61 protein-coding genes, 1 tRNA gene and 4 pseudogenes are annotated in these 54380 nt (G+C 59.5%); 36 read left to right on the plus strand and 30 right to left on the minus strand.

Features of this window, described 5'->3' with window-relative positions:
- The first annotated feature begins 165 nt into the window (after positions 1 to 165).
- The 3 genes from ACGYLC_RS04170 to ACGYLC_RS04180 all read left to right on the plus strand — a co-directional run bounded on the left by ACGYLC_RS04170 (position 166) and on the right by ACGYLC_RS04180 (position 4310).
- Positions 166 to 831 (plus strand): L,D-transpeptidase, encoded by a 666-nt coding sequence (locus ACGYLC_RS04170; protein WP_067264455.1) that lies wholly within the window; start codon positions 166 to 168, stop codon positions 829 to 831.
- Positions 832 to 1547: 716 nt separating this feature from the next.
- Positions 1548 to 3734, plus strand: coding sequence for a cation-translocating P-type ATPase (locus ACGYLC_RS04175; protein ID WP_260012835.1), 2187 nt, complete (start codon positions 1548 to 1550; stop codon positions 3732 to 3734).
- Between the two features lie 66 nt (positions 3735 to 3800).
- Positions 3801 to 4310, plus strand: a complete 510-nt coding sequence (locus ACGYLC_RS04180; protein WP_067264398.1) for a murein L,D-transpeptidase family protein — start codon at positions 3801 to 3803, stop codon at positions 4308 to 4310.
- A gap of 3 nt (positions 4311 to 4313) precedes the next feature.
- On the opposite strand, the gene phnE is transcribed toward ACGYLC_RS04180, so the two are convergent.
- From phnE to ACGYLC_RS04200, 4 genes are read right to left on the minus strand one after another with little or no spacing between them, the layout of a single operon-like run.
- The gene (gene phnE, locus ACGYLC_RS04185) at positions 4314 to 5072 is read right to left on the minus strand and encodes a phosphonate ABC transporter, permease protein PhnE (protein WP_394421854.1); all 759 of its coding nucleotides are present in this window, start codon (positions 5070 to 5072) and stop codon (positions 4314 to 4316) included.
- On the minus strand, positions 5072 to 5854 hold the full coding sequence (locus ACGYLC_RS04190) for a phosphonate ABC transporter ATP-binding protein (protein ID WP_093744239.1): 783 nt from the start codon (positions 5852 to 5854) through the stop codon (positions 5072 to 5074). The genes phnE and ACGYLC_RS04190 overlap by 1 nt, the downstream gene beginning before the upstream one ends.
- Positions 5851 to 6726 (minus strand): phosphate/phosphite/phosphonate ABC transporter substrate-binding protein, encoded by an 876-nt coding sequence (locus ACGYLC_RS04195; protein WP_093744240.1) that lies wholly within the window; start codon positions 6724 to 6726, stop codon positions 5851 to 5853. Before ACGYLC_RS04195 ends, ACGYLC_RS04190 begins: the two co-directional genes overlap by 4 nt.
- On the minus strand, positions 6726 to 8606 hold the full coding sequence (locus ACGYLC_RS04200) for a cytochrome c peroxidase (RefSeq protein WP_120351849.1): 1881 nt from the start codon (positions 8604 to 8606) through the stop codon (positions 6726 to 6728). The genes ACGYLC_RS04195 and ACGYLC_RS04200 overlap by 1 nt, the downstream gene beginning before the upstream one ends.
- 91 nt (positions 8607 to 8697) lie before the next feature.
- Between ACGYLC_RS04200 and mntR the strand changes: the two genes are divergently transcribed.
- The gene (gene mntR, locus ACGYLC_RS04205) at positions 8698 to 9168 is read left to right on the plus strand and encodes a manganese-binding transcriptional regulator MntR (protein WP_260010381.1); all 471 of its coding nucleotides are present in this window, start codon (positions 8698 to 8700) and stop codon (positions 9166 to 9168) included.
- 239 nt (positions 9169 to 9407) lie between these two features.
- On the opposite strand, the gene ACGYLC_RS04210 is transcribed toward mntR, so the two are convergent.
- From ACGYLC_RS04210 to ACGYLC_RS04260, 11 genes are all read right to left on the minus strand, one after another.
- Positions 9408 to 10349, minus strand: a complete 942-nt coding sequence (locus tag ACGYLC_RS04210) for a cytochrome c oxidase assembly protein (protein ID WP_244153749.1) — start codon at positions 10347 to 10349, stop codon at positions 9408 to 9410.
- A gap of 337 nt (positions 10350 to 10686) precedes the next feature.
- Entirely contained in the window at positions 10687 to 12258 is a 1572-nt protein-coding gene (lnt, locus tag ACGYLC_RS04215) for an apolipoprotein N-acyltransferase (protein ID WP_394421858.1), read from the minus strand.
- Positions 12255 to 12749, minus strand: a complete 495-nt coding sequence (gene lspA, locus ACGYLC_RS04220) for a signal peptidase II (protein ID WP_394421859.1) — start codon at positions 12747 to 12749, stop codon at positions 12255 to 12257. Before lspA ends, lnt begins: the two co-directional genes overlap by 4 nt.
- Positions 12733 to 13515 carry a ZIP family metal transporter gene (locus ACGYLC_RS04225; RefSeq protein ID WP_067264372.1) on the minus strand — a complete coding sequence of 261 codons (783 nt, stop codon included), beginning with the start codon at positions 13513 to 13515 and terminating at the stop codon, positions 12733 to 12735. The genes lspA and ACGYLC_RS04225 overlap by 17 nt, the downstream gene beginning before the upstream one ends.
- Before the next feature lie 22 nt (positions 13516 to 13537).
- Positions 13538 to 13996 (minus strand): DUF411 domain-containing protein, encoded by a 459-nt coding sequence (locus tag ACGYLC_RS04230; RefSeq protein ID WP_260010374.1) that lies wholly within the window; start codon positions 13994 to 13996, stop codon positions 13538 to 13540.
- Positions 13997 to 13999: 3 nt separating this feature from the next.
- Positions 14000 to 15367 (minus strand): M23 family metallopeptidase, encoded by a 1368-nt coding sequence (locus tag ACGYLC_RS04235; RefSeq protein ID WP_269347077.1) that lies wholly within the window; start codon positions 15365 to 15367, stop codon positions 14000 to 14002.
- Positions 15364 to 15981, minus strand: coding sequence for an SCO family protein (locus ACGYLC_RS04240; protein WP_120351836.1), 618 nt, complete (start codon positions 15979 to 15981; stop codon positions 15364 to 15366). The genes ACGYLC_RS04235 and ACGYLC_RS04240 overlap by 4 nt, the downstream gene beginning before the upstream one ends.
- A complete protein-coding gene (locus ACGYLC_RS04245) occupies positions 15981 to 16448 on the minus strand; it encodes a copper chaperone PCu(A)C (protein ID WP_260010370.1) in 468 nt (155 codons plus the stop codon). The genes ACGYLC_RS04240 and ACGYLC_RS04245 overlap by 1 nt, the downstream gene beginning before the upstream one ends.
- Before the next feature lie 28 nt (positions 16449 to 16476).
- On the minus strand, positions 16477 to 17136 hold the full coding sequence (locus ACGYLC_RS04250; RefSeq protein ID WP_067263745.1) for a thioredoxin domain-containing protein: 660 nt from the start codon (positions 17134 to 17136) through the stop codon (positions 16477 to 16479).
- Positions 17137 to 17138: 2 nt separating this feature from the next.
- Positions 17139 to 17555 (minus strand): disulfide bond formation protein B, encoded by a 417-nt coding sequence (locus tag ACGYLC_RS04255; RefSeq protein WP_260010368.1) that lies wholly within the window; start codon positions 17553 to 17555, stop codon positions 17139 to 17141.
- A 5-nt stretch (positions 17556 to 17560) separates the two neighbouring features.
- Positions 17561 to 18127: an SCO family protein gene (locus ACGYLC_RS04260; RefSeq protein WP_260012833.1), complete on the minus strand. Its 567-nt coding sequence runs from the start codon at positions 18125 to 18127 to the stop codon at positions 17561 to 17563.
- 214 nt (positions 18128 to 18341) lie between these two features.
- On the opposite strand from ACGYLC_RS04260, the gene ACGYLC_RS04265 reads away from it, so the two are divergent.
- The 18 genes and pseudogenes from ACGYLC_RS04265 to ACGYLC_RS04350 form a co-directional block, all read left to right on the plus strand.
- Positions 18342 to 18770 (plus strand): helix-turn-helix domain-containing protein, encoded by a 429-nt coding sequence (locus ACGYLC_RS04265; RefSeq protein WP_067263750.1) that lies wholly within the window; start codon positions 18342 to 18344, stop codon positions 18768 to 18770.
- 437 nt (positions 18771 to 19207) lie between these two features.
- Positions 19208 to 19807, plus strand: coding sequence for a cation transporter (locus ACGYLC_RS04270; protein ID WP_093743398.1), 600 nt, complete (start codon positions 19208 to 19210; stop codon positions 19805 to 19807).
- Between the two features lie 154 nt (positions 19808 to 19961).
- Positions 19962 to 20429, plus strand: coding sequence for a DUF411 domain-containing protein (locus ACGYLC_RS04275; RefSeq protein ID WP_093743399.1), 468 nt, complete (start codon positions 19962 to 19964; stop codon positions 20427 to 20429).
- A gap of 96 nt (positions 20430 to 20525) precedes the next feature.
- Complete coding sequence (locus ACGYLC_RS04280; protein WP_093743400.1) at positions 20526 to 20960, plus strand: CBS domain-containing protein; 435 nt, start codon at positions 20526 to 20528, stop codon at positions 20958 to 20960.
- 119 nt (positions 20961 to 21079) lie between these two features.
- Positions 21080 to 22027: a cation diffusion facilitator family transporter gene (locus ACGYLC_RS04285; protein WP_093743401.1), complete on the plus strand. Its 948-nt coding sequence runs from the start codon at positions 21080 to 21082 to the stop codon at positions 22025 to 22027.
- A gap of 54 nt (positions 22028 to 22081) precedes the next feature.
- Complete coding sequence (locus ACGYLC_RS04290; protein ID WP_208597578.1) at positions 22082 to 22510, plus strand: hypothetical protein; 429 nt, start codon at positions 22082 to 22084, stop codon at positions 22508 to 22510.
- A 98-nt stretch (positions 22511 to 22608) separates the two neighbouring features.
- Entirely contained in the window at positions 22609 to 23556 is a 948-nt protein-coding gene (locus ACGYLC_RS04295; protein ID WP_244153696.1) for an exo-alpha-sialidase, read from the plus strand.
- Positions 23553 to 24047: a DUF411 domain-containing protein gene (locus tag ACGYLC_RS04300; RefSeq protein ID WP_093743402.1), complete on the plus strand. Its 495-nt coding sequence runs from the start codon at positions 23553 to 23555 to the stop codon at positions 24045 to 24047. The genes ACGYLC_RS04295 and ACGYLC_RS04300 overlap by 4 nt, the downstream gene beginning before the upstream one ends.
- A 16-nt stretch (positions 24048 to 24063) precedes the next feature.
- Positions 24064 to 24201, plus strand: coding sequence for a hypothetical protein (locus tag ACGYLC_RS04305; RefSeq protein WP_162931771.1), 138 nt, complete (start codon positions 24064 to 24066; stop codon positions 24199 to 24201).
- Entirely contained in the window at positions 24198 to 24674 is a 477-nt protein-coding gene (locus tag ACGYLC_RS04310) for a cytochrome c (protein ID WP_093743403.1), read from the plus strand. The genes ACGYLC_RS04305 and ACGYLC_RS04310 overlap by 4 nt, the downstream gene beginning before the upstream one ends.
- Positions 24671 to 25249 carry a DsbE family thiol:disulfide interchange protein gene (locus tag ACGYLC_RS04315; protein ID WP_093743404.1) on the plus strand — a complete coding sequence of 193 codons (579 nt, stop codon included), beginning with the start codon at positions 24671 to 24673 and terminating at the stop codon, positions 25247 to 25249. The genes ACGYLC_RS04310 and ACGYLC_RS04315 overlap by 4 nt, the downstream gene beginning before the upstream one ends.
- Complete coding sequence (locus tag ACGYLC_RS04320; protein ID WP_093743405.1) at positions 25246 to 25761, plus strand: TlpA disulfide reductase family protein; 516 nt, start codon at positions 25246 to 25248, stop codon at positions 25759 to 25761. Before ACGYLC_RS04315 ends, ACGYLC_RS04320 begins: the two co-directional genes overlap by 4 nt.
- A gap of 299 nt (positions 25762 to 26060) precedes the next feature.
- Positions 26061 to 26360 (plus strand): hypothetical protein, encoded by a 300-nt coding sequence (locus tag ACGYLC_RS04325; RefSeq protein WP_093743406.1) that lies wholly within the window; start codon positions 26061 to 26063, stop codon positions 26358 to 26360.
- Between the two features lie 54 nt (positions 26361 to 26414).
- Positions 26415 to 27062 (plus strand): SCO family protein, encoded by a 648-nt coding sequence (locus ACGYLC_RS04330; RefSeq protein ID WP_093743407.1) that lies wholly within the window; start codon positions 26415 to 26417, stop codon positions 27060 to 27062.
- Entirely contained in the window at positions 27059 to 27697 is a 639-nt protein-coding gene (locus tag ACGYLC_RS04335; protein ID WP_093743408.1) for a hypothetical protein, read from the plus strand. The genes ACGYLC_RS04330 and ACGYLC_RS04335 overlap by 4 nt, the downstream gene beginning before the upstream one ends.
- Complete coding sequence (locus ACGYLC_RS04340) at positions 27685 to 28176, plus strand: hypothetical protein (protein WP_093743409.1); 492 nt, start codon at positions 27685 to 27687, stop codon at positions 28174 to 28176. Before ACGYLC_RS04335 ends, ACGYLC_RS04340 begins: the two co-directional genes overlap by 13 nt.
- Positions 28169 to 28897 (plus strand): cytochrome c biogenesis CcdA family protein, encoded by a 729-nt coding sequence (locus tag ACGYLC_RS04345; RefSeq protein WP_093743410.1) that lies wholly within the window; start codon positions 28169 to 28171, stop codon positions 28895 to 28897. The genes ACGYLC_RS04340 and ACGYLC_RS04345 overlap by 8 nt, the downstream gene beginning before the upstream one ends.
- Before the next feature lie 218 nt (positions 28898 to 29115).
- A pseudogene (locus tag ACGYLC_RS04350) lies at positions 29116 to 29241 on the plus strand (NAD-dependent epimerase/dehydratase family protein); the annotation flags it as partial.
- A 23-nt stretch (positions 29242 to 29264) separates the two neighbouring features.
- Here the strand turns inward: ACGYLC_RS04350 and ACGYLC_RS04355 are convergent.
- Positions 29265 to 29653 (minus strand): annotated as a pseudogene (locus tag ACGYLC_RS04355) (transposase); the annotation flags it as partial.
- A 114-nt stretch (positions 29654 to 29767) separates the two neighbouring features.
- Positions 29768 to 30055, minus strand: coding sequence for a helix-turn-helix transcriptional regulator (locus ACGYLC_RS04360; protein ID WP_317390561.1), 288 nt, complete (start codon positions 30053 to 30055; stop codon positions 29768 to 29770).
- 40 nt (positions 30056 to 30095) lie between these two features.
- Here ACGYLC_RS04360 and ACGYLC_RS04365 point away from each other — a divergent pair, with 40 nt between their 5' ends.
- A complete protein-coding gene (locus ACGYLC_RS04365; RefSeq protein WP_260010353.1) occupies positions 30096 to 30473 on the plus strand; it encodes a hypothetical protein in 378 nt (125 codons plus the stop codon).
- 89 nt (positions 30474 to 30562) lie between these two features.
- Here the strand turns inward: ACGYLC_RS04365 and ACGYLC_RS04370 are convergent.
- Positions 30563 to 30811, minus strand: a pseudogene (locus tag ACGYLC_RS04370) (transposase); the annotation flags it as partial.
- A 705-nt stretch (positions 30812 to 31516) separates the two neighbouring features.
- On the opposite strand from ACGYLC_RS04370, the pseudogene ACGYLC_RS04375 reads away from it, so the two are divergent.
- The 9 genes and pseudogenes from ACGYLC_RS04375 to ACGYLC_RS04415 form a co-directional block, all read left to right on the plus strand.
- Positions 31517 to 32077 (plus strand): annotated as a pseudogene (locus ACGYLC_RS04375) (replication-associated recombination protein A); the annotation flags it as partial.
- A gap of 31 nt (positions 32078 to 32108) precedes the next feature.
- A complete protein-coding gene (locus tag ACGYLC_RS04380; RefSeq protein WP_394421863.1) occupies positions 32109 to 32462 on the plus strand; it encodes a fluoride efflux transporter FluC in 354 nt (117 codons plus the stop codon).
- Entirely contained in the window at positions 32459 to 33505 is a 1047-nt protein-coding gene (locus ACGYLC_RS04385) for an RluA family pseudouridine synthase (RefSeq protein WP_394421864.1), read from the plus strand. The genes ACGYLC_RS04380 and ACGYLC_RS04385 overlap by 4 nt, the downstream gene beginning before the upstream one ends.
- Positions 33502 to 34185, plus strand: a complete 684-nt coding sequence (locus ACGYLC_RS04390) for an HAD-IA family hydrolase (protein ID WP_394421866.1) — start codon at positions 33502 to 33504, stop codon at positions 34183 to 34185. The genes ACGYLC_RS04385 and ACGYLC_RS04390 overlap by 4 nt, the downstream gene beginning before the upstream one ends.
- On the plus strand, positions 34182 to 34895 hold the full coding sequence (locus tag ACGYLC_RS04395) for an ATP12 family chaperone protein (RefSeq protein ID WP_394421867.1): 714 nt from the start codon (positions 34182 to 34184) through the stop codon (positions 34893 to 34895). Before ACGYLC_RS04390 ends, ACGYLC_RS04395 begins: the two co-directional genes overlap by 4 nt.
- Positions 34896 to 35088: 193 nt before the next feature.
- Positions 35089 to 36105: an amino acid ABC transporter substrate-binding protein gene (locus ACGYLC_RS04400; protein ID WP_209218372.1), complete on the plus strand. Its 1017-nt coding sequence runs from the start codon at positions 35089 to 35091 to the stop codon at positions 36103 to 36105.
- 240 nt (positions 36106 to 36345) lie between these two features.
- Complete coding sequence (locus ACGYLC_RS04405; protein ID WP_394421868.1) at positions 36346 to 37560, plus strand: amino acid ABC transporter permease; 1215 nt, start codon at positions 36346 to 36348, stop codon at positions 37558 to 37560.
- Between the two features lie 3 nt (positions 37561 to 37563).
- Positions 37564 to 38862, plus strand: a complete 1299-nt coding sequence (locus ACGYLC_RS04410; RefSeq protein ID WP_394403226.1) for an amino acid ABC transporter permease — start codon at positions 37564 to 37566, stop codon at positions 38860 to 38862.
- A 14-nt stretch (positions 38863 to 38876) separates the two neighbouring features.
- The gene (locus tag ACGYLC_RS04415; protein WP_394403224.1) at positions 38877 to 39644 is read left to right on the plus strand and encodes an amino acid ABC transporter ATP-binding protein; all 768 of its coding nucleotides are present in this window, start codon (positions 38877 to 38879) and stop codon (positions 39642 to 39644) included.
- Positions 39645 to 39707: 63 nt separating this feature from the next.
- Here the strand turns inward: ACGYLC_RS04415 and ACGYLC_RS04420 are convergent, their stop codons facing one another.
- The 10 genes from ACGYLC_RS04420 to rpmH form a co-directional block, all read right to left on the minus strand.
- Positions 39708 to 40202, minus strand: coding sequence for a SixA phosphatase family protein (locus ACGYLC_RS04420; RefSeq protein ID WP_394421870.1), 495 nt, complete (start codon positions 40200 to 40202; stop codon positions 39708 to 39710).
- Between the two features lie 66 nt (positions 40203 to 40268).
- Complete coding sequence (gene argB, locus ACGYLC_RS04425; protein ID WP_394421872.1) at positions 40269 to 41132, minus strand: acetylglutamate kinase; 864 nt, start codon at positions 41130 to 41132, stop codon at positions 40269 to 40271.
- A 37-nt stretch (positions 41133 to 41169) separates the two neighbouring features.
- Positions 41170 to 41820 carry a ribosome biogenesis GTP-binding protein YihA/YsxC gene (gene yihA / locus ACGYLC_RS04430; protein WP_067263087.1) on the minus strand — a complete coding sequence of 217 codons (651 nt, stop codon included), beginning with the start codon at positions 41818 to 41820 and terminating at the stop codon, positions 41170 to 41172.
- Positions 41820 to 42557: an MOSC domain-containing protein gene (locus ACGYLC_RS04435; RefSeq protein WP_394422243.1), complete on the minus strand. Its 738-nt coding sequence runs from the start codon at positions 42555 to 42557 to the stop codon at positions 41820 to 41822. The genes yihA and ACGYLC_RS04435 overlap by 1 nt, the downstream gene beginning before the upstream one ends.
- Positions 42557 to 44428, minus strand: coding sequence for a membrane protein insertase YidC (gene yidC, locus ACGYLC_RS04440; protein WP_394421873.1), 1872 nt, complete (start codon positions 44426 to 44428; stop codon positions 42557 to 42559). The genes ACGYLC_RS04435 and yidC overlap by 1 nt, the downstream gene beginning before the upstream one ends.
- Positions 44429 to 44726: 298 nt before the next feature.
- Complete coding sequence (locus ACGYLC_RS04445; protein WP_394421875.1) at positions 44727 to 46268, minus strand: putative bifunctional diguanylate cyclase/phosphodiesterase; 1542 nt, start codon at positions 46266 to 46268, stop codon at positions 44727 to 44729.
- Positions 46269 to 46375: 107 nt separating this feature from the next.
- Positions 46376 to 47245, minus strand: coding sequence for a tRNA 2-thiocytidine(32) synthetase TtcA (ttcA, locus tag ACGYLC_RS04450; protein WP_394421877.1), 870 nt, complete (start codon positions 47243 to 47245; stop codon positions 46376 to 46378).
- A gap of 66 nt (positions 47246 to 47311) precedes the next feature.
- A complete protein-coding gene (gene yidD, locus ACGYLC_RS04455) occupies positions 47312 to 47533 on the minus strand; it encodes a membrane protein insertion efficiency factor YidD (protein ID WP_394403212.1) in 222 nt (73 codons plus the stop codon).
- On the minus strand, positions 47530 to 47952 hold the full coding sequence (gene rnpA / locus ACGYLC_RS04460) for a ribonuclease P protein component (RefSeq protein ID WP_394421879.1): 423 nt from the start codon (positions 47950 to 47952) through the stop codon (positions 47530 to 47532). The genes yidD and rnpA overlap by 4 nt, the downstream gene beginning before the upstream one ends.
- A gap of 26 nt (positions 47953 to 47978) precedes the next feature.
- Positions 47979 to 48113, minus strand: a complete 135-nt coding sequence (gene rpmH, locus ACGYLC_RS04465) for a 50S ribosomal protein L34 (protein ID WP_007118882.1) — start codon at positions 48111 to 48113, stop codon at positions 47979 to 47981.
- Between the two features lie 316 nt (positions 48114 to 48429).
- On the opposite strand from rpmH, the gene ACGYLC_RS04470 reads away from it, so the two are divergent.
- The 4 genes from ACGYLC_RS04470 to ACGYLC_RS04485 all read left to right on the plus strand — a co-directional run bounded on the left by ACGYLC_RS04470 (position 48430) and on the right by ACGYLC_RS04485 (position 52129).
- Positions 48430 to 49164, plus strand: coding sequence for a TVP38/TMEM64 family protein (locus ACGYLC_RS04470; protein ID WP_394421881.1), 735 nt, complete (start codon positions 48430 to 48432; stop codon positions 49162 to 49164).
- Positions 49161 to 50582 carry a dihydrolipoyl dehydrogenase family protein gene (locus tag ACGYLC_RS04475; protein ID WP_394421882.1) on the plus strand — a complete coding sequence of 474 codons (1422 nt, stop codon included), beginning with the start codon at positions 49161 to 49163 and terminating at the stop codon, positions 50580 to 50582. The genes ACGYLC_RS04470 and ACGYLC_RS04475 overlap by 4 nt, the downstream gene beginning before the upstream one ends.
- Before the next feature lie 8 nt (positions 50583 to 50590).
- Positions 50591 to 51976 (plus strand): sensor histidine kinase, encoded by a 1386-nt coding sequence (locus ACGYLC_RS04480; RefSeq protein ID WP_394421884.1) that lies wholly within the window; start codon positions 50591 to 50593, stop codon positions 51974 to 51976.
- A 76-nt stretch (positions 51977 to 52052) separates the two neighbouring features.
- Positions 52053 to 52129: transfer RNA gene (locus ACGYLC_RS04485), tRNA-Arg, on the plus strand.
- A 37-nt stretch (positions 52130 to 52166) separates the two neighbouring features.
- On the opposite strand, the gene ACGYLC_RS04490 is transcribed toward ACGYLC_RS04485, so the two are convergent.
- On the minus strand, positions 52167 to 52808 hold the full coding sequence (locus ACGYLC_RS04490) for a 2-hydroxychromene-2-carboxylate isomerase (protein WP_394421885.1): 642 nt from the start codon (positions 52806 to 52808) through the stop codon (positions 52167 to 52169).
- 619 nt (positions 52809 to 53427) lie between these two features.
- Positions 53428 to 54156: a hypothetical protein gene (locus ACGYLC_RS04495; protein WP_394421887.1), complete on the minus strand. Its 729-nt coding sequence runs from the start codon at positions 54154 to 54156 to the stop codon at positions 53428 to 53430.
- Between the last annotated feature and the right edge of the window lie 224 nt (positions 54157 to 54380).

Raw genomic sequence — 54380 nt, forward strand, 5'->3', positions numbered from 1 at the left:
AGAAATATTTCTCTTGAACCTACAGCGGCTTTAGGAGTTAGGACCGCAGGCGAAGAACGGCATTCGAGTCAAACAGGCCATACTGCTTCAGGCTTTCCTTACTGAACGGCAGAGTGGTCTTGTTTAAGCTTAGTTTGCCTACCTAACGTTGAAGGAATAAGAATGATGCTGACAAGACGACATTTTCTCCAGACCAGCGGTGCGCTGTTTTCTACTCCAATCGCTGGCCCGCTACTGGCAGCCACCCGGCCCACCAAGGAGGAGAAGGCCGCCTGGGACGCGCAGGTCACACCTCCCGCTTTTGATCCAACTACGTCAAACCCGTGGGGCCTGCACCCGCGCTTTTTGCCCCAGCGGGTGGACGCTAAGGACGGGCTTGTTCCGGGAGACGTCCACGTCGATGCCGTAGCGCGCTACATCTATCACATCGAAGAAGGGGGAACTGCGATGCGTTACGGTGTGGCGATCGCCCGTGGTAACCTGTACGAGCCCGGCACGTATACGATCCAGCGAAAAGTGGAATGGCCAAACTGGACGCCGACCCAAAACATGATCGCACGCGATCCCGAGCTCTATGGCCCGGTTGCCGACGGTGTTGACCCTGGCCCAGAAAACCCTCTTGGCTCGCGGGCGCTTTACCTTTTTGAAGGCAACCGAGACACCTATCTACGCATTCACGGGACGCCCGAACCAAGAAGCATCGGCGGGCGCGCGAGTTCGGGGTGTGTCCGCATGGTCATGGCACATATCAACCATCTATACCCGAACGTCAAAACTGGTTCGACGGCGTTCCTGTATTCGGCAGAAGAAAGCGTGACCCCGCGAACGTGATCTACGCCCAACCAGTCTGCACTGGTCAATTAGTCACGCCGAGCGCGTGGCGCAGATCGGGTTGCCACCTATTGAGCGGAGCGGCACCAGTGTCGTTTCTACTGGACCGCTGTGCTCATACCAGTAGCATCCATCCTCGGAACGAAGCCGAGCTGTTGTGAGGTCCTGACCAGGTGCAGCTAGGTTAACGATTTGTTCGGGAAGGTTTCCAACCGCGTCTACCGGCGCGCGGGAGTTAGCCATTGGTGCGGCACATCCGCTTGCGAGCAGCAGGGCCGCTCCAATCATCATATGTCGTGTTTGCATTCAGTCCTCTGACCTGTCCTAATTTGGTTTTCACCAACAATCTTGCATACCGGGCACAGGTCCACAAGAACCACCCTGGGGCGGTCGGAGCGCGGCATCTTCAAAAGAGTTCATAAAAAGAAACGCAATTTTTCTATTGAACCTCTAGTAACTGTAGGGGCTATGTCAGAGTTGAATCAATCTAATCCTAGGGTCAATCTATGTCTATCCATGACCACCGCCGCGACCACAAACACAAATCTGACCGCGATCGCGAGCACAGTGATTATCAAGAGCATCCGAAAGGAGTTTCCCACTCTCATGGAGAAGGTGGTACGTGCTGCGGTGCTGGAGCCGACACGGAACCAGCACAACCCATCCCCGCGACCGGACGAAGTTTCCAGGTCTCTGGTCTGGATTGTGCCGAAGAGGTGGCGATCCTGAATAGGGCTGTCGGTCCAACAGTTGGCGGGACAGAGCATCTGGCGTTTGATGTCATTAATGGACGAATGACGATTCTGGATACTGCGGATAAGATTTCAGATGATGAGGTCGCTGAGTTGGTCGCGAGCACGGGCATGAGCGCGAAACCGTGGGATGCCGACAACGCGGCCGAAAATCAGGCAGCGCATTTGGCACGTCAAAAGCGTTTTACCACGCTGAGCGGCGGGTTTTGGGCGGCAGGATTTCTCTACCATATCGTCGAAACGGGCATGGGTGGTGCGCTTGGTCTGTTTGCAGGGCATGGCACGGCGCCGATGCCCATCGCGGAAGCCGGGCTGTTTGCCGTCGCAATCCTTTTTGGCGTCTGGCTCGTTGCACCAAAGGCCTGGTCTTCAGCACGCAGAATTAGCCCTGACATGAATCTATTGATGGTGGTGGCCGTGGCGGGTGCTATCGGGCTGGGCGAATTATTCGAGGCAGCGACAGTTGCGTTTTTCTTTTCACTGTCGCTCTACCTTGAGAGCTGGAGTGTGGGGCGGGCGCGCAATGCGGTGTCGGCCCTTCTGGATTTAGCACCACCGACAGCCAGGATTATCCGGCCGGATGGTAGCGAGGCGAATGTTCCAGCGGCAGAAGTTGCCGTGGATGATCGCTTCATCGTGCGCGGCGGCGACCGCATCCCACTTGATGGCGAGGTCTTAGAGGGGGCCGGGGCTGTCGACCAGGCCCCGATCACTGGCGAAAGCGCACTGGTTCCGAAGGAACTCGGCGACGAGGTTTATGCCGGCACAATCAATGGTGAGGGCACACTGACGGTGCGCGCGACGAAGGCCGCCTCGGACACGGTGCTCGCGAAAATCATTCGCATGGTCGGCGATGCCCATGCCCGTCGCGCCCCGGTCGAGCAATGGGTCGCGAAGTTTGCACGCATCTACACCCCCATAGTGATGGCGCTGGCGGTCGCCCTTGCGCTGGTGCCGCCGCTCCTCCTGGGCGGTGCCTGGGACTATTGGTTCTACAATGCGTTGGTGCTGCTGGTAATCGCCTGCCCCTGTGCCCTTGTCATCTCAACACCAGTTTCGATCGTGGCAGCGCTGACCGCGTCGGCGCGAGCAGGGGTGCTTATCAAGGGGGGCGCTTATGTTGAGGCGCCAGGTCGCACCACTGCGCTGGCGATGGATAAGACGGGAACGATCACTATGGGCGAACCCGAGGTTGCAGCAGTTCACGCATTGGGCGAAGCCTCCGCGCGCGATCTCATAACGCTGGCAGCGAGTTTGGAGGCACGGTCTTCGCACCCGCTGGCACGGGCCATTCTCGCGCGCGCGCAAACTGATGGTGTTTCCATAACTGCTGCAGAGGATACACGCACCGTGCCTGGACGCGGGCTGGAAGGGCGCGCCGACGGGCGTGTAATCTGGCTCGGCTCGGATCGGTTCGCTGAGGAGAAGGGGTTTGGCAATCACATTCCGACAGATTTGAGAGATCGAATAGAAGGAGCAGGGAGCACCTTAGTTGTAGTGGGTGACGAGACTGCCGTGGTCGGCATACTAGAGCTGCGCGACCGCATCCGCCCTGATGCTAAGGGGGTCGTTGAAAAGTTGCATGCGCAGGGTGTGGAGACGATCGTGATGTTGACGGGCGACAACGAACGCACCGCGCGTGCCGTCGCGGCCGAAGTTGGGATCGACGAAGTGCGCGCCGAACTTTTGCCAGAAGATAAGGTGACGGCCATCGAAGAACTGGTGGAAATCCACGACATGGTGGCGATGATTGGTGACGGCGTGAACGACGCACCGGCCATGGCGCGGGCGCATTATGCCATTGCCATGGGGGCTGTCGGATCTGATGCGGCCATCGAGACGGCCGACATTGCGCTGATGACTGACGATATCGGCAAGGTGCCCTGGCTTATTGGTCATTCACGCCGGACCATGTCGATCATCCACCAGAATATTGGTATATCGTTGGCGACCAAAGCGCTGTTCGTCGGGCTGACCGCGTTCGGCATGGCCTCTATGTGGGGCGCCATCGCTGCGGATGTGGGCGTATCCCTGTTGGTGGTCGCCAATGCACTGCGGCTTTTGAACGGCTATCAGGTCGAGGGCGGGCCTTCGGGCGGTGAACCGGTGGGCGAGAATATGGCAAAGGGAGCACTCGCGCACGGTCATTGATCCGGCATTTGCGGTTAAGTAACGCCTAAAACACATCAGACCTCACGAAAGGGGCATCAAGCAGTAATGACTACCAATTTTCCACGACGGGTCTTTATTCTAAGTGGGTTGGCTGCCTTCCTGTCAGGCTGTGCAGATAAGTTCCGGACCTACAACGGACCCAAAGTAACCCGTCTTCGCATGTACAAGGCACAGCGGTTGCTCGTCCTTGACGGGAAGGCGGGCGTTTTGCGTACATTTCCCATCGGATTGGGCTTCGCGCCCCAGGGTCACAAACAGTTCGAGGGAGACGGCCGTACGCCAGAAGGCACCTACGTGATTGACCGACGCAACCCGGACAGCCTCTTCCACCTCTCCATCGGCATCTCATATCCCAACGCGGCGGATATTGCCTTTGCTGAGTCCCAAGGAAAGTCGCCGGGTGGCGATATTTTTATTCACGGTGGGCCACGCAAGGGGATCGACCCGATGAACAAGCGTGACTGGACCGCAGGATGCATCGCCGTAACGGACCGTCAGATCGAGGAAATCTACGCAATGGTGAAAAATGGAACACCGATCGACATTTATGCTTGATGGTTAGGTAAATCGACGACGCAGCGTGATGTTGATCGCCTCGATGACGATGACTAGGCCGACGACGGCAATCGTGACGCTGGCCGCCTTGTCATACTGAAAAGAGCGGATGTAGGTCTGGATGTAAAAGCCGATCCCGCCCGCGCCGACGATGCCGAGGACCAACGACTCACGCAGGTTCAGTTCGAACCGGAAAATCGTGTCGCGGGCGATGACTGGGGCCATCTGTGGCCAAATCGCATGTCTGAGCCGCACGAGCGGTCCAGCCCCTGCACTTTCAAGTGCTGCGATGGGGGCGCGAGATACGCCGTCGATCGCCTCGGCATAGAATTTAGCGAGCATCCCAGTGGCATGAAAGGCAACTGCGATGATGCCGGGCAGCGGCCCGAGCCCGACCGCGCCCACCATGAGCATGGCCACGAGGATCAGCGGTACCGCCCGGATAAAGGCCAGCAGCGCGCGGACCGGCCCGAACACCGCACGCGAAACCATGGTTTCGGACGCGAGAATAGCCAGAGGGGTCGACAGCAGCACTGCGCCGAGGGAGCCGAGGATTGCTATTCTTAGTGTCTCTGCGCTGCCTTTTTTGATCTCGGTCATCACTGTCGGATCGGGCGGGAACATCCGGCCGATAAAGTCGGTAATCCGTGGACCGACCGAAGCAAGACGCGACAACTCGACATCGGTTCTGACGAGGGACCATAGGATGGCAATAGCGATCAGCGAACTGGTGACGAAGCCGCCGAAGTCGCGGGGGGCCATCATAACACCGCCCGGGGACCGAGTTCCGGCGTCGGTCCTGACCCCCGATAGAGTTCGGCAGTCGCATCGTCTTTCAACTCGGACGTTGGCACGTTAAACGCGATCCGCCCCTCTCGTATGCCGATGATGCGCCCTGCAAAACGCCGCGCCAGATCGGGTTGGTGCGAGGAGAATAGCGCTGTTGCATCACGCGCTCGCGCCGCCTTGGTCATCAACCCCAGAACCTCTCCAGCGCGGGCGGGGTCGAGGTTGCTCACTGGCTCGTCGGCGAGGATCAGCCGTGGTTCCTGCGCCAGACATCGCGCAATAGCCACGCGCTGTCGCTGTCCTCCGCTGAGACTGTCGACACGGCGTTCCGCGAGTTCTGCGATGCCGCAATCGGCGAGTGCTGTGCGGGCAATATCGAGATCGTGAGCCATTGGCGATCCCAGTACTGCGTGGAAAGGTGACATCCGCCCCAGGCGGCCGTTGAGCACGTTGCGTAGTGCCGTGGAGCGTTCTACGAGGGCGAATTCCTGAAACACGAAACCGGTATCAGGACGGCGAGCTCGGGGTGGTGGGCGGTCGGGATTGAGCGGCGCACCCAAGACAGAAACGCGCCCGCGCCATCCCTGAATCCTACCGTCGAGCAGCGCCAGCAACGTCGTTTTGCCCGCCCCGGATGGGCCCAGTAAAGCGACACACTCGCCCGCCGGGATCCGAAATGAGACTCGTTCCAACGCTGGTAGCTGTGCGCCCTTATGGACATAACTCAGATCGTCTATTTCGATAGCCATGCTCATCGTAACAGCCCGTATTTCTTTGCCATATCGCGTACGCCTTCATACGCGGTGCCGTCTGCCCTGACGTAGCCATCTGGTCCGTAAAGATAGCTCAATTTGTCGCGGTGCTTCGGTTCGTTGAGCTTCAGCATGACGTCAACAAAACGAGCTTGCAGGGCGGCATCGAGTTCTGGGCGTGCGATCACAAGGTGACTTGGAATCGGCGCGCTTTCTACGAGCCAAGTCACCTCGGCCTGCTGTTGTGGGGTCAACAACAAATCCGCATACTGACTGGCACCGGCGGCATCGACCAGACCTTCGGCCATAGCCTGCATGGCTTGCTGGTAGCCTCCCGCAAAGAACACGCGGCCGAAGAATTTCTCCGCTGCGCCAGGACCCTCAATTAGCCCGGCCTTAACGAATTCGGAAAGAGGATAAAGATAACCTGATTCAGAGATCGGGTCGGCAAAGGCGATATCGCGCCCGCGCAGGTCTGCCAGCGTTTCGATACCGCTGTTGCGGCGGACAAAAATGCGTCCTGTGTAACTTGACGCGCCCCGGTAGACCTCAGACAAGAGAGGTACCGCGCCAATTTCCGCCTCCGCCAGAACGAAAGGCAATGCGCCCATGAAGGAGACGTCTGCATCTCCGTTGCGAAGTGCCTCGACAGCCGCAGCATGGTCGATGGTGACGAAGCCTTCCACGGGAACGCCAATCTGTTCGGATAGCCATCTTGTGATGGCCTCAATGTCGCCTAAGAGCTTGTCGGGATTCTCCTGCGGAATGAAAGCAAGCCGCAAGGGAGTGTCTTGTGCGGTCAGCGGGGAGGCCAGCGAGATCGCGCCTGCACTGGCCAAGGCCAGCATATTTCTGCGGGTTAGGTAGAATTCCATCAGAATGCCCTCTCTTCGATCGCGTCGGCTTCGGTCTTGAACGCGGTCCAACTTGCTTCGGCGGCCCCCCAGTCGTCGTCACGGACTGCATCGCCGACTGCGGCAAGACGCTCGGCCAAGGCATAGACTTCGGGCCGTGCGGTCAGGTTCGACATGGTGCTCGCGTCTGCGGCGAGGTCCGCAGCGACAGTATCGGTCAGCAGCAGGATGTGCTCTGCGTCACGTCGGGGCAGAAGCGTGTCGAGCGTCGATGCAAATGTCGCCAATTCGGCAAATGTCAGGCGAAAGGCGGTGTTCTCTGCGTCGAACTTCTCGTAAGGCTCGTCTGCCGACCCTACAGTCTCCAGATACGCGGTCAGTTCAGTCCGTTCCGTCTCTGATAGCCCAAGCGATTTCGTCTCATCGAACCACTCAACAACGGCGGCCAACGTCGACAGCGAACCGTCGTGAAAATAGGGGGCGGTATATGCGGTTCCCAGCAAGGACGGCGTATCCAGCGCGCCTGCGCGCGCGCCACTATATGCCGGCGAGACCGATCCAATGTCATGGGCTTGCCGATCGAGGAAATTTGCGTCAGGCACGTGGCAACTAGCGCAGGAGCGATCGCCTAGCCCAGCGAAAGGCCGATTAAAAATAGCCTCGCCTCGGTGCGCCGCGTCCGGGTTTGCCTCGGACAGCGTACCATCCGCATTCAGCTTAGAGTTTGGTAGGAAGTCGAACTCGAGCATGTATCCTACCAGCGCGTCGAGCATCAAGGGCGTCGGCTCCGCGCCGCCAAATTCATTGACGATCACGTTCCGGCTGAAGTCGCGCAGAGAGGCAAAGCGCCCATCGCGACCATAAGGCCCGGTGAAGCGCAGCCCGCGCAGGCTCGGAATGTCGATCGGGTCGTCGCGCCGGTCGTTGAAGATAGGATTAAAGAACGCGCCATCGACGTCGATGGCACCGGGTTGGTGGCTGGCGCCCGGGATGAAGAGGCGCTGGTTCACATCCGAGCGATTGTGACAGGTCGAACAGGCGATCCCGAGGTTTCGCGCAGGATTTCCGAATATCTGCGGGCTGTCGAAAAGCATGTCGCCATAAGCCACCAAGGGCAGATCGGTCTCGTCGATACCTTGTTCCTCGAAGTTGAGGACAAGCAATGGCAGCGGGTCCTGATCGAAGATGTCGGAGCCAGGCGGCAAGCTTGGCGGCACCTCGATAGTGCGTCGGCTGAACACAGCGGTTTCGGGCAGGGCACTCAGTGTCTGACGTGGAGCATAGTTGGCTAAGAGGTAATTTTCCGCGAGATAGCTGGAAATGACTGCGCGCGCGGCCTCCAGCGTGTCGCGATCCGCGGAAAAGGCGCCAGCGCCGAGAAGACCAGCGGACCCCGTGCTACTGTTAAGTTCCAGCCAAGCGAGGCCGATACGTCTTGCTGCTTCGGGGTCGGCTGCCGCGATACCATCCTCAAACGCACGGTAGAGCTCGCCTGCCGTTCGCAGAGCCTGGCGCGCCTTTGCAGGCTCTTCGGCTGCGAGAGTCCGGTCCAATTCCTCTTCGATCCTAAGCGCTACAAGACGAGTGGCCTCTGTGAAAACTGCTTGCCGGTCTTCACGTGCCATGGCGTCAAGGATACCATCCGGCTTGATACCGCTTTTGCGGTCCACCCACTCCAACGCGCCGGTCGAGAATTCCGAACCCCGGTGAGGTTCTGTCCAAGCGGTCTCGATGTCGTCCCAAGGCACTGGCGCGAGATTTCCAAGAAAAAGTGTCAGCCGATAGGCTGCCGCCTCAGGAAGCCACGGAGCCTCTTTGACAGGCGTCGCCCCCCCGGGTCCGGACAGCAGGACCGCGCTTGCAGCGGTTAGCAGCAGCCTCGAAAGATTTTTTATCACCATAGCCTCCAGCGCTAAAACTTAGACTCGTCTAACTTAGGTATTCTAGGCTAATTAGATTGTCAATTTTAGTTATTCGTTGCAATGTCCGGACATGTCGAAGCTACAATCATACGAACGCGAGGCGTTCGAGACTGTCGAGAGAGCTCCCGAAGCGCAGGCTAAGGGTTTCGCGACTGTGCGCCGAGCACATGAAAGCGAAATGGCGGAGGATTATGTGGAACTGATCGCAGAGCTGATCGAGTTGCGGGGGGAGGCTAGGCCGGTCGAAATCGCCGAGCGGCTTGGCGTGAAATCTCCAACAGTGACCAAGAACATCTCCCGACTCAAGGCTGCTGGTTTGGTGCGGCGGGAGCGTTACCGCGCAATATTTCTAACCGATGCGGGCCGAGAATTGGCCGAGGCCTGTCGCCGCCGCCATAGAGTCGTTGTCGCGTTTCTTCTCAGCCTGGGAATCGACGAAGAGACTGCGGAACGCGATGCGGAGGGGATCGAGCATCACGTCAGCACGACCACGCTGGAGGCCTTCGAGCACGCCCTCCAGAAGTTTCAGAGCAGCAAGTAGCGCAGCATCGAGTTCTCTCGAAATTCAGCAAGGCGAGACTCAAGAGGCTGCAGCGTCAGCAGTCATACGTTGGCGGGGTAGCATTTGTGTCAATGCTTAACTCTGGTCCAACCCATCGCGTCCTCTGAGTTTGGCCAGCACGAAATAGTGCGCCCAATATTCCTACCTGCGCCGACCATGCAGCGAAAATGCCGGTCGCGTGAAAAGAGGTAGGCGCAACCCTTGAGTGGGTCCTCTGTTCAAAGCGCATAGACAATTGTCACCACCGTTGTGATGACGATCAAGAACATGACCAATGCGCCTATGGCAAGGGTCCGGCCCATGTCGCGGTTTGTCTTTGCCACTTTCAGACGCAATTCTTCGGCGGTTTCCGGAAACTCCAGTGCCGCTGAATTCGAGCCGCGTAGCAGGTCGTATCTCGTATTCCAGCGACGTACTTCCGCAGCGTCCCAGCCGTTCATGACCAGAATGATCGCGACGATCATCACCATCGAAGACGGGACCCAAATAGTATAGCCGCCGATCGTTTCGTCGGACAGCGCATCGATCAATCCAATTCTTTCCCTATGGGAGAATGCGTAAAGGCTCACCTCCTTGAGTGTCGTCAGGGAACCTAGAAAAATGTTTGCTACGATCACAACAAAGGCGGACAACAGCCTCGCTCCGCGTTTGGCGCCCACAGGGGGGTCTCTGGGATCGAAGAGCATGGTAAAGAACCAGAGCCCTGCTAGTACCATTCCCAGATGAGCGAACACTTCGATAGCCGCGATACGCTGCGCAAGTGCGTAAATGACAGGTACCTGCCAGATAAATAGCGCTCCAACAATCAACCCAGTTGCGGCCGTTGGATGCGCTACGAAACTTTGTCCCCGGGAGTTCGCTGGCGCACTGAAGTGTTGACGCCGGCGTCTTTCGAGGCTGGATAGCAGGATGCGCCACGGCTGCGATACGGCGATGAGAAGGGGGCCGATAAGGCGAAGAAGAAGATGTTCGACCTGATGTATTGAGAATAAGGTATGTCCCATTACAGCGAGCGGTGCGTTCATGGCTGCAAGAATGCAAGCAAGGCCGGCGAAGAACAAGATCGGACGCCAGACAGAGATCGTTCCGCGGATACGCACGGGTCGTCTGAGGCCGCGCATATAGAACCATGCGGCCAAACTGACGGATACAATGGACACTGGCGAAATCGCAAATCCAAACGGGTCGAAAAGAAGAAAGAAGGGGATTATCAGCTCCTGTCATTTTGTATTGTCAGCCAGTCGATAGGTACCGATGAACGTCGGGATTTTCCCATTACGCAACCCTAGGAAGCGGGCAGTTTTAATTCGATACAAAGACCAAATTCGCGTCAGGAAGTGATGCGTAAGAGAACCACTGAGATGAAGAAACCCAGTAGGCCTAGGGCGATGCCGAAGCTTGCCGCATATTGAAGGATGTCTAGGTAGTTCCCTTTGCGGCTCCGGGCTAAATAGCCTCCCCAAAAAGCACCTCCGATAAAGCCTACAAACATTAGCATCACGGTTCCTTTGGGTTTGTTTTTACAGACTTATGTCGCTGTTTGGCCAAGCCGAAGGCAAATCTCAACGTCCAAGCTGCACAGATGAGCGACAGAAATGTCCAATCGCCGAAACGTCCGTAAGGCGTAGCCGTACGCGCTGCCGGTAGGCTTTCATTTATGACGTCTGTTCGCCCAGTGTCGAGGCGCGCGACGATCTCGCCGTTAGCATCAATAATTGCGGATATCCCGGTGTTCGCAGCGCGCACCACGGGTAGCCCTTCCTCCACAGCGCGCATGCGCGCGGATGCGAGGTGCTGCTCGGGCCCGATGCTGGCGCCGAAACAGGCGTCATTTGTGGCGTTGAAAATCCAGTCGGGACGAAAAAGATCGTCGACCACCTGGCCCGGGAAAATGATCTCGTAACAGATTGCCACCGCAACCAGAGGCGCGCCCGGAATTGCCAGCGTTCGTGGCCCTGGTCCCGGCGTGAAATCACCCAAACCTTCGGCCAGACGCTCGAACGGCAGCCAACCTTTCAGGGGCACATATTCCCCGAACGGAACAAGATGATGTTTTGCATATCCCGTTAGAATTTCGCCGCTGCCGTCATAGACCTGAACCGTGTTGAAATATCGGGTTCCCCCATCCCTCTCTACGCGGTCAGGCACACCTGTCAAAAGGATCCTACCGTCTGGCAAAACCGTGGATAACCGCCTGCGCGCCAAGGCGTCTTCGTCCAGAAAACCGGGAAAGGCCGTTTCCGGCCACAGCAGCAGGTCGAAGCGTCCGGGTTGAGCGGACAAGCCGAGGTATTTTTCCAGCGTGCGTTCGCGGCTGCCCGGCGCCCACTTCTCGACTTGCGGCACATTGCCTTGGACGATGCGCAAAGCAATGTCCGTTGGCGGCACGTTCTGATTTAGCCGAAGCACACCGCCCCCCCAAATTACCGTCACCGCGACGGCAAAGAGCGCCAAAACAGCTGCGCGGCTGTTTGGCGCGGCTGCGATGAACACACCTGGCAATATGCTGATAAATACCGTGACAAAGCCCAGACCGTAACTTCCGACCCATGCGGCGGGTTGGCGCAGGGGGGCATGTTCGACAAGGGCATAAGCAGCAAGGTTCCAGGGAAACCCCGTCAGGACATGACCACGCAGCCATTCCGCGGCAACCCAACACGTTGCAAGCAGAAGACCTGCCGTAATGCCGCCGACAGCACGGCGCTGCATTACGGTGGCAAATAACATCGCCGCAATAGCTGGAAAAATGGCCAGTCCGGCGGACAGTCCCGCGACTGCTGGGATCGCAAGGGCACCGAAACGTTCGGAATCGACGTAAAAGCTTTCGGCAATCCAGGAAATTCCAAACAGGAACTGGCCCATTCCAAAGATCCAGCCGATGACGAAGGCGCGCGCGGTGGAAACCTGCATGAGCACGAGAAAGAGTGCTGAGAAGGCGACTGGAACAGCGATGATCCATGAGAACGGTGGAAGGGTTAAAACCGTTAAACCGCCCGCCATAAAGCTAATCCCTGATCGCAGGGGAAAGCAACGGCTGCAGCCAGTCAATTGCAGCCAACCCGTCATCATGGGTCAGTGTGAAGTTTAGCGGCTAACCACGGTGCTAGGAGCAGCAGCCCCACGCCACCGACCACGAACACATCCGCCATGTTGAAGGCGGGCCAATGCGTGGAGCCGACGTAGAAATCGAGGAAGTCCGTCACACCCCAAAATCGAATGCGGTCGAGGACGTTGCCGAGCGCGCCACCGATGATCGCACCATAGGCGATAGCCTCAACCCGGTTGTCAGTGCGTACCAGCATGACGGTCAACCCGCCGCAGATGGCTAGGGCCAAGGTCGCAAGGCCCCACCATGGTGCTCCACCAAGCAGTCCGAATGTCACGCCATCGTTGCGCAAGTAAATAAGATTAAAACTGGGAAAGACCGGAATTCCGGCGCTCAAATCTGTCGCATTAGCGACGACGATTGCTTTTGTCACCTGATCGACAAGAAAAGCAGTTCCAGCCGCAATGAAGCCTTGGAAATGGGACTGTTTCATCTCATCACCCCAGCCATACATCTAGGAACAACATGATCACGAGGCCGACCGCGAGACCGAAAGTCGCCCTGTTTTGATGGCCGGATCGGTGGGTTTCGGGAATGATTTCGTGGCTGATTACGTAGAGCATCGCCCCGGCGGCGAAGGCGAGGCCCCATGGCAACAGGGGCTGCGAGATGCCGATGATGCCAGCGCCAAGAAGCCCGCCTACCGGCTCGACAAGACCTGTCAGGGCGGCAACCCCCCACGCACGGCGCCTGGAATACCCCTCACCAAGCAATGAGACCGCTACGGCGAGACCCTCGGGCGCGTTTTGCAGCCCGATGCCAATCGCGAGCGGCAAGCCACCAGAGAAACCATCAGCCCCAAACCCGACACCAACGGCAAGCCCTTCGGGAAAATTGTGGATCGTGATCGCTATGATGAAGAGCCAGACGCGGCGCAGAGATGCGGCGGCGGGCCCTTCTCGCCCCGTTTTGAAATGTTCATGCGGCAGTCGTTCATTCATCAGAGCGACCGCCCCCATGCCAAGCAAGATCGCAACACAAACGATGGCTGCCGGGAGAGCACCGTTGTCGAACTGTCTTTCGGCTGCGTCGAGAGCCGGAATGATCAACGAAAAGAATGAAGCAGCGAGCATGACACCCGCCGCGAAGCCAAGCAGCAAATCGCGCGTGGCACGGGAGGGGACGCGTCCAAAGAGAACGGGGGTCGCCCCGACCGCTGTCAGCGATCCGGCGGCAAGGCTTCCAAGAAAGCCGAGAGTTATTGGGGACAAGGGTTCCAAGCGCTGAGTTCCCGCCGATACGTCAGTCAGCGGCCAAATAGCTGCTAAGGATTTCGGTCGACCCATCGCCCTGGATCAAAAAGACATCGTAGCCCTCGCGATCATTTTCCGGTCCCATGCCCGGGGAGCCATAGGGCATACCCGGCACCGCCACCCCCACTGCATCTGGACGCTCATCCAACAAACGCTGGATGTCTGATGCCGGTACATGACCTTCGATCACGTAGCCGTCGACCAAAGCCGTATGGCAGGATACCATGCGCTGAGGCACGCCGGTGTCGAGTTTGAATCGCACAAGAGATCCCCCGAACATGTCCTCGCCTATCGGCGCGAATCCGCTTTCCTCAAGGTGCTTCATCCAGGACAGACAACAGCCGCAGCCGTTTGTCTTCCGGACATCAATCTGGATCGCATCGGCGACAGCTTGCGCCGCGGAAAACAAGGCCAGCGTGACTGCAAGAGCGGGAGCCAGTCGTTTCATGGATTAAAGCCTTTCGGTTGTTGTCTGCACAAATTCGCTGGTGAGCCTCTCGGCCAGTAGCGAGCGAGCCTCAGCCAATCGCTCAAGTGCAGCCGTGCCAACCGCATCCCGGTCGGCCGCCTCTACCAGTCGGTCGTCTGAGAGAGGATCCGTCGGGCGACCATCGACCAGAACCTCATAATGCAGATTTGGGCCGGTCGCGGTGCCGGTCGCACCGACGCGACCGATTATGTCTCCGGCCATCACGCGCTGCCCTTGTTCGAGTGTGTCCGGCACCTCGCTGAGATGTGCGTATCGTGTCAGGGTGTCGGAACCATGCGATATCTCCACCACCCGGCCATATCCACCACGACGTCCGATGAAGCTCACGCGTCCAGGCGCCGTTGCTTTTACAGGCGTACCGCGGGCCGCAGCAAAGTCGACGCCGGTGTGCATGCGTACATTCCCATAGACCGGGTGCGTGCGACGGCCGAAGACGGAACTCAGCCGCGCTCCTTCCACCGGTTGGGCAAAGACACGCAGGACCTCTCCATCCACATAGATCGTCGCTTGACCGCTGCCGTCATCCGGCCAGACGATCTCATAGACCGATCCAGCAAGGTCCAATGCGGCAAAGGCAAGCTCGGGCTGGCCAATCCTTTTGTTTCCTTCTCGCGCCTCACGCCAAAGGAGACGCATCCTCTCACCCCCGGAGAGTTCACGTCGAAAATCGATTGTGCCGCCCAGCATCTGTGCCAGATCGACCGCGAAGCGTGCAGGTATCTTTGCCTTGTCCAACGCTGCGGAAATCGAACTTTCAACCACCGCCTCGCTTGCGAAAATCACCACTTTAGGGTCTGGTTCCAATACGCGCGTAAGAAGTTCTTCACCAAAAACCGTTTCGATCCGCACTCCATCATCAATGGCCAGTTCTACGCGCTTCGGATTGCCGTCCGCGTTTGAGATCACGGTGATCTCATGGCCTGGGCGCAATCGGCGCAGATCATATTCCACTCCAAGTGCCAGAGCGATCTCCGCACGGGCGGGTGCGGCAACGCCGGCGTTCGCTAAAACTGCATCCAACGTCTCACCCGACGCGATTTGACGCGTCCAAGTCACCAAGGGCGGTTCAATTGCTGGCAAGGCGGTTTCGGTGACGTCAGGCTGCAAGAGAGGGACGTTTAGGATTTTGCGCGCTCCGCCGACTTGTGTGGTTTTGGGAACCGTCATGACGCTATCAGCAAGTCGCGGTTCCAAAACTGCAGCAGGCGCCCATTGCGTTGCTTCGGCAATCGATTGGGGCACCGGTTCTTTGGGCCACCACCCTAAGGTGGCGATGGCAGTCATCGAAAAGGCGCCTACCAGGGCCACCGAGGCAACTCTTATTCTCATGTTGTGATCTCTACATCTTCTGTCAACGCACGTCGGATCTTCGGTACTGCGAATTCTCTTGGCTCGTGGTGGTCAATCATGGTGACGAACTCACCGTTGGCGCCAAAAAGAAATATGCTTGCCGTATGGTTCATCGTGTAGTCACCTCCCTCGGTCGGGACGCGCTCATACGAAGCCCGAAACCCTTCTGTAGCGCGGGTAATCTGGTTTTCCGTCCCGGTCCAACCCCGAATGGCCGGATGAAAATAGCCGACATATTCGGCCATGGCCTCGACCGTGTCACGCGCCGGGTCGACCGTGATGAAGACCACGTTCATCTGCGCGGCTTCGTCTCCGAGATCTTCAAGCCAGCCTGAGATATCCGATAACGTCGTGGGGCAGACATCCGGGCAGTAGGTGAACCCGAAGAACACCATGGTCGGCCGTCCGATCAGGGTTTCTGGGCCCACTTCATGGCCTTCGTGATCGGTCAGTCGGAAATCCATCGCCGTTAGGGGGAGCGGCCTTTGGCCAGTAGGTTTCGGAGCGCCGGGACCATCCACGCGCCACCAGCCGATACCAAGCATCATAGCCAGAGCGCCTGCACCGTATTGGAACAATTGCCGACGCTGCATCAGCTTTCCGGCCCGCGCGCGGCGATCCCCAGAATTGGGACCTCAACAGTCACTTCGCTACCGTCCGAGAAAGTCAGTGTCAGCGGGAAGGTCTCGCCTTCGATCATCGGGTCTTGCAGCTTCATGAGCATGGCGTGCAGCCCGCCCGGCTCCAATGCCACGCTTTCGCCCGGCCCAATCGTGATGTCGTCTGCAGGTGACATTGAACTGACGCCTGCAGCGTTGGTTTTCGTCTCATGGATCTCGGGCATCGTGGCAAGTGGTGTTGTAAGTCCGGTCAGCGTGACTGTGTCTTCAGTTGCGTTATGTATAGTGAAATATGCCGCGCCCGGTCGGTTTATACCAATCGAAGCACGGGACCACGCGTTTACTACGATGACGTCCTCCGAACCGGCAAATGTCGGAGTCGATATGCCCGAGAGCAGCAAAAAAAGAGTCAAGCCCTTGATATAAGGTAGCTCTATCATGACAGATTCTCCTTTATCTATCCGAGCATCAACTTTGGCTGACCGCAATTTCTGCAGCGACCAGTCGCCGCAGTTCGGCCTCACCGAACGGGTCTAATGGCTTGGCGTTGACGAAGAACGTGGGCGTTTGTCGCACGCCTACCGCTTCGACATCAGCGCGGTCCTGATTGAGCACTGCCACGACACCGGGGGCCAGCATCTGTGTTCGAGCAGCTTCGACATCCAGACCACCGCTTGCGGCAATCTCAAGGATCAAACCCGGTGCTGGAGTGCCATGGGACGCCCATCGTGGCTGCTCGCGCAGGACCGCTTCCAGCACGGGTTCGAACACATCCTGCATCCGCGCAGCTTCGAGAACACGGATCGCTTCCACTGAAGCTTTCCCGTGAAAGGCAGTATATCGAATGACGACACGGACCGCACCACCGTGCTCAGTCATGATATCCTTGACCACGGGATAAAAGGCGCGGCAGGCCTCGCAAGCTGGATCGAAAAACTCGACAATCGTGACAGGTGCCGTTTCGGGGCCAAGGATCGGGGAATAGGACCGGATCAGCACATCGTTCACTTCTGGCGCGACAGGGACTGCCTCTGCCATGGGTTGGGGGCGGGTGGCATACCAAGCCGCGCCGCCAAAACCTGCGGCACCAACAGCCAGAACGGATAGAACGAGGCCGCGTCGATTCATGTTTATTTTTCCTTCAGTGAAAGGGCCGACAGCACCCCGATAATCGTGAAGGCGACAAGCGCCATCAGCGGAATCGGAATCCCGGAGACCAACTGGTTGTCGTCGGTACAAGAGGGGCCAGTCGCCGTGCAGGGCTGGATCGCCTCGGGGATCAGACCGACATAGAGGCCGATGTGATACATCGCCACCGCCGCCCCCCCAAGCGCCAGTGCAACGCCATAGCGCCCCACGCGGGAATCCTGCCACCACAACCCGAGCCCAAGAACGATGGCCAAGGGGAACATGAAGGCGCGCTGGAACCAGCAAAGGATGCAAGGCGTTTGACCAAGCACCTCGCCAATAAAGAGCACGGCAAGCGATGAGATAAGCGCAATGATCCACGCTAGGCCAAGGGCTGTTTCTCCGGAGAGTCGGGGCATGACGATCAGATCCTCTCTTTCAGATCGGCGAGGATCTCTTCGGCGGGCGTGCCATAGGGCCAGGAATCCGCGAAGCCTGCCTGTTTGTCGAAAAGGAAAAGGTGCGACGTGTGACCCATCGTGTATCCACGCGGCGCAGTAGCCTCCTCGATCCGCTCAAAGAAAATTGGGAAAGTCTCGGATGTTGCGGCGATCTGCTCCGGCGTGCCGGTCAGCCCGATGATTCTTGCGTCGAACACGGGCACGTACTCTGCTAAAGCCGTCGGCGTATCTCGCTCAGGATCGATCGTTATGAAAATCGGCTGAACCATTGCCGCCTCATCGCCCAGACCCTCCATCACGGCCGCGACTTCGGACAGTGTTGTCGGACAGACGTCGGGGCAATTGGTGAAGCCGAAGAAGACCAACATCCAGCGACCTTTGAAATCTTCCTCCGTTTGGACCATCCCGCGATGATCGGTCAGTTCGAAATCAGCAAAAAACGGTGGTTCACTCTCTGTGCGGGCAAGGTCGGCACGGTAGTCCAACCACAGCAACAGCCACATGAGAACGAACGCCGCCACGCCCGCCAACACCTTCGATACCTTCTGAAAACCTGGAAGCCTCACACCGCTACGCCCGAACTTGATTCTATATTTTGGAGGTGTCTACAACTTCTAGCAGCTGTAGGTTCAAGCGCGATTGTCGCTAATTGGCTGGCAATCACGGACCTGTGAGGAGGTGGTGAATCTTGTGATGTCTGCCACTTAAAGCTACACCCTCTGTAGCTAATGTGGAGAGCCTGAAATGTTGACCATTGGGACGCTTGCAAAAAAGACTGGTACAAAAGTGCAGACAGTCCGGTATTATGAGCAGATCGGGCTCATGCCAGAACCCGGCAGAACTGAAGGCGGCCAGCGACGATATGGTGATGCCGAGCTTGACCGCTTGTCGTTCGTCCGGCACGCGCGGCAACTGGGGTTCTCGTTGGATGCGATCCGCGAACTGCTCGACCTCAGCGATCACCCGGGAAAATCTTGCGCGGAGGCCGATGCGATTGCCCGCCGGCAGCTTAAGCAAGTTGAGCATCGACTGGCTCGCCTGGAGGCGCTGCGCACGGAATTGAAACGTATGGTGCATGAGTGCAGTGGCGGGCAGACCGCTGACTGCCGTGTGTTAGAGGTGTTGAGAGACCACTCCGAATGCCTGACAAACCATGAAGAGATCGGCGGCTAAGATGCCCGTTGCGTTTGTCTATCCGATCGCGGCGCTTGCCGAAATCGCAGGGTGTTTCGCTATCTAGGCCTGTTGGCACTTTGGGTTTCGCCTGGCACTGCTGCTGTCCTAGCCTTGTTCGGATGGCTCTAGGCGCAGGTGGAAGCTGTCGCCGCGGGACACACATTTACAGCTTATGGTGGCGTCCATATAGCGGCCTCGGTTGTGTGGATGTGGTGGGCAAAAGTAGGCCTGACAGCCGGGAACTGCTCGGGACCGTTATTTGTTTGCTAGGGGCAACAGCCGCACCGCATGAATACTAAGAAATGGGCCCGTTCGGCTCAAGCGAAATCTGGTTCAACTTACTTTGATTCATTCCAGAAAGACGAAAGAACTCCGGAATAATAGCTCGTCGTTTGAGTTTGCAATTCTGCAAGTTCTGGGATTAAGAATAGCGCATGGTAGAGCAGAAGAATGCATCGGAAAGACGCACACTCTGGATCGTTCTGGGGCTGAACATCGGGTTGGCTATCGCCTTCTTTATCTCGGGCGCATTTGGCGATTCAACCGCCCTTATCGCCAATGGTCTCGACAATTTATCAGATAGTTTTGTCTACGGGATCAGTCTCTTTGCCTTGTCCCGATCCGCGAAGTGGAAGCGTGGAGCGGCGAATGTTTCGGGCGGCCTGCTGATCCTTTTCGCCGTCGGCATCCTTTATGATGCTTGGCGTCGCTACGTTGGCGGATCGGATCCTCTTGGCATAATCATGATCATCATGGCACTGGTCGCGGCGGGCATTAACGCGCTCTGCGTTTGGCTGTTGGCACGTATTCGCGATCCAGATGTGAACATCCGCGCGGCGAACACATTCAGCTGGAACGATTTCGCCGCCAATCTCGGCATTGTTGCCGCAGGCTTACTCGTGGCTTGGCTTGGAGCGAATTGGCCCGACCTTATTGTTGGCGTTATTGTTGCTGGCATTGCTGCTTGGGGCGGTGTCGGAATACTGAAAGACGCACATGGTGAACATCATAAGGCTGTTTGCCATGACGATTAGGTAGGGACGTGGGCTTGACCGGAGGGGTAATGACAGTTTAGCGCGCTGTGATTGTTTTTCTTCTGGCCTTTCTACGCTGTCTATCTGATCAAGCGAACGACTGTAATTCGCTCTTATCCTGTCCGATTTAGGAAAAACCTTGGAAGGATTTCACATGACCCTCACACGCCGCCGCCTTCTGGCCTGTTCCGCGAGCTCATTCGTCGCTGCGCCATTCGCAGTTTGGGCTGAAGAAAAGCCTACCATCCACGTGATGAAAGATCCCAATTGCGGGTGCTGTTCGGCTTGGATCGACATCTTGGAAAAAAACGGTTTTGCCGTAACAACTGAACGCAGCTTTGGGACGCTGTTGATCCGGCACAAGTTGGACAGCGGCATCCCGCAGAACATGACCTCGTGTCACACCGGCGAGATTGAAGGCTATATGATCGAAGGTCACGTTCCGCCCGCCGACATCCGCAAACTGCTGGCCGAGCGTCCAGATGCCATCGGCCTTGCCGTGCCGGGGATGCCCTATGGCTCACCAGGTATGGGGTCAGAAGATGAACGCGAAGCCTATGAGGTCTTTCTAATCTTTAGGGACGGCAGCACAAAAGTGTTTTCGCATTACGACGCTGCATAGGGCACTGCGCTGAAACTTGCTGCAAAGTATGGTGACAGGAACCTCAGTGTCCATCTTTTGGTTTGCACTGTGTCAACCAAAGCAAGGAGCAAGATCATGCAAGTTCAGGACATCATGACGAGCAATCCCACCTGCTGCGACCCCGATACTTCGATTCAGGAAGCCGCTGCCCTTATGGCTGAAAAGTCTGTCGGCTCCATTCCGGTGCTCAATGACGCCGGTGAGCCCGTTGGCATCGTGACGGACCGCGATATCTGCTGTGGTGCCGTTGCGCAGCGCAAGACGGTTGAAACACCGGTTTCAGAAGTCATGTCGAACGACCTTCTGACAGTCTCTGCTGACGACGACGTTGAGAGCTGTTGCAACAAGATGGAAGAAAAACAGGTTCTGCGTAGCGTGGTCACCGACGAAAGCGGTAAATGCTGTGGCGTCGTCGCCCAAGCGGATGTCGCCCGGGAGGCCGGTGAAGCGGAGACCGCAGAGTTGGTGGAAGAAGTTTCGCAACCCAAGAAGAAATCGGGCTGCTGCTGACAACGTAATGAGCCCAACGGTTCATCCGGATAAGGGCTTTCAGTTTTTTGCCAATGGAAATGATCAGAACGCGGTGTAGGACCGCGTTCTGATCGAACTAACAGAAAGAGGCGCGGCCGATGGCTCACGATCACGCTCATATAGATCCCGAGAGTGGTGACCGCAGGGTATCCATTGCGATTTGGGCGAACGCGCTGCTTACGGCGGCACAGATCGTTGGCGGGATTTTCGCCGGTTCGTTGGCGCTTATTGCTGATGCGCTGCATAACTTTTCTGACATGGCCTCATTGGTCATCGCCTTTGTCGCCCGAAAAATCGCGCGACGTCCAGCGGATGAACGCATGACCTTCGGCTATGGCCGGATCGAAGTCGTTGCCGCCCTGATCAACTACACCACGCTTATCCTTGTCGGGCTTTACCTGATCTATGAAGGCGGGATGCGCATGATTGACCCGCCGCAAGTGGCGGGTTGGACTGTCGTGATTTTGGGCGGGGTCGCGCTTGTAGTCGACACTCTTACGGCGCTGCTGACCTACTCAATGCAAAAGGGCAGCGTGAACATCAGAGCGCTGTTCCTGCACAATTTATCGGATGCTTTGGCTTCAGTTGCCGTAATCATCGGCGGCATCCTGATCATCCTTTACGATCTTCGGTGGGTTGATCCGGCCATCACCATCGGCATTGCCCTTTATATCCTATACCTCGCTCTAACTGAGATCGGCGATCCTATACGTATGCTGATGCTGGGCAGCCCGCCTGACATGGATGCGGGTGCGGTGGTTGAAGCGATGACGAACGTCGAGGGTGTGCGCGATGTGCATCACGTTCACCTATGGCAAATGCAGGAACATGAGGTCGCACTCGATTGTCATGTGGTTTTGGAGGGAACAGGTCTCGAGGACCTTGAGTCTGCAAAAGATACCCTCAAAGGAATATTGGCAGACGACTTTGGCATCACCCATTCAAGCCTTGAGTTTGAAACCCTCGGCAATGCGCATGAGAATGCATCACTGTTCGGTCATGCGGATCGGCGAAAGAGTAAAGGCGAAGGAACCGGCACAGATTGAGCGGCAGCCGAACTCGCGAAGGCTGCGCGCCGCCTTGAGCAACGTCCCGCCCATATGAGCGCATTCCGCCATTCTTCCGCTTTCCTTTTTCGACCAAGGATCGACATTTCAACAACGTGCTCCTATATCACCATCATGCGCATTTTGCTTCGCCTTGCCACGTTCTGCCTATCACTCGTTCTCCTAACGGGTGCGTTGGCGCATGATCTGGCGGCGGCGAATATGTCGATAGAGATGTCCGGCATGACCGTATCCTCGACAAGTGATCAGGGCGAAGCCTGCGCAGCTTGTTTGCCAGGGGAGCAAAGCGAGGTTGTCTGCGACATAGATTGCACAGCTCCCGTATTTGTTTATTCGCAGATGCATCAGTCATCCATAGAGAGCGTTCAGCGCTTCTTCATGCCTGCGCCAGCGGATCTCAGCCTTGCCGGGCTTAATCCCGGGTCTGATCCTTTCCCACCAAGAACCACCTTCCTGAGTTGACCGGCCGCACCGAAGGGTGAAGGCCCGGTCTCGCGTTGTCTGCTGCCAAGCGGCAGCAAAGCGATCGACCTTATCCGTCACTTTCGGGAACGACCTTCATGTCACTTTATCAATCGCGCGATATTTCGCGTAGACGCATGCTGTCCAGCGGACTCGCTGCCATGGGTGCGGCGCTGACCCTACCTCATGTGTCATATGCAACCACTCAGGGGGCTTCGATCCGGGCCCTCGGATACGACGGCAACTCATTGATCGTCGCGTCTGAGCATGCTCTCTGGCGCGTCTCCACCGCAAATCAAATAAGCGAACGGCCACTTGATCACACAGTCACCGCGATCGCCAGCCACCCCGAGGCTTCGGGCAGTCTCTTTGCGGCGGTCGAGCCAACCGGTCTCTTGCGCAGCCGCGACGGCGGGCGCACGTGGACCAACGCAGGTGCAGGTTTGCCTCCAGTCCGGGTTACTGCTCTGACCCAAGCGGCCCTTGAGCCAGGTTTGGCCTATGCTGCGCTTGCGGGTGACGGGCTCTGGCGCAGCGAAGACGCCGGGGAAAGCTGGGAGTTCGTGATGGACCGGCCCTATCTGAACGGAGCCGAGCAGGAGGTGCTCACGCTCGTTTCTGTGGGAAATCCGACTGGCATGGGCGGCATCTGGCTATATGCCGGAACTGAGGCAGGACTAACCCGCGTGCCCGATTGCTTTTGTCGCTGGCAGGATGTGACGGCGGGTAATGCCATGGATGCTCTGGTCGAGGGTAAAGCGCTGCCGCCCACGACACCGCTGCCTGTAGGGCAGCCTGTCCCACATCTCGCGCTCTCGCCCAAAGCACCGGAGCAACTCTACGTGGGCCTCGACAGTGGCCTTTGGACTTCGGCAGACGCAGGGGTGAATTGGTCGCTGGTTGCTGATGGAAAAATCGACGCACTGGCTGTCGATCCTGCCGATCCTCAGCGTCTGACCGTCGTTCGCGACGGCAATCTTTCTGTCAGCCGCGATGGCGGCCTGACGTTCGACACTCTCGACATCTTTGAAGGAGACAAAAATTGAACAGTAAATTCACCCTCGGCACGGTTGCCGCAATCACAGCCGCCGGCATCATTGGTTTTGCCACCTTCGGCATGGCCGAAAGCGACAGAGCGCCTGACACGGATACCGCTGCGATCACCGTTCCGGCTGACCGCCAGATGACCATTTGGCGCGATCCGTCCTGTGGCTGCTGTGACGCCTATGCCGATTATGCAGAAGAAAACGGTTATCATGTCACCCGCATTGACGACCGCGATTTTGACAAGCGTTCTGTCGAAGTTGGCGTGCCAGAACAGGGGCTCGGTTGCCACCTCGCTGAGGTCGATGGCTATTACATCAGTGGTCTGGTCCCTGTGGAGGTCATTCAACGCCTAACGTCTGAACGCCCCGAGATCACCGGCATTACGCTGCCGGGTATGCCCAGCAACGCACCCGGCATGGCGGGCAAGAGTGGCACCCTCAAGACCTATGCCTTCGGCGAGGACGGCGTGGCCGTGTATTCAAATGAGTGAGGATGGAATGATGGAAATGATGAACGGATCTATGATGAATGGGCCGATGTCGGCCGGAATGATGATCGGCTGCGGCCTGTTGTTCCTTTTGGTGCTGGCGGTGCTGGTTCTGGGCGTGTTGGCTCTGGTCAAATACCTGAGGCGCTCGGCATGAGAGCGTTGATCGTAGCCGCTGTGGTTGGCATCACGGGCGCCGCTGCGGTTGCTGTCTGGGCCGGGGGGAAGGAAGACGCCCCCCCGGCGCTCACCGTGCTTGGCGTGCCTGTGGATGCGGAAATGCTCGATCAGGGCGCTGACCTCTATGCGGAGAACTGTGCCTCCTGCCACGGCGCAGACCTCGAGGGCCAACCGGACTGGCGCAGGCGGCTCGACAATGGTCGCATGCCCGCGCCGCCGCATGATGAAACGGGCCATACATGGCACCATGCCGATCAGCAGCTTTTCGACATTACCAAGAACGGGCTGGCCTCGGTCGTGCCGGGTTATGAAAGCGACATGCCCGTGTTCGAGGGCATTCTGAGTGACGCGGAAATCACAGCGATCCTTGGCTATATCAAGAGCACATGGCCCGAGCGTGAACGCAATTATCAGGCCGAGATCACCTCGAAGAACGAGGAAGGATCATGAGCAACCAGGATCAAGCTGCGCCCAAGTGGCGATGGTCCCTTCTGATCGCCGCGCTTCCTGCGGCGGTCTTCGCGGCCATCGCGGCGGCTTTCCTATGGGGACTGTTTAACAATGAAGACAGCCTTCCGAGCACCATGATCGGCCGGGACATCCCAGAGTTTGATTTGCCTCCAATCGAAGGACGCGAAAACGGCTTGTCGACATCAGATCTCCGCGGCGAAGTTTCACTCGTAAATGTCTGGGCCTCCTGGTGCGTGCCATGCCGGGTCGAGATGCCGCTGCTGGTGGAGCTTTCTCAGACCGGCAGCGTGTCAATCCACGGCATCAATCTAAAGGACAAGCCAGCCGCTGCACGCAGGTTTCTCGCAGAACTCGGCGATCCCTATGACCGGATCGGTGCGGATAGCTCTGGCCGGGCCTCTATTGACTGGGGCGTTTACGGAGTGCCGGAAACCTTTGTGATCGATTCAAAAGGGCGCATTGCTTACAAACATGTTGGCCCCTTCAACCGGCACTCTCTGGAAAACGATATTCTTCCAGTGGTGCGGCGTTTGCAACAGGAGCAGGGGGCATGAAGCGGCGCGGTTTTCTTGGCGGCGCACTGGCGCTCGGGGCCACGCCGGCTGCGGCGCGTCCGGTCATGGCCGAGCACAACGCGCCCTTACCAATGCTCTCGCCGCCGATCACCGACGGGAGGGGCCGGGACCTGACTTTGGCAGATTTCCGGGGACGCACGGTGTTGCTTAACATCTGGGCGACATGGTGCGCCCCTTGTCGTGATGAGATGCCAACCCTCGACAGACTACAGGCAAAGCTTGGCGGGCCAGAGTTTCATGTGCTCGCCTTGTCGATCGACCGGGGTGGTTTCGACACCGTCCGCGCATTCTATTCCGACATCGGCATTCAGCATCTTGCTCTCTACGCCTCGGATCAATTGAGGGCGATGATGGCTCTTGGCGTGGTCGGCTTACCGACGACACTTCTTGTTAGCGCCGAAGGCCGCGAAGTCGCCCGCAAAGTGGGACCGGCCGATTGGGACAGCCCGGCGGTAATCTCTCAAATCAAGCACGTCGTTTCAAAAGGATGAACCCAACAGTGACCCAAATTTCAAACAACGATAGGTCAGCAAGTGCAATCCCCGTGCCTTCGCGGCGACAGACCCTCATGCTGACTGGCTTTGCCGCTATCAGTGGCGGCGCTGCGCTCAACTGGGACTGGCTGACTGCTGTTGGTGCGGCACCTTTGATCCTTAGCCTCGCTCCTTGTGCCGCTATGTGCGCTCTGGGGCTTTGCATGCGCGGCGGCTCTGCCGGCTGCGCCAAAAACGATCCGACAACCAAGCCGGACACCACGACAGACTAATTCTCAACCCAAGAAGGAACTGACATGACTTACAAAATGAAAATCACCGCTGCTGCCCTGACCGGCATGATGTTGGCCGCTCCCATCGCTCAGGCACAAGATGCAAAACCAGAAGCGGGCGATATGCCGATGGCCGAAGGTCACAGCATGAACGGCGAGATGTCCGGCATGAAAAACATGGAAGGCATGAAGGGTATGGAAGACATGATGCCCATGATGAAAATGATGTCTGATATGGGGCCGATGATGGAAGCCTGCACAGAGATGATGCAGTCCATGACCGACCACATGAATTCTGCGCATGGCGAAGATCAAAAGGGCTGAACCTCGGTCCGCCCGTCTGACTGGCGGGCGGATCATTCTATTGAAAGAAGTATCATGACTAAGATTACGCCGGCCCGTCGTCGGCTAAGCATTGCCCTGTGGGCGAGTGCTATCGCTGCCGCCGTGCTTGTTGCGGGCCTTGCCCTGCTGCGCCCGGACCACGTTCCTGCCGGCCAAGCGGTCTATCGCGGCGACGCTGACATCCGTTCAGAATTCTCGTTGCTCGACCACAACGGTCAGGTCGTTAGCCAAAAGGACTACGCAGGCCGCTGGCAGCTTGTGTTTTTTGGCTTCACCCACTGCCCAGATATCTGTCCAACCACCTTGGCATATATGGGTAACGTGCTGGAACTGCTGGGCCCTGAAGCTGATGAGATTGCTCCGCTCTTCGTGACGGTCGATCCAGAGCGCGATACGCCTTCGGTTCTGAAGGAGTATGTCGCGAATTTTCACCCGAATCTGATCGGGTTGACCGGAAGCGAGGACCAAATCGCCGAGGCGACCGAGGCCTTCAAGGTTTACAACGAGAAAATTCCCGCAGAAACGGCGCCCCACGGATACATGATGGCCCACGCCGGCCATATTTACCTGATGAACCGCAAGGGTGAGTTTGACGCTGTTTTTCTTGAAAGCGCGCAACCAGCTGAGGAGATGGCCGAACAAATCTCCATGCGTATCGCGAAAGAGAAACGGACCCAATGACCCAAAAATACACCCCCATCACATGGCGCAGCGCCCTCTTACTTGTTGCCAGCCTACTTTTGGCCTCACCGGTTTTTGCCGATCATCCGGGTGAGAACCTTAATCAGGTGATGGCTGCCAAGGAAGCCGCCTTCGAACCGATCTTGCCCGGCGACGCACCAGACCTCGCTTGGATAGGGGCGGCGCATGAAAGCACATCCCTCAATGCTTTGAGGGGAAAGATCGTGGTTCTGAGCTTTGTGCCCGAAGGTTGTGGCGATCCTTGTGAGGCACAACAAGCTACGCTCACCGAAACGCTCACTGCGCTCAACTCCAGCGCGATGCGCGATATGGTGGTCTTTGTTACCCTTAGCGACGAGCCGCAAAGCGGTCCCGCTACGCAGAACAGGATATTCGCGCGGACGCCAGACCCTGAAAAACTTAGTCATCCAAACGCTGCTCTCGCTGGGGTAAGCGAACGGAAAGACCTAACCCCTCAGGTCCATCTGCTGAACCGCGCAGGCCAGCAGGTCGGCATTTTTCACGGCGCTGATTTTGAGCCGCTTAACCTCTTGCTCTATATCAATGTGCTGACCAACACCCATCCTCATGCTGAACCCAGCTTCTGGCAGCGAATGACTGGATGGTTCTTATGAAATCTTACAGCACGATCACGGGACCCCATTGGCTTTCCGCACTTCGGCGTTTTGCCGTAATCACCTTCCTGGGGCATCTTATTTGGGAGGCCGCACATATTCCACTTTATACCATCTGGGTTGAGGGAACGTGGGGTGAGATTATCTTTGCTGCCGTGCATTGCACCGGAGGCGATCTACTGATCGCCATGAGCAGCATATTGCTTGCCCTGTTCTTCTTTGGCACCGGCTCTTGGCCGCAAAGGCGGGTATATCCTGTTTTAGGCGCAATGATGGTGATGGGGCTTGGCTACACGGTTTTCAGCGAATGGCTAAATATCGAAGTGCGCGAAGCATGGGCCTACCGCGAGATCATGCCGGTCATTCCGATCATCGACGCCGGGCTAACCCCCATGTTGCAATGGATCTTCGTTCCTCTCGCGGCCTACTTCGGCGCGGTTAGGCATTCCTCCCGCAAGGTAGACGTGCCTGATGCTTGATGTCTCCTCTCTCGGGCTCATAGCGGCTTTGCTCGCCGGGATAATCTCCTTTGTGTCACCTTGCGTCTTACCTTTGGTGCCCGGCTATGTCTCCTATATCGCGGGACGAACTGGGGTTACTGGGGCGCATCGCAGCCGCAAACAAGCGGTTTGGTTAAGCTTCTGCTTCGTAGTGGGGTTTTCGACGATTTTCATAGGACTCGGGGCTTCGGCAACGGCTCTGGGGCAAGTGCTGCTGCGTTGGCGGTTCGAGTTAAACCTGATTGGCGGCGCAATCGTAATCCTTTTTGGGCTGTTCATGCTCGGGGCCGCCCGCATTCAGGCCATGGAACGTGACATGCGTTTCGACATTGACCTTCCCGGCGGGCAGCCGGTGGCATCCTACGTTCTGGGGCTTGCTTTCGGCTTTGGTTGGACCCCATGTATCGGACCGATCCTGGGTGCGATCCTGACAGCAAGTGCTGCCAGCGCCACAGTATCAGAAGGGATCGGATTGTTGGCTGTCTACTCAGCCGGCCTTGGCGTGCCATTCCTCATCGTTGCGGCTTTTACGGAGCAGGTTGCGGCCCGTCTGCGTGCCATCGGCTCTGTCGGGCGACGGCTCCATCAGGTGGCGGGGGGGATTATGGTCGTTATGGGGCTCACTATGATGACCGGACAGCTCAGTGCTTTCTCATGGTGGCTCTTGGAAACCTTCCCGATGCTGGGGCGGATCGGCTGAACTTTATTTGGAACCTTCCAGGGCTGGAAAGTGATTGTCCTCTTATAGGGTTAGTTTCGACCAGCAATAGATAGGGAAAAGAGATGATGGACGGTGATATGATGGGCGGCGGGATGATGTTTGGGATGGGGATCGGCTGGCTTTTGATCATCGTGATCCTCATTTTGGTGATCGCAGCTCTGGTTAAATATCTACGCAAGTAAAGCAGGAGACTGGCAATGAAGGAGTCCGACAAGCCAGTCATCGTCGTCACCGGTTCAAGCGGCTACCTCGGGGCGGCGGTCGTCAAACGATTGCACGAAAAATACCGTGTCGTTGGACTGGACCGCCATTCACCGCCTCATCCCCCGCATCAGGCCGAATGTATCTGCTTTGCTGGATACCTCATTCCTCGAACTGCCCAGCCCCTGTCATGCTTTTTTGAGCAGACGGTTCTCGAGTGTTAGGTCGGCCGCGCATTCTTTCAGAGCCATGGCTTCCGATCTCAACTCCTTCACCTCAGGGATGTCGCCTGACGCGCTGTCTCGCCGGAAAGACGACGATTTCCAGTCTCAAGGAATTCCTTCGACCAAGTGCAGTACAGGCTGTCAGAGATGCCCTTGCGGCGACATAACGCCGAGATGCTTTCCTCCCCGCGCAATCCGGCTAAAACAATTCTGATTATCTCCTCCGCCGAGTAGGTCTGGCGGTCTTACGGCGGAAGTTCTTGACCAGCTTGTTTGCTGCGTCTTTCGATGTTCCGGGCTTCTTGTTCATCTTCGCTCCTTAAAAGCTACGATGAACCAAAAACACTCCGTCGTTCAAATTCTAAAATCTGTCCCCCGGGGTGCTGGCGTCAGGCAGCGGACGCTTAACGATCGAAGCGTTACGCTAGCGTAAAGACGTTGGTGCGACTTCAAAAATAGATTGGAGAAACCGACAAGGATTGGTCCCAATACATTTCAGTATGACGCACAACTCGACCACATCTAAACGACGTTCTCCCAACTCATACTTGGCTACGTAAGAAGGAGGCTTTCCTAGCATTTTCGCAAGCTCAGCTTGTGAAAGTGCTGCAGCCTTCCGGCTTTCGATCAATTTTTTGCGGAAAACCAAGTATGTCTCCGTGTGCGCGGCGCCTGCCAATGTTTTGCTCCAATCGTGCTCGACAGGGTGCAATACGTTGGTTAGTCAGGCACTCCCAAAATAGGAGTGATTCGTGTCCCCAATAAATGGCCAACTTTCTGCCCTCGGTCTAAGCAATGATCTTGTTCTGCCCTTTTTACTCGTTTGGTATGGTTGGCTTTCTAAAGAGCAAGCTGGCGTTGCGAAAAAGCGGCGGCTCATAGTTATCAAGTGCAAGCTATCTGCCGAACCTGATGGAGGGCGTGCGTTTCTAACAGAGCGCGGGAGACGCAAGTTAAAAGCTTTTTTTGCAACCGACGTAGATCACGAAATGGCGTACGTTTATGCTACCTATCTAAAGGAGTACGGCAAGGTCAGCTCTGATCGTTGGTGCATGTACGCGGGCACTCCTCTCGGAGGCGGAGCAAGCGGGTTTGATTGGTATCACAATAAGGAAAATCTCATGCCATAAGGGCTTTTCGCTGACCTGCTCCCCTTAGTCCGCTATTTTGAGTTAGCTCTGTTCAGGTCTGGGTCTTTTACTAACCGTTGGTGATGCTCTCACGGAATGAGCCCGTCGAGGCTCGTGTGTGGGCGATGGGGATTGTAGTCCTCGCGCCAGGCAGAGAGCAGGTCCCGGGCTTGGCGCAGGTCGGCGAACAAATGCTCGCTGAGGCATTCGTCCCGCAGACGGCCATTGAAGCTTTCCACGAAGCCGTTCTGCATAGGTTTTCCGGGGGCGATGTAGTGCAATTCGACGCATCGCTCCTCCTGCCATTGCAAGATGGTGTTCGATGTTAGCTCCGTTCCATAGCACGTAGGGAAGAAGCGCCGCTGAGAGGTTCTAGCAGCTTCCGCAACCCTCAAATTGCGCAGCGGCTAGCCATAACCGGGTCTCAGGTCTCAACAGTGGTTTTGCATAACCACACCGCTGAGGAGACCGGCAATGGCGGCTATCTATGCTACCCTTGTCAACCGTGTTGGTCGCCATCGACATGAGGTTCTGATCAGCACTCCCGGCAAGTAGCGCCGCCGCCGCATATCGATCATGAACACGCTGGAAGATTTCGACCGCTTAGCCATAAATCCCGCCAGCTACGCCCGCAACAAGAGCTGCGGTTTGCCGGGAAGGCCCAGTAGGTCAGCCCACATCACACGTGAGCAAAATCGTGTTACTCGACTGGTTGTCGGTACATCTGTGGAATCACCACATACAAATCGACATGGCCGACACACTATTACTGCGGCGCAACGGCTGCGCACCGAACCGACCCGATCTGAGAAATCTGCAAACAGACACACCTTTCAATCTTGTGAGCCCGAGATTCTGGGTGGAAAACTCTGTATCACCTATTAGGTGACGATCTGGACGCTCGCCGATAGGTTGCGATTGGGAAGAAAAAAAATATACCCATGGAGAATACTGTTAAGGTTGCAGTTTCAGAACGCGCCGATCTACCTGATTATAAAGAAAATTTACTCGCTCACTCACTCACCGGGTAGAAAAACAAGTTAAATACGATTTCGGCGCTGCACAAATCCATGCGCGGCTCAGACCCGGACGCGGCGCTTTACTGGCTGGGGCGAATGCTGGAGGGCGGCGAGGACCCGCGCTACCTGATGCGGCGGATTACACGCATGGCAGTGGAGGATGTGGGCCTCGCCGATCCGCAGGCACAGGCCGTCTGCCTGCAAGCATGGGAGACCTACGAGCGCCTCGGCAGCCCCGAGGGGGAGTTGGCCATCGCGCAGGCGCTGACCTATATCTGCCTCGCCCCGAAATCCAACGCGGTCTACAAGGCCTACAAGGACGCGCGGCGACTGGCGCGCAGCACCGGGTCGGAGCCGCCGCCGAAACATATCCTGAACGCGCCGACCAAGCTGATGAAGGAACAGGGCTACGGCGCGGGCTATGCCTATGACCATGACGCCGAGGACGGGTTCTCGGGGCAGAACTACTTTCCTGACGCGATGGCGCGGCCCAGCCTTTACGAGCCGGTCGAACGCGGTTTCGAGCGGGAGTTGAAAAAGCGGCAGGATTACTTCGCCGGGCTGCGCGCCAAGCGGAAAACTTGACTCCGGGCCGCGCAGGCGCGATGGGGTGTCGATGATGAAAACACTGATCATGGTGGCGCTCGGCGGCGCTCTGGGCGCGTGTCTGCGCTACCTTGTCGGTCTGGCCGTCGGCTTCCCGCTGGGCACGCTTGCGGCCAATGTCGCAGGCTCGCTCGCCATCGGGCTGGTCTGGGTCACGTTCGCCGACAGGGCGTTGCTGCTGCCTTTCCTGATGACAGGGCTTCTGGGCGGTTTCACGACCTTTTCGGCGTTTTCACTCGATACCCTGCGGTTGCTCGAAGAGGGCCGGTCAGGGATCGCACTTTCATATGTGGGGGCCTCGGTGATCTTGTCGCTGGCCGCCTGTTTGCTGGGCCTCTGGCTGGCCCGAGAGGTATTGGCATGAGCCGCGTACAGACAGTGACCGTCGCCGAGGGCGATGGCGACCAGCGGCTCGACCGCTGGTTCAAGCGGATGTTTCCGCAGATCAATCAGGGCCTCATCGAGAAGATGTGCCGCAAGGGCGAGATCCGTGTCGATGGGGGACGGGTCAAGGCCAACACCCGGCTCGAGGCGGGCCAGCAGGTGCGCGTGCCGCCGCTGCCCGATGCCGCGCCGCCGCCGCCGCCCAAGCGCACGCGCATCACCGAGGCCGACGCCAAGATGATCCGCGACTGCGTGATCTACCGCGACGATCATGTCATCGCGCTGAACAAACCCGCCGGTCTGGCGGTGCAGGGCGGCTCGGGGCAGGCGGACCGCCACGTCGACGCGCTGTCCGAGGCGCTGACCTTCGACGCCGAGGAAAAGCCGCGCCTCGTGCACCGGCTTGACCGCGACACCTCGGGCGTCTTGCTGCTTGCGCGGACCCGCGCGGCGGCCAAGGCGCTGACGGCGGCGATGCGACACCGCGAGACCCGCAAGATCTACTGGGCCATCGTGGCGGGCGTGCCGACGCCCTATCTGGGCGAGATCAAATACGGTCTGGTCAAGGCGGGCGGTCATGGCCGCAAGGGCGAGGGCGAGAAGATGATTGCCGTGCACCCGCGCGACATGGACGACACGCCGGGCGCGAAACGCGCGCATACGCTTTACGCCACGCTTTTCCGCGTCGGCTCGCGAGCCTCCTGGGTGGCGATGGAGCCGGTCACCGGCCGCACTCACCAGCTGCGCGCCCATATGGCCGAGATCGGGCATCCCATTGTCGGCGACGGTAAATACGGCGGCTCGGGGCAGGAGAACCTCGGCGATGGCTGGGGCGCGCAACTGGGCGGGATCATCTCGAAGAAGCTGCATCTGCACGCGCGGATGATGCGTTTCGAGCATCCTCATACCCGCAAGGTGGTGACGATCACCGCCGAACTGCCCGACCACATGGCCCATAGCTGGGACACCTTCGGCTGGACCGAGGATTTGGCCGACGAAGACCCCTTCGAGTCGCTGCAATGAGCAAACCGCTCCGTTTGGTGATCTTTGACGTCGACGGCACGCTGGTCGATAGCCAAAGCGATATCGTCGCGGCGATGACGGCGGCCTTTGCGGCTGTGGAGGCACCCGCGCCAACGCGGGCCGAGATCCTGTCGATCGTCGGCCTGTCGCTGGATGTGGCGATGACGGTACTGGCCCCCACGCGCCCGGCGGGGGATCACCTTGCGATGGTTGAAGCCTATAAGGCTGCCTATATGACCCTGCGGGCCGAGGCGGGGGTGGCGCAATCCTCGCCGCTTTACCCCGGCGCGTTGGAGACGTTGCGGTGTCTTCACGCAGAGCCGGAGGTGCTGTTGGGCGTCGCCACGGGCAAGTCGAAACGCGGGCTGGACAAGCTGATCGCCGGTCACGGGCTGGAGGGTCTTTTCATCACGCAGCAGGTGGCGGATTTTCATCCCTCCAAGCCGCATCCGTCGATGATCCATCAGGCGATGGCCGATGCCGGGGTGGGGCCTGAGGCGACGGTGATGATCGGCGATACCTCTTTCGACATGGACATGGCCGCCGCTGCCGGGGTGACCGGGATCGGCGTCAAATGGGGCTATCACGGCCCGGACCGGCTGGCTGCCGCCGCGCATCTGGTCGAGGATTTCGCGGCGCTGCCCGCCCTGCTGGAACAAATCTGGAGCATTCCCGCATGAGTGATTGGAAAGCCAAACGCTTTTGGAAAGACGCCGCCGTGGTCGCGGTCGAAGACGGTTTCACCGTCGAATTGGATGGCCGCCGGGTGAAAACCCCGGCCAAGCGCCCGCTGACCCTGCCCACCCGCACCATGGCCGAGGCCGTGGCCGCCGAATGGCAGGCGCAGGAAAAACAGATCGACCCACGCACCATGCCGGTGACCAAGACCGCCAACGCCGCGATCGACAAGGTGGCCGTGCAAAAGGCCGAGGTCGTCGGGATGCTCGCGGCCTATGGCGACAGCGATCTTCTGTGCTACCGCGCCGACAGCCCCGAAGGTTTGGTCGCCCGGCAAGCGGCTGAGTGGGATCCGATGCTGGACTGGGCCGCGCAAATCCTTGGCGCGCGGTTAGAGACGCGGGAGGGCATCATGCACGAGCCGCAAGCGCCCGAAGCCCTGGCCGAGTTGCACCGGCGGACGGCGGCGCTTGATGCCTTTGAACTGGCGGCTTTTCATGACCTTGTGAGCCTCACCGGCTCGCTGATCCTTGGCTTTGCCGCGCTGGAACAGGCCTTTGACCCCGAGGAGATTTGGGCCCTGTCGCGGCTGGATGAGACATGGCAGGCCGAGCAATGGGGCCGCGATGACCTGGCCGAGCAAGAGGCCGAAATCAAGCGGCAGGCGTTTTTACATGCATGTGCAATAATTGTGCTTTGCAAAGCTGCTTAACTTGATAAAAGCTTTGCGCCGCGATGTGAAAACCCGCCCTGATTTTGCCCATCGTGCCCTTGACCTTCAAACCTGAATCCGCCCACACTGCTGCTCATTGAGCAGGGGGAACTCTGCACAAGATCGCTTTCGGCGTCATCTGGCGTCGGATTAACCGCCAGTGAACGTGGCGGACTATCAGGAAGAGGTAAAAATGAAAAAAACCGTAATTTTTGGCGCGCTGACCGTTGCTGGCCTTGCGGCCGGTGCTGCTGGTGCCGCCACGCTTGATGACGTCAAGGCGCGCGGCAAGCTGAACTGTGGCGTGACCACCGGCCTTGCTGGCTTTGCCGCGCCGAACGCCAACGGCGAATGGGAAGGTTTCGACGTGGCCGTGTGCCGTGCCGTTGCTGCCGCCGTTCTGGGCGACAAGAACGCCGTGGAATTCGTGCCGACAACCGGCAAGACCCGCTTCACCGCGCTGGCCTCGGGCGAGATCGACTTCCTCGCACGCAACACCACATGGACCTTCAGCCGCGACACCGACCTGAAGTTCGACTTCATCGGCGTGAACTACTACGACGGTCAGGGCTTCATGGTGCCGAAAGCGCTTGGCGTTTCCTCGGCCAAGGATCTGGACGGCGCGACCGTCTGCATCCAGACCGGCACCACGACCGAGCTGAACCTCGCGGACTTCTTCCGCAAGAACAACATCAGCTACGAGCCGGTGCCCGTTGAAACCAACGCCGAAGGCCAGCAGCAGTACCTTGCCGGTGCCTGCGACACCTACACCACCGACGCCTCCGGCCTTGCCGCGACACGCGCGACCTTCGAGAACCCCGATGAGCACGTGCTGCTGCCCGAGATCATCTCGAAAGAGCCGCTGGGCCCGCTGGTCCGTCACGGTGACAACGACTGGGGCGACATCACCCGTTGGGTGCTGAACGCGCTGATCGCTGCCGAAGAACTGGGCATCACCTCGGCCAACATCGAAGAGATGACCGGCAACACCAACAACCCCGAAGTCGCCCGCCTCTTGGGCACCGAGGGCACATTGGGTGAGATGATCGGCCTCGACGCCGACTGGGCCAAGCGCGCCATCATGGCCGAAGGCAACTACGGTGAGATCTTTGCCAAGAACATCGGCGAAGAGACCCCGATCGGTCTGGCACGCGGGCTGAACGCCCAGTGGACAGACGGTGGCCTGCTCTACGCACCGCCCTTCCGCTAAATCGCGAAGCGAGGGGCGCGGGAATTCCCGCGCCCCTTGCGCCTCTGGCCGGTGGGGCTGCTTGCCTCTGGCCTACGAAAACTCCCGACTGAAAAGAAGAACGGTCCAAAACGACTGACGAAACCCCAACGAGACAATAAAAATCCACGATCGAGATAAATCGATCTACGACCAAAAATGATTCGGCCAAGGTGCGCCAAATGCACCGGAAAAAAAGAGCCGGAACACAGGGATACATACATGACGACATTCTCCGACCCTCCCAAGGCGTCGTTCCGGCCATCTATGCTGTTGAGCGACACCCGCTATCGGTCGATCACCTTTCAGGTGATTGCGCTGGCGCTGCTGGTCACGGCGATCTGGTATCTGGGATCGAACCTTGCCGCGAACCTGCGCGCTGCCGGGTTGAACATCTCTTTCCAGTTCCTCGGCAATCCGGCGGGCTATGACATCAACCAGACGCTGATCCCCTATACCAGCCGATCGTCGAACCTTCAGGCGGCTTGGGTCGGGATCATCAACACGCTGCTGGTGTCCTTCCTTGCCTGTGTCACTGCCACGATCTTTGGCGTCCTCGCCGGGGTGCTGCGCCTGTCGAACAACTGGCTCGTGCGCAAGCTGATGGCGGGCTACGTCGAGATTTTCCGCAACATTCCGGTGCTGATCTGGATCCTGATCATCTACACCATCATGACCGCCGCGATGCCCGCGCCCTCGGCCTTCCGTGGTGACGATCCGGCCTCGACCATGATGCTGGGCTCTTTCGCCTTTACCAACCGGGGCGTCTATATTCCCGGGCCGGTCTGGGGGCCGGGGTCGATGATCGTGGTGGCGACTTTCGTGGCCTCGGTGATCGGCGTTTTCGCCTACCGCCGCTACGCGACGAAACTGCTCTATGACACAGGGCGCCTGCTGCCGATGCTTTGGCCTTCGGTCGCGATCCTTTTGCTGCCGACGATCATCATGTTCTTCATCATGGGCATGCCGATCGGGCTCGACTACCCCGCGCTCAAAGGCTTCAACTTCCGTGGCGGCATCCAAATCGGCGCGCCGCTGATCGCGCTGTGGTTCGCCCTGTCGATCTACACCGGTGCCTTCATCGCCGAGAACGTCCGCGCGGGCATTCAGGCGGTCAGCAAGGGCCAGTCCGAAGCCGCCGCTGCCTTGGGCCTGCGGTCGGGCCGGATCATGAACCTCGTGGTGCTGCCGCAGGCGCTGCGGGTGATCATCCCGCCGCTCATTTCGAACTACCTCAACATCACCAAGAACTCCTCGCTGGCGATCCTTGTGGGCTATGCCGACATCACCGCGACGCTGGGCGGGATCACCCTGAACCAGACCGGACGGGCGATCGAATGCGTCGTTCTTCTGATGCTCTTCTACCTCGTCATCTCGCTGGGCATCTCCATGGTGATGAACGTCTACAACAACGCAACGAAGCTGAAGGAGCGTTAAGCCATGTCAGACACACATGCTGAATCCATCGCCTTCGTGCGTGAAACCTCGCTGCCACCGGCGGCCCCGCCGGATAAGGTCGGCGGCCCGCTGAAATGGGTCAAGGACAACCTTTTCCCGACATGGGCGAATGCGATCCTGACCATTGTGGCGCTCTATTTCCTCTATCTACTGCTGTCCGGCTCTCTGCCGTGGCTGTTGAATGGCGTCTGGTCGGCAAGCAGCCTGTCGGAATGTCGCGAGATTTTGGATGGCACGACCGGGGCTTGCTTCTCGGTGCTGAGCGAGCGCTGGCATCAATTGCTCTTTGGCTTCAAATATCCCAGCGACCAATACTGGCGTCCCACCGTCGCGCTGGTGCTGCTGTTCTTGGCCGTCGCACCCGTGCTGTTCATCGACCTGCCGCGCAAGCTGCTGCTGTTCACCGGCGTCTACCCGTTCCTTGCCTTCTGGCTGATCTGGGGCGGGCCGATCTGGGGGCCGATCTTCGCGCTGCTGGGCGTCGTGGCGGGCTATGTCGTCTATAGCCGTCTGGTGCAGAAAAGCTTTGCCATGGCGCTGGCCGGCGGCGTCGTCGCTGCGGTGATCGTCTGGTATGTCGGTGGCTTCATTGGGGAGGCGCTGCGCCCCGCATCGCCGCTGCTGCAAGCGATCCCCAGCCGTGACCTTGGTGGCTTCATGCTCAACATGATGCTGGGCATCACCTGCGTGTCGCTGTCGCTGCCCATCGGCATCGCGCTGGCGCTTGGGCGTCAGTCGCATCTGCCGATCGTCAAGGGCATCTGCGTGGTCTTCATCGAATTCGTCCGCGGCGTGCCGCTGATCACGCTGCTCTTCGTGGCGAACGTGATGCTGGCGTATTTCTTCCCGCCGGGTTCGGGCGTTGACCTCTTCATCCGCGTGGTGATCATGATCACCATGTTCTCCTCGGCCTATATCGCCGAGGTGATCCGGGGTGGCCTCGCCGCACTGCCCAAGGGCCAGTACGAGGCCGCCGACAGCCTTGGCCTCGACTATCCGCAGGCGATGCGGCTGATCATCCTGCCACAGGCGTTGAAGATCTCGATCCCGGGCATCGTCAACATCGCAGTGGGTCTGTTCAAGGACACCACGCTGGTCTCGGTGATCTCGCTGTTCGACATCATCGGCATGATCCGCGGTCCGATCCTCGCCTCGACCGACTGGAATGGCGTCTACTGGGAGCTTTTCCTCTTTGCTTCCGTGCTGTTCTTCATCGTCTGCTACGGCATTTCTCAATACTCGCAGTGGCTGGAACGCCGTCTTGCGACTGACCATCGTTAAGGGAGGGTTCTCGCATGGCTGAGACCGCACAAATGAAAGTATCCGACGAAGTCGCGATCCGTATCGAAAACATGAACAAGTGGTACGGGGCCTTCCACGTGCTCCGCGACATCGACCTGACCGTGCACCGGGGCGAGCGGATCGTGATCTGCGGGCCCTCGGGCTCGGGCAAGTCGACGCTGATCCGCTGCATCAACGCGCTCGAAGAGCATCAGAAGGGCACCATCGAGGTCGACGGCACGCTGCTGTCCTCGGACCTCAAGAACATCGACAAGATCCGCTCCGAGGTCGGCATGTGCTTCCAGCACTTCAACCTCTTCCCGCATCTGACGATCCTTGAGAACTGCACGCTGGCGCCGATCTGGGTGCGCAAGACGCCCAAGAAGGAAGCCGAGGAAACGGCGATGCATTTCCTTGAAAAGGTGAAGATCCCCGATCAGGCCAATAAGTATCCCGGCCAGCTTTCGGGCGGTCAGCAGCAGCGTGTGGCAATTGCCCGCTCGCTTTGCATGCGCCCGCGGGTCATGCTCTTCGATGAGCCGACATCGGCCCTCGACCCCGAGATGATCAAGGAGGTGCTCGACACGATGATCGAGCTTGCCGAAGAGGGCATGACCATGCTCTGCGTGACCCACGAGATGGGCTTTGCCCGTCAGGTGGCGAACCGCGTGATCTTCATGGATGAGGGCCAGATCGTTGAGCAGAACGAGCCTGAGGCCTTCTTCAACAACCCGCAAAGCCCGCGCACCCAGTTGTTCCTGAGCCAGATCCTCGGGCACTGAGCCGCGAAAAAACGGATCAAGCTAGAACAGACGCCCCGGCCATTCGGTCGGGGCGTTTGCGTTTCAAACCAGTTGCTTGGGGACGGTGAAGGCGTGCAGCAGGCCGCTGCCGGGGGCCACATCGGCCCAGCTTTCAACCGCGAAATCCATCACCGTCGTCGCGCCCGAGGGGTAGCGGTCAAAGGCTTCCTGTTCGGGCGGCTGCTGCAACAGCCCTGCGGCGGCAGCGGCGATGCCGGGGTTATGTGCCACCAGCAACAGGGTGTCGCCGGTGCCGCGCTGGCGCAGGGTGGTGATGATCTGATCAGGCTCGGCGAGGTAAAGTACGCGCAGATGCTCAACCTGACAGCCCTCAGGCAGCGCCAAGCGGGCGCAGGTTTCACGGGTACGGGCCGCGGTCGAGCAGAGCGCCGCATTGGGCAGCAACGCCTCTGCGCGCAGCCAATTGCCAAGGGCTTGGGCCGCCCCACGCCCGCGGGCGTTGAGGGGGCGGTCGTGATCGCTGGTCCCATGGGACCAGTCCGATTTCGCGTGTCGCATCAGGATCAGGCGGCGCATGTCACTCCTCTCACGGCTTGGCCCATCATAGGCGCGAAGCAGGGGCAGGGGGCAAGCGCTTTGGACCTAGCCCTTGCGAATGATGCTGCCCGCGCCGTGTTCGGTGAAAAGCTCCAGCAGGCAGGCATTGGGTGCGCGCCCGTCGAGGATGACCGCCGCCCGCACACCGCCTTCGAGCGCATCGAGCGCGGTTTGCACCTTGGGAATCATCCCGCCCGCAATGGTGCCATCGGCGATCATCTCGTTGATCTGGCTCGCGGTCAGGTCGGTCACAACCTCACCCTTGCCGTCCTTGACGCCCGCCACATCCGTCAGCAGCAGCAGGCGGTCGGCCTTCAGCGCGCCTGCGATGGCGCCAGCAGCGGTGTCGCCGTTGATGTTATAGGTCTCCCCCCCGCGGCCCATGCCGAGCGGCGCGATGACGGGAATGATGCCCTTGTCGGCAAAGTCCCGCAGGATGCGCGGGTTGACCTGTGTCGGGTTGCCCACGAGGCCCAGAACGGGGTCTTCGGGGTCGCAAACGATCAGGCCGCTGTCCTTGCCCGAGACACCGACCGCGCGGCCACCTTGCTCTGAAATCGCCTGCACGATCCGCGCGTTGACGAGGCCCGAAAGCACCATCTCGACCACTTCCATGGTCGCGGCATCGGTCACCCGTTTGCCGTTCACGAATTCGGATTTGATGTTCAGCCGCGCCAACATGTCGTTGATCATCGGGCCGCCGCCATGGACGATCACCGGGTTCACCCCCACCTGCCGCATCAGCGCGACATCGCGGGCGAATTCGTCCATCGCGTCGTCGCTGCCCATCGCATGGCCGCCCAGTTTGATGACCACGGTGGCATCGGCGTAGCGTTGCAAAAAGGGCAGAGCTTGGCTGAGGGTTTGGGCGGTGGCGATCCAGTCGCGGTTCATGTCTTGCGTTCTCATCTGTTGACCCATGGGAAGCCGATAGCGGCAGGAGGTGCTATACCAGCGTGGCGATGATGGCACGCAGAGTAGGGATGCCCCAGCCCTTTTCCGAAGATGTCACGACAATCTCCGGGTAGGCGGCGGGGTGTTTGCTCAGCGCGTCTTTCACCTGCGACAGAATTTTCGCGCGCTCGGCCTCTTTGACCTTATCGGCCTTGGTCAGCACGACCTGAAAGGTAACGGCGGAACTGTCGAGCAGGGACATGATCTCATCATCGACCTTCTTCACCCCATGGCGCGCGTCGATCAGCACGAAGGCGCGGCGCAGGGTCTGGCGGCCCGAAAGGTATTGTTTCAGCAGACGCTGCCATTTCTCGACCACCGGCAGCGGCGCATTGGCATAGCCATAGCCCGGCAGGTCGACGAGGTAATGCTCTTCCCCGGCGGTGAAAAAGTTGATCTCTTGGGTGCGGCCCGGCGTGTTCGACGCCCGCGCCAGCGCCTTCATCCCGGTCAGCGCGTTGATCAACGTCGATTTGCCGACGTTGGAGCGCCCGGCAAAGCAGACCTCCATCCGGTCGGGGGGCGGCAGCCCATCCATCGCCACCACGCCTTTGACGAATGTCGTCTCACCGGCGAAAAGCATCCGGCCCTTCTCGGCGCTCGGCGCGTCGGGCTCTTCGGCGATGGTGTAGTTCACTTGCATCAGATCAGCTCCAGTTCGTCGCCCACGGCGATCTCTCCGCCGGTGGTGACGGTCAGGGTAACACCGAAATCCCGGTGACCCAATTGGTCGAGCGCGGCAAGCGTGTCGACGTCGCGCGCGCCGGTATCGGTGTTTACGGTGGTGGCCAGGCAACGGGTGATGCGTTTGGACACATGCAGCCGTACTTGGCCAATTTTCAAATCGCGCCCCAGCCAGTCGAACTCGGCCCAAGGGGCGGCGCCGTCAAACCAGATATTGCCGCGCCAGCGGGCGGTTTGCAGCGGCGCAGCTGCCAATTCCTCGACCGCGCGATGGGAGGTGAGGCTGTTGAGCGACAGCGTCGGTTCTGCGCTGTCGGTATAGCCACGGCCATCGAGACGCAGGATATCCACCGGAGCGGCGCGGCCTTCGGTCACGAGCGGGCGCACCCAGTCGAGGAAAGCCGCCTGTTCGCGATCCGGGTGAAAGGTGATTTCCCCGCGCGTCGGGTGGCGCAGGCTGAGCATCTCAGTGGTCTCATCCAGCTCGGCTGTGATCGCCTGCAACTGCGGCGATGACGCGCCCCGGGTGAAATTCAGACAGCGCGCCCATTCTCCGGGCGCGGCTTTGGAGGCGTCATGGGCCACGGCCCAGAGCCGGTCATAGGGCATGGATTGCCCGGCGCGCAGGGTCACACGCTCAACCGTCTCGCGGCCATGGGCCTTGAGCGGATGCCGGTTGAGCGCGGTGACCTGCATCACTTTTTCGACTTGCCCGATTTGGGCTTGGCATCCGCATTGGCGGCAGCGCTCTTGGGCGTGCGCTTGAAGCCGCCTTTGATATTGCCCCAAAGGTCAGGTTTGTACCCCTGGCTGCGCATGATCAGATATTGCTGGGTGAAGGTGATCGTGTTGTTGGCGATCCAGTACACCACCAAGCCGCTCGCGAAACCGCCCAGCATGAACATGAAGACCCAAGGCATCCATGCAAAGATCATCTGCTGTGTCGGATCGGTGGGCGCCGGGTTCAGCTTTTGCTGCAGGAACATGGAGATACCCAAGAGCAGCGGCAGGATGCCGATGAAGATCAGCGCCAGCATCGAACCCGGCTCGGGCGCGGCATAGGGCAAGAGGCCCCAGAGGTTCATGATCGAGGTCGGATCGGGCGCGCTGAGGTCTTGGAACGGGCCAAAGAAGGGCGCGTGGCGCAGCTCGATCGTGACGAAAATCACCTTGTAGAGCGAGAAGAAGATCGGGATTTGCAGCAGGATCGGCAGGCAGCCCGCCGCAGGGTTCACCTTGTTCTTCTTATAGAGCTCCATCATGCCCTGCTGCATCTTCTGCCGGTCGTCGCCCGCTTCTTTCTTCAGCTTTTCCATCTCGGGCTGAAGCTCTTTCATCCGCGCCATGGAGACGTAGGATTTATAGGCCAGCGGGAAGAGGACAGCCTTGATCAGCAGCGTCAGGCCGATGATCGCGACACCCATGTTGCCGATAAGCTTGTTCAGCTCGTGCAGCAGCCAGAAGATCGGCTTGGTCAGGAAGAAGAACCAGCCCCAGTCGATGCTGTCGATGAATTTGGCGACGCCGGAGGATTGGTAATCCTGAAGGGTTTCCCATTCCTTTGCCCCGGCGAAAAACTTGCTGGAGGTGCTCACGCTTTCGCCTGCCGCGACCGAGCGGGTCGGCTGGCGGGTAAAGGCGCGGTATGTGTCCGCGCGCGGGTCATAGGTGAGCGCCTGTTCAAAGGTTTCGCCCGCGTCGGGGATCAGCACCGCCTGCCAATAGTGATCGGTAAAGCCGACCCAGCCCTCGGTGACGCCTTCGGTAACCACGGCGGGGCGGCCCCAGGTGCTGTTCACATCGGCTTCGGCGATATCGTCCCAATCGACTTCGGCAAGTTCACCATTGGCCATGGCCACGGCGCCTTCATGCAGGATGAAGAAGCTTTTCAGGTCTTCGGGCAGCCCGTGCTGCGCGATCATGCCGAAGGGGGCCACGTTCACCGCGCCTTCGCCGTTGTTGGTTACGCTCTGGGTAATGTCGAACATATATTGGTCATCGACCGAAATGGTGCGGGTAAAGACCTGCCCGGCGCCATTGTCCCAAGTAAGGGTCACGGGGCTGTCGACGCCCAGTGTTTCGCCCTCGCTCAGGGTCCAAAGCGTATCGACACCCGGCACGGCATCGGGGGCGAGGCCCGAACCTGCGGCCCAACCGTGCAGCGCGTAATAGGCATCGCTCGACCCTTCGGGGGAGAGCAGGGTCACGATTTCGGCATCCGCGTCGAGCGTGGTCTGGTAATCGTTCAGTTTCAGATCGTCGATCCGACCGCCCATGAGCGAGATAGAGCCGCTGACCTTGTCGGTCGCGATTGCCACGCGGGGCGCTGCCGCCAGCGCCGCGCGGCGGCCTTCGGGGGCGGCGCCTTCGCCCTCTTCCGTGCCGGGGGCGGCAGCGGTATCGGCGGTGGAGGCGGGGACGGAGGTGCCCTCGACGGTTTGGCTTACCTCGCTGCCGGGTTCCAGTGCAGGGTCGGCTTCAGGGGGCGGGAACAGAAGGAACCACACGAGGATGACGGCAAAGCTGAGCGCCGTGGCAAGGATGAGATTCTTGTTCTGTTCGTCCATGGGGACCGCCACCTGATGTCTTTGAATATCACGGGGGTTCAACAGAGTGCGGGGCCAAAGGTCAAGTGGAATCGGGCGGGATGAAGGGGGATGCAGGGTGGTTTTGGTCCATCTGGCATGGGTTTTGCGGAGTTTCGCCGGGGGCGGTTGCGGGGGAGCGGTGGCCCCAGCTTTGAGCGGGGCGGGGGGCGGAGAGTTTGCGGCGCTTCGCGATGCGGTGTTCTTGTTTGCTCTGGGCGCGACGGGCAACTGCCACTTCCGCAGCTTGCTGCCCCGGCCCGTGCTGAGCGCACGCCGCCTAGGTGGCACGCCCGTTCATGATGCGCGGCACGTCTTGCAGTTTCGCGTTGTGGCGGGCGATCCAATCGAGTGTTTGCTCAAAGGGCATGGGGCGGGCGATGCCGAATCCCTGCACATGGTCACAGCCGAGTTGGGCGAGCAAGACATGCTCCCCCACTGTTTCCACCCCTTCGGCAAGGGTCTCAACGCCCAGTCGCTCGGCCATGGTGAGAATGGCGCTGATCATGCGCTGCTGGTCGGGGTCGCGATCCGCCCTCATGACGAAAGAACGGTCGATCTTGATCCGGTTGACGGAAAAGCGGCGGATGGACGCGATGGAGGCATGGCCTGTGCCGAAATCGTCAAGATCGATACGGCACCCGAGCTTGCGTAGGGCGGTGATATTGCGGGTGATCACATCGTCGGCGGTTGAGGCGACGACGGTTTCCAGCACTTCGATCGCGAGCCGGTCGGGGGACAGGTCGAACCGGTCCAGTTCCCATGTGATTTTGTCGATGAGCCGGGGGTTGGCAAGCTCGCCCCCGGCGAAATTCACCCCGATCTGGGGCACTACAGTGCCGGACCCATCCCAGGCTTTGAGGGCGGCAAAGGCGTGGTACAACATGACTTCGGCCAAACGCTCCAGCAGACCGGCCTCTTCGACGGCGGGCAGGAAATCCGAAGGGGGGATCATGCCCTGTACCGGATGGTTCCAGCGCGCCAAGGCTTCAAAGCCGGTGATCTGGCCTGTGTCGGTTGAGATTTGCGGCTGAAACCAGGGTTGTATTTGGCCGCTGTCCAAGGCTTGCGCGACCTCTTCGCGCAGTTCGGCGCGGGTTTCTGTTTCGCGGCGCATCTGGTCGGAAAAGGCGCGAATGGAGGAGGGGCCGCGCCGCTGCGCGCTGCGCAGGGCGGTGGCGGCGGCGGCAAGCCATGCGGCGGCATCCCCATTTGGGGCGCGGGTATTAAGGCAAAAGCCGACGGAGGCCGAGAGATAGATCGTAACCCCATCCACCGAAAACGGCTCTTCCAAGGCCGCTTGCAAGCGCCCGGCCAGCTGAATGCAAAGCTCAAGATCAAGCTGACGCACCGGGGCCGTGCAGATGGCGAACCGCGCTTCTCCCACCTTGCCGATGAGATCATCGTCGCGCAGGGCGCCCTGCAATCGTTCGCCGCTTTGCCTTATGACCCTATCGGCAGCGGTCTGGCCGTGGCGTTCGACGATTTGGTCAAGCCCTTCGAGCGCAATGAAACATGTGGCCGACAAGCGCCCCCGCGATTGGGCGGTTTGAAAAACCTGTTCGGCCAGCTCCTCAAAAGCGCTGCGCTGTAGGATGCCGCCGCGCGCATCTTGGGGGGGCTGAGAATCTCCGCCAAAGCGCTGCCCGGCAAGAAAAAGAAGCGGTAGCGCGGCGGAGGCGGCGATCAGAGCCATTTCGCCGCCGATCCAAAATGCCAGCAGCATCAGCGCGGGGAGAAAGGCCAAAGCGGCCTGCCCGCTGAGCACCGCGGCGAGTGACTGGCGCAGATGCGTGAGCCCGGAAAGCCGGTGAAATGCCATCGCGATATCCCTTCCCAATACGCGCAATGCCTGCGCTGACGGGGGAGGGATATCGCCTTTAGGGTGTGCTGTGGGTTAACAGAACCCGCTTTTTTGCGGATTATTATCTAAAATTGTTCTTGCTCTGTACTCTCAACGTTCCGCATGAGCCCGGCGAAATCGAAAAGCTTGGGATCCAGCAGATGCGAGGGGCGGGCGTTCATCAGTGCGCGGAACATGACCTGCCGACGACCGGGGCTGTTGGCCTCCCAACCGTCGAGAATCGCTTTCACTTGCTGGCGTTGAAGCCCGTCCTGCGAGCCGCAAAGGTCGCAGGGAATGATCGGGTAGTTCATGGCCGTGGCAAAACGCTCGCAATCGCTTTCCGCAACATGGGCAAGGGGGCGGTAGACGAAAAGATCCCCCTCTTCGTTAACCAACTTGGGCGGCATGGTCGCCAGTCGTCCGCCATGGAAAAGGTTCATGAAGAAGGTTTCGAGGATGTCATCCCGGTGATGCCCCAGCACCACGGCAGAGCAGCCTTCCTCCCGCGCGATCCGATAGAGATTGCCCCGGCGCAGGCGGGAGCAAAGCGCGCAGAAGGTGCGCCCGGCGGGGATCTTGTCCATCACGATCGAATAGGTGTCTTGATATTCGATGCGATGCGGCACGCCCATCTTTTCAAGGAATTCCGGCAGCACGGTCGCCGGGAAATTCGGCTGGCCTTGGTCGAGGTTGCAGGCCAAAAGCTCGACCGGCAGCAGGCCGCGCCATTGCAATTCATGCAGAACCGCCAGCAGGGTATAGCTGTCCTTGCCGCCCGACAGGCAGACCAGCCATTTGGGCTTGGGCGCGTCTTGGGCCGTCGGCTCGACCATGCCGTATTGTTCGATCGCCTCGCGGGTCATGCGGACGATGCGTTTGCGCAGTTTCTTGAACTCGGTGCTTTGTGGTGCACCGGCAAAGAGGGGGTGAATCTCGTCGGTTTCGTCCAGCATCGTCGGTCTCTCACTATCAGCTTGGCTTCACCTAGGGCATTTTGCCCCTTTGCCGCAAGCGCGGCGCTACTCGGGAACGTTGTCGATCCCGCTTTGCCCCCAAGGGTGGCAGCGCGCGATCCGGCGGGCAGCCAGCCATCCGCCTCTCAGCCCGCCGTGTTTTTGCAAGGCTTCCAGCGCATAGGCGCTGCAGGTGGGCTGATAGCGGCAATTATGCCCGACCCATGGGCTGAAGATCAGCCGGTAGCCGCGCACCGGCAGGGCAAGAAGCGCGGCCAGGGGAGTCATTTTCGCACCCCGTGCAGGATATCCAGCGCGCGGGCCAGATCGGCCAGCAATTGGTCGAAGGGCAGGGTGGCTGTCGCCTCGCGCCGTCCGACAAAGACATAGTCCATGCCCGCGCGCCCGGCCTGCGGCAAGGTGAGCCGCGCGATCTCGCGCAGGCGGCGCTTGGCGCGGTTGCGGGCCACGGCATTGCCGACCTTCTTGGAGCAGGTGAACCCCACGCGAATGGGCGCCGCGCTGGGCTCATCCTTCCGGCGGGGGCGCATTTGCAGGATGAAGCCGGGGGTGGCTACGCGTTTGGCGCGGCTGGCGCGTTGGAAGTCCGCCCGTTTGGTCAGGGTCTCCAGACGCAGAGAAACCGCCGGGGCAGGGTTCCCCTTCGTGGCGCAAATGCCATTCAAGGGTGCCTCCGGCGGTGTCATATTCTGGTTCCGAAGATCGAGGGCGCTTATGCGCTCAGCGATTTCCGGCCCTGTGCGCGGCGTGCGTTGATGATTTTACGGCCGGCTTTGGTGGCCATGCGCGCGCGGAAACCATGGCGCCGCTTGCGCACGAGGTTCGAGGGTTGAAAGGTGCGTTTCATCGCTCCGTCTCCATCTAAAGCTGGCTGGGCACGGAATCACTTGAAGGTTCCACCGCGGCCAGCGTCAATTCAAGCCCGTCCTCTAATGCGGCGGGACGCGCAAGTCAAACCCTCTGACAGGGAAAAACCGCGCTTTGCAACAAAATGCCGGTTGGCGGGGGCGGAATTGTTTCAGTTCACCCCTTAACTTTGCAAAATCGCCCCTTCCCGCACAAGTCCCATCAAGCGCGCGTGAGGAGCCTGTTCCCGCACCCCGCTTCACGCCATCATTGAGGAAAACGAAATTGGTCTGATGTAGGCCCAAGGAAGTGTGATGATGAGCCGCAACGACCAAAGCAAACCCGCGCTGGTGCGCTATCTGCCCCTTGCGGTGATCGCCGTTATCGCGGTCATCGGGGCTTTTACCCTGCGCGATTACCTGAGCTTCGACGCGCTGCGCGACAACCGCGAGGCGCTGATCGCCTTTCGCGATAGCAATTACCTGCTGACTGCGCTGGTCTTTGTCGCCGCCTATGTAGTGATTGTGGCCTTTTCCCTGCCGGGGGCCACGGTGGCCACTTTGACGGGCGGTTTCCTCTTTGGGCTGTTTCCGGGCGCGCTTTATAACGTCAGTGCTGCGACCTTGGGCGCGGTGGTGATCTTTCTGGCCGCGCAATGGGGCCTTGGTGCCCGGTTGAAAGAGCGGATGGATGCCTCCGAAGGGATGGTGCGCAAGATCAAGGCGGGGATCGACGACAACCAGTGGTCGATGCTCTTCTTTATCCGGCTGGTGCCGGTGGTGCCGTTCTTTGTCGCGAATCTGCTGCCTGCCTTTCTCGGCGTGCCGCTGTTTCGCTTCGTGATCTCGACGTTTTTCGGAATCATGCCGGGGGCGTTGGTCTTTACCTCTGTGGGCGCGGGGCTAGGTGCGGTTTTTGCCCGGGGTGAGACGCCCGACCTTGGGATTATTTTCGAGCCGCATATTCTGTTGCCCATTCTGGGCCTCTGCGTGCTGTCGCTGCTGCCCGTGGCGATCAAGACATTTACCGGCAAGAAGGATCTGCTGAAATGACCAACCGTATCAAGACCGACGTTCTGATTATCGGCGCAGGCTCTGGCGGGTTGTCGGTGGCGGCGGGGGCCGTGCAGATGGGCGCGGATGTGACCCTGCTCGAAGGGCATAAGATGGGCGGCGATTGCCTGAACTATGGCTGCGTGCCCTCCAAGGCGCTGATCAAGACCGGCAAGACCGCCTATGCCCAGCAACACAGCGCACAATATGGGGTCGCGAATGCCGCCGGGGTGGTGGATTACGCCGCCGCCAAGGATCACGTGGCCGATGTCATCTCGCAAATCGCGCCGGTCGATTCGGTTGAGCGGTTCGAGGGCTTGGGCGTGCGGGTGATCCGCGAATACGGGCGTTTCATTTCCGATAAAGAGGTGCAGGCGGGCGATACCATCATCACCGCGCGGCGCATCGTCGTCGCCACCGGCTCCTCTCCTCTGGTGCCGCCCATTCCGGGGCTGGAGGATGTTCCCTATGAAACGAATGAGACCCTGTTCGACCTGCGCGAAAAGCCCGAGCATCTGATCATCATCGGGGGCGGCCCCATCGGCATCGAGATGGCGCAGGCCCATGTGCGGATGGGCTGCAAGGTGACCGTGATCGAAGGCAGCCGCGCGCTTGGCAAGGATGACCCCGAGCTGTCCGAAGTGGTGTTGCAGACCATGCGGGACGAGGGCGTGGTTTTCGAGGAAGGCAGCGATGCGGCCAAGGTCAGCGGTGCGGCGGGGGCGATCACGGTCGAGACCAAGGATGGCCGCGTGATCAAAGGCTCGCATCTGCTGATGGCCGTAGGGCGCAAGAGCAACATCGACCGGCTTGATCTGGAGAAGGCCGGGGTGGAGACCACCAAGGCAGGCATCAAGGTCGACGACAGCCTGCGCAGCAGCAACCGGCGGGTCTATGCCATTGGCGATGTGGCGGGCGGGCTGCAATTTACCCATGTGGCAGGCTATCACGCCGGGGTGGTGATCCGCTCGATCCTTTTTGGCCTGCCGAGCAAGACGAAGCTGCACCATATCCCATGGGTCACCTATGCCGCGCCGGAACTGGCGCAGGTGGGGCTGACCGAAGCACAGGCGCGCGAAGAGCATGGCGACAAGCTGGAGGTCGTGCGGTTCCACTACACCCATAACGACCGCGCGATTGCCGAGCGTCAGACCAAAGGGTTCATCAAAGTCATGGTGGTCAAGGGCCGCCCGGTGGGGGCCAGCATCGTCGGCCATCAGGCGGGCGAATTGATCACCCTGTGGTCGCTTGCGCTGGTCAATAAGATGAAGATGAGCCAGATTGCCGCCATGGTTGCCCCTTACCCCACAATCTCGGAAATTAACAAACGCGCGGCAGGAGCCTATTTCAGCCCGCGCCTGTTCGACAGCGCTCTGGTCAAAACGGTGGTGCGCGCCGTGCAGCGCCTCTTGCCCTGAGATCGCCCATGATCCACTCGCTTTCTGGCCGCCTGCTGATCCTCACCACCATCTTTGTGATGCTGGCCGAAGTGCTGATCTTTGTCCCCTCCATCGCGCGGTTCCGCGAGGAATATATGCTGACGCGGTTGGAGCGGGCGCAAATTGCCTCGCTGGCGCTTTTGGCCGACGACATGCTCGACCCGGAGTTGGAAGAGGAGCTGCTGCGCAACGCCGAGGTCTTCAATGTGGTGCTGCGGCGGGATGAAGCTCGGCAACTGGTGCTGGCCTCTCCCATGCCGCGCATGGTGTCGCAGACCTATGATCTGCGCGATGCCTCGGCGACGGTCTTGATCCGCGATGCGATGCTGCGGCTGTTCCGCCCGGGGAACGAGGTGGTCCGCGTGATCGGCGCGCCGGTGCGCGAAGCGGGGCTGTTGATCGAGGTCACGATGGAAACGGCGCCCATGCGTGTCGCCATGATCGACTATGGAATTCGAATCCTTATCCTCTCGGCGGTGATCTCGGTCATCACGGCGGTGCTTTTGTTCTTTGCCATGCGGGCCTTGCTGCTGAAACCGATCAAACGGGTGGCGGGACATATGCAGCGCTATGCCGCGGCGCCCGAAGATGCGCGGCGGATCATTGAGCCTTCCGCCAGCGTGACCGAATTGCGCGAGGCCGAAGAGGCGCTTCAGAAGCTGCAAACCGACCTCACGCAGGCGCTTAAACAGAAAGAGCGTTTGGCCCAATTGGGCAGTGCCGTCAGCAAGATCAGCCATGATCTGCGCAACATCCTCGCCTCTGCCCAGCTGTTCACCGACCGGATCGAAATGTCAGAAGACCCGGCCGTGAAACGCATGGCCCCCAAACTCGTAGGCTCGATCACCCGGGCGGTGCACCTATGCGAATCGACGCTGGCTTTCGGCAAGGCCGAAGAGCCGGGGCCGACGCTGACGCTCATGCCGCTCGAAGAACTGGTGGAAGAAGTCATCGACGGCGAACGCCTTGCCGATCCCGAAAGCATCGTGCGCTTTGCCGCCGATATTCCGGCTTATCTCACCGTGCGCGCGGACCCCGAGCAGATGTACCGCGTGCTGGCCAACCTCATGCGCAACGCCCGGCAGGCGATCACCGCCACCGGCAGGCCGGGTGAGGTCTATCTGCGGGCCGAGGATATGGGCGAGGCGTGGTGCATCACCGTCAGCGATACCGGCCCCGGCTTGCCGCCCAAGGCGCGGGAGCATCTCTTCACCGCCTTTCAGGGCGGGGCGCGCAAGGGCGGGTCTGGTTTGGGGTTGGTGATCGCTTCCGAACTGGTGCGCGGCCACGGCGGCAGCCTCGCGCTGCGCAACAGCGGGCCGGAAGGCACGGTTTTCGACATAACACTGCCCAAGGGGGACGGCGCCCTGTAGATTTTTGAAGAAAATTGCATTTCCTCCAAACGAGGGCTTGCAACTCCCCGGGGCTAAGACTAAACCCCCGCTCAGTGGACCGATAGCTCAGCTGGATAGAGTACCTGACTACGAATCAGGGGGTCGGGGGTTCGAATCCTCCTCGGTCCGCCACTTCACAAAATTGAAAGCACGGCGCTTTTGGAGCGTCTCACCCGCCTCGCGGCGGGTTGTAAAAACCCCTCTCGCGGTAGGGCTGGTCAAAGGCGTGGTCCATCAGCTCCAGATGATCTTGGCCGTAATACATGTCGCCATTCAGAAAATAGCTGGGTGAACCAAAGATGCCGCGGGCGATTGCCTCTTCGGTGTTCTGGGTGTGGATCGCTTGGACATCCTCCTCCATCGCCTGTGCGATCAACCTGTCACAGCCGGGATCGATTCCCGCACACGCGCGGCGCAGATGCTCGGGATTCGCGAGATCAATATCATCGCGCCAATGGGCCTGAAGGATCGCAGAGGAAAGCGCGTCGGCATCCCGCCCGGCCTGAACGGCGGCGATCAGAAAGCCGTTTGCAAGGTTAAGCGGGCTGTCGTGGTGGGTCGGGCGGTGATTGAGAATTTCTAGCCCGCGATACTGCGCCCAACGCTCGATCTCTCGGCCAAAGAAATAGGCGATGTAATGCGGCGTGAAACCGCGAAAGTGGCTCACACGGCCTGAGGCGATCACGGGGGTCAGGTCAAACGGGCGATGCACCAGCCGTGCGCCGCGGGTCGCGCAGATTTCCAAGAGTTTGCGATGCCCCAGATAGGCATAGGCAGAATGGGCGGAATAGAAATATTCAATGGTGTCCAAGGTCGGCTTCCGTCGGTTGCGCCAGCATCATGGCGGAAACCGGGGGGTAGGCAAGGACGGGGGCGAAAGCCGAGGGTGGGATCGCGGGTGTGGTCGCAACAGGATGCTTCTAGCCGCGATGACGCCTCAATACCGGCGGTTATGCAATCTGTTCGCCCGGGGCCGGGGCGCGATTGCGCGGACCTTCCGAGGCTGGGGGCGCTGCTTGGCCATGAATGCCACTGCCGCCGCCGCGGCCATGATCAGGATCAAGAGTTGGTAAGTCCACATGAGCCATTCCTCCTAGGGCATGTTCATAAGGTTAACCTTATCTTTGCCCGATGGGTTCCGTCTTGGCGGAGATGGTGGCGGCCTTTGGCCGGGGCCGCAAGTCAAAAAGGCCGCCGCATTTCTGCGACGGCCTTCTTTCGGCACGGCGGTTCCGGGCGTCAGCCCATTCGCCGCACCACGGCCATGGTGGCGATGGCGGGCAGGGTCAGCAGCACACAGATGGGCCTGAAATCTTCTCGGAAATGCCGCACGGGATGCAGCGCTGCGGTTAAAAAGGTGGCCAAAGCGGCGAAAATGCGCGCGCTTTGGCCTGGAGGGAGACGGAGAGAGAGAGGAGTGGGGCGCGCGGTCAGGAGGTGCCGCGTGCCGTGTTTTCAAAGATGCTTTTCATATGGCTGTCGAACTCGTTCCAAGTGATGACAGCCCGGTTGCCCGCATGGCCGTGATAATAGGACCGGCCCGTCGAAGTGGGCAGCCCGGCCCAGATGCGGGCGAGGTTTTCCATGAAACGATGGCGGCTGATTTTGCCCCTCATAAAGGGGGTGAATCCCGCATCTTCGAGCAATAGATCGGCCAGCAGGTCTTGAACCTGTGGGGTAAACCGATCGCTCTTGCTCAGCCCCGCTTCGGCGACGAGCGTTTTCAAAGTGTTGGGGATGAACTGGTAGCGCCCGATGGCATGGGGCTGGCCGGGGGTCGCCTTGATCCAGCGATAGATTTCGCCGATGGTCATGCTTGTGGGGCGCTTGGGCGGCTTGATCCGCGCCCCATGCTGCACCGCGTCATAGCCTTTCGCGCCCGCCTCTGCCGAGGCGATGACATGGCGCACCGCCGCCGATGGGCCGCCGCGCGGGGGCAGGGTCAGTTTGCGGGGGGCCTGTGCCTGTTTGACAGGCGTTTGGATCATGGCCCGGTTGAGGTGGATCCGCGCATCCGAGGCGGAAGGCGACAGGGCGAAGTTCAGGCCGGTCACGGCGATCTTGCGGCTGTCGAAACGGGCGAAATCATTTGCATTTGCCGCGCCGGAGAGGGTGGCGGCGATCAGGCAAAAGGCAGTGCTGGCAGCGAGCTTTTTCATCGGAGTTTCCCATCGGGCTGGAGGTTTGCATTGTCCCTGATCATGCGCCTCTAAAATCGATATTTCATTAATGCGGACAGCTAGTTAGCGTCTCGAAAGGATAGTCGGCCCGGCGCTTGGAATAGGCCGGGTCGACTTTGGAGCGACGCCGCGCTGTGAAAGAGGAATGAGCCACGTTCCAGATGCGCTTGGAACGTGGCTCTCCCTCGGGGCTGAGTCTCCCG

Source organism: Sulfitobacter sp. 1A12157, assembly GCF_043557345.1.
Taxonomy (GTDB): domain Bacteria; phylum Pseudomonadota; class Alphaproteobacteria; order Rhodobacterales; family Rhodobacteraceae; genus Sulfitobacter.

Excerpts from the sequence above, each read along its gene's own strand:
- ACGYLC_RS04170 (WP_067264455.1), top strand. The coding sequence starts at position 166 with ATGCTGACAAGACGACATTTTCTCCAGACCAGCGGTGCGCTGTTTTCT.
- ACGYLC_RS04180 (WP_067264398.1), top strand. The coding sequence starts at position 3,801 with ATGACTACCAATTTTCCACGACGGGTCTTTATTCTAAGTGGGTTGGCT.
- phnE (WP_394421854.1), bottom strand. The coding sequence starts at position 5,072 with ATGGCCCCCCGCGACTTCGGCGGCTTCGTCACCAGTTCGCTGATCGCT.
- ACGYLC_RS04190 (WP_093744239.1), bottom strand. The coding sequence starts at position 5,854 with ATGAGCATGGCTATCGAAATAGACGATCTGAGTTATGTCCATAAGGGC.
- ACGYLC_RS04195 (WP_093744240.1), bottom strand. The coding sequence starts at position 6,726 with ATGGAATTCTACCTAACCCGCAGAAATATGCTGGCCTTGGCCAGTGCA.
- ACGYLC_RS04200 (WP_120351849.1), bottom strand. The coding sequence starts at position 8,606 with ATGGTGATAAAAAATCTTTCGAGGCTGCTGCTAACCGCTGCAAGCGCG.
- mntR (WP_260010381.1), top strand. The coding sequence starts at position 8,698 with ATGTCGAAGCTACAATCATACGAACGCGAGGCGTTCGAGACTGTCGAG.
- lnt (WP_394421858.1), bottom strand. The coding sequence starts at position 12,258 with ATGATGACGGGTTGGCTGCAATTGACTGGCTGCAGCCGTTGCTTTCCC.
- lspA (WP_394421859.1), bottom strand. The coding sequence starts at position 12,749 with ATGTATGGCTGGGGTGATGAGATGAAACAGTCCCATTTCCAAGGCTTC.
- ACGYLC_RS04230 (WP_260010374.1), bottom strand. The coding sequence starts at position 13,996 with ATGAAACGACTGGCTCCCGCTCTTGCAGTCACGCTGGCCTTGTTTTCC.
- ACGYLC_RS04235 (WP_269347077.1), bottom strand. The coding sequence starts at position 15,367 with ATGAGAATAAGAGTTGCCTCGGTGGCCCTGGTAGGCGCCTTTTCGATG.
- ACGYLC_RS04240 (WP_120351836.1), bottom strand. The coding sequence starts at position 15,981 with ATGCAGCGTCGGCAATTGTTCCAATACGGTGCAGGCGCTCTGGCTATG.
- ACGYLC_RS04245 (WP_260010370.1), bottom strand. The coding sequence starts at position 16,448 with ATGATAGAGCTACCTTATATCAAGGGCTTGACTCTTTTTTTGCTGCTC.
- ACGYLC_RS04250 (WP_067263745.1), bottom strand. The coding sequence starts at position 17,136 with ATGAATCGACGCGGCCTCGTTCTATCCGTTCTGGCTGTTGGTGCCGCA.
- ACGYLC_RS04255 (WP_260010368.1), bottom strand. The coding sequence starts at position 17,555 with ATGCCCCGACTCTCCGGAGAAACAGCCCTTGGCCTAGCGTGGATCATT.
- ACGYLC_RS04265 (WP_067263750.1), top strand. The coding sequence starts at position 18,342 with ATGTTGACCATTGGGACGCTTGCAAAAAAGACTGGTACAAAAGTGCAG.
- ACGYLC_RS04270 (WP_093743398.1), top strand. The coding sequence starts at position 19,208 with ATGGTAGAGCAGAAGAATGCATCGGAAAGACGCACACTCTGGATCGTT.
- ACGYLC_RS04275 (WP_093743399.1), top strand. The coding sequence starts at position 19,962 with ATGACCCTCACACGCCGCCGCCTTCTGGCCTGTTCCGCGAGCTCATTC.
- ACGYLC_RS04280 (WP_093743400.1), top strand. The coding sequence starts at position 20,526 with ATGCAAGTTCAGGACATCATGACGAGCAATCCCACCTGCTGCGACCCC.
- ACGYLC_RS04285 (WP_093743401.1), top strand. The coding sequence starts at position 21,080 with ATGGCTCACGATCACGCTCATATAGATCCCGAGAGTGGTGACCGCAGG.
- ACGYLC_RS04290 (WP_208597578.1), top strand. The coding sequence starts at position 22,082 with ATGAGCGCATTCCGCCATTCTTCCGCTTTCCTTTTTCGACCAAGGATC.
- ACGYLC_RS04295 (WP_244153696.1), top strand. The coding sequence starts at position 22,609 with ATGTCACTTTATCAATCGCGCGATATTTCGCGTAGACGCATGCTGTCC.
- ACGYLC_RS04305 (WP_162931771.1), top strand. The coding sequence starts at position 24,064 with ATGATGAACGGATCTATGATGAATGGGCCGATGTCGGCCGGAATGATG.
- ACGYLC_RS04310 (WP_093743403.1), top strand. The coding sequence starts at position 24,198 with ATGAGAGCGTTGATCGTAGCCGCTGTGGTTGGCATCACGGGCGCCGCT.
- ACGYLC_RS04315 (WP_093743404.1), top strand. The coding sequence starts at position 24,671 with ATGAGCAACCAGGATCAAGCTGCGCCCAAGTGGCGATGGTCCCTTCTG.
- ACGYLC_RS04320 (WP_093743405.1), top strand. The coding sequence starts at position 25,246 with ATGAAGCGGCGCGGTTTTCTTGGCGGCGCACTGGCGCTCGGGGCCACG.
- ACGYLC_RS04325 (WP_093743406.1), top strand. The coding sequence starts at position 26,061 with ATGACTTACAAAATGAAAATCACCGCTGCTGCCCTGACCGGCATGATG.
- ACGYLC_RS04330 (WP_093743407.1), top strand. The coding sequence starts at position 26,415 with ATGACTAAGATTACGCCGGCCCGTCGTCGGCTAAGCATTGCCCTGTGG.
- ACGYLC_RS04335 (WP_093743408.1), top strand. The coding sequence starts at position 27,059 with ATGACCCAAAAATACACCCCCATCACATGGCGCAGCGCCCTCTTACTT.
- ACGYLC_RS04340 (WP_093743409.1), top strand. The coding sequence starts at position 27,685 with ATGGTTCTTATGAAATCTTACAGCACGATCACGGGACCCCATTGGCTT.
- ACGYLC_RS04345 (WP_093743410.1), top strand. The coding sequence starts at position 28,169 with ATGCTTGATGTCTCCTCTCTCGGGCTCATAGCGGCTTTGCTCGCCGGG.
- ACGYLC_RS04380 (WP_394421863.1), top strand. The coding sequence starts at position 32,109 with ATGATGAAAACACTGATCATGGTGGCGCTCGGCGGCGCTCTGGGCGCG.
- ACGYLC_RS04385 (WP_394421864.1), top strand. The coding sequence starts at position 32,459 with ATGAGCCGCGTACAGACAGTGACCGTCGCCGAGGGCGATGGCGACCAG.
- ACGYLC_RS04390 (WP_394421866.1), top strand. The coding sequence starts at position 33,502 with ATGAGCAAACCGCTCCGTTTGGTGATCTTTGACGTCGACGGCACGCTG.
- ACGYLC_RS04395 (WP_394421867.1), top strand. The coding sequence starts at position 34,182 with ATGAGTGATTGGAAAGCCAAACGCTTTTGGAAAGACGCCGCCGTGGTC.
- ACGYLC_RS04400 (WP_209218372.1), top strand. The coding sequence starts at position 35,089 with ATGAAAAAAACCGTAATTTTTGGCGCGCTGACCGTTGCTGGCCTTGCG.
- ACGYLC_RS04405 (WP_394421868.1), top strand. The coding sequence starts at position 36,346 with ATGACGACATTCTCCGACCCTCCCAAGGCGTCGTTCCGGCCATCTATG.
- ACGYLC_RS04410 (WP_394403226.1), top strand. The coding sequence starts at position 37,564 with ATGTCAGACACACATGCTGAATCCATCGCCTTCGTGCGTGAAACCTCG.
- ACGYLC_RS04415 (WP_394403224.1), top strand. The coding sequence starts at position 38,877 with ATGGCTGAGACCGCACAAATGAAAGTATCCGACGAAGTCGCGATCCGT.
- ACGYLC_RS04420 (WP_394421870.1), bottom strand. The coding sequence starts at position 40,202 with ATGCGCCGCCTGATCCTGATGCGACACGCGAAATCGGACTGGTCCCAT.
- argB (WP_394421872.1), bottom strand. The coding sequence starts at position 41,132 with ATGAGAACGCAAGACATGAACCGCGACTGGATCGCCACCGCCCAAACC.
- yihA (WP_067263087.1), bottom strand. The coding sequence starts at position 41,820 with ATGCAAGTGAACTACACCATCGCCGAAGAGCCCGACGCGCCGAGCGCC.
- ACGYLC_RS04435 (WP_394422243.1), bottom strand. The coding sequence starts at position 42,557 with ATGCAGGTCACCGCGCTCAACCGGCATCCGCTCAAGGCCCATGGCCGC.
- yidC (WP_394421873.1), bottom strand. The coding sequence starts at position 44,428 with ATGGACGAACAGAACAAGAATCTCATCCTTGCCACGGCGCTCAGCTTT.
- ACGYLC_RS04445 (WP_394421875.1), bottom strand. The coding sequence starts at position 46,268 with ATGGCATTTCACCGGCTTTCCGGGCTCACGCATCTGCGCCAGTCACTC.
- ttcA (WP_394421877.1), bottom strand. The coding sequence starts at position 47,245 with ATGCTGGACGAAACCGACGAGATTCACCCCCTCTTTGCCGGTGCACCA.
- yidD (WP_394403212.1), bottom strand. The coding sequence starts at position 47,533 with ATGACTCCCCTGGCCGCGCTTCTTGCCCTGCCGGTGCGCGGCTACCGG.
- rnpA (WP_394421879.1), bottom strand. The coding sequence starts at position 47,952 with ATGACACCGCCGGAGGCACCCTTGAATGGCATTTGCGCCACGAAGGGG.
- rpmH (WP_007118882.1), bottom strand. The coding sequence starts at position 48,113 with ATGAAACGCACCTTTCAACCCTCGAACCTCGTGCGCAAGCGGCGCCAT.
- ACGYLC_RS04470 (WP_394421881.1), top strand. The coding sequence starts at position 48,430 with ATGAGCCGCAACGACCAAAGCAAACCCGCGCTGGTGCGCTATCTGCCC.
- ACGYLC_RS04475 (WP_394421882.1), top strand. The coding sequence starts at position 49,161 with ATGACCAACCGTATCAAGACCGACGTTCTGATTATCGGCGCAGGCTCT.
- ACGYLC_RS04480 (WP_394421884.1), top strand. The coding sequence starts at position 50,591 with ATGATCCACTCGCTTTCTGGCCGCCTGCTGATCCTCACCACCATCTTT.
- ACGYLC_RS04495 (WP_394421887.1), bottom strand. The coding sequence starts at position 54,156 with ATGAAAAAGCTCGCTGCCAGCACTGCCTTTTGCCTGATCGCCGCCACC.